The sequence below is a fragment of the Stenotrophomonas maltophilia group sp. Smal32 genome (assembly GCF_030237085.1).
In the GTDB taxonomy this organism is placed as follows: domain Bacteria; phylum Pseudomonadota; class Gammaproteobacteria; order Xanthomonadales; family Xanthomonadaceae; genus Stenotrophomonas; species Stenotrophomonas maltophilia_Q.
Window position 1 is genome coordinate 1 of record NZ_JASJSI010000036.1, and the last position, 41,302, is coordinate 41,302.

Here is a 41,302-nt window from a genome sequence, read left to right on the forward strand (position 1 = left end):
GAAGCACCGTAATAAACCCCGGTCTCAGGATCACGCATGATCGCCTGGTAGCCGCCATACGGGCCGTCGGCAAACACGATGCGATGCCCCTTGCGCATCAGCGCGCGCACCGTCTCGTACGGGAAGCCGGTTTCCAGATTCACTTCGCCACCGTCGGTCATCGCCATCGCCTGCCCGGTCGGCTCGGTGGAACCTTCGTGCTGGATGCGCGGTGCGTCGCCGGCTTCCTGCAGGTTCATCCCGAAGTCCACCAGGTTCATCACGATCTGCGCGTGGCCCTGCGGCTGCATCGCGCCGCCCATCACGCCGAAGCTGGCGTACGGCTTGCCACCCTTGGTGATGAAGGCCGGAATGATGGTCTGGAACGGGCGCTTGCCCGGCGCATAACCGTTCGGATGATTCTTCTGCAGCACGAACATCTCGCCACGGTCCTGCAGGATGAAGCCCAGCCCCGGCGGCGCCATGCCACTGCCCATGCCACGGTAGTTGGACTGGATCAGCGACACCATCATGCCGTCGGCGTCGGCCACGGTCATGTAGATCGTATCGCCCTCCTCCAGCTGCTTCGGTGTGCCCGGCTGTACTTCCTTCAAGGCCTTGTCCATCGAGATCAGCGCGCGACGCTGAGCCGCGTACTCCTTGGAGATCAGTTTCTGCACCGGTGCCGGCTGGAACGCCATGTCAGCGTAGAAACGCGCACGGTCGGCGAAGGCCAGCTTCTTCGCTTCCACGAACAGATGCACATGCTCGGGTGAGCCGAACGGAATCTTTGAAAAGTCGTAGCCTTCCAGCACGTTGAGAATCTGCAGCGCAGCGATGCCCTGGCTGTTCGGTGGCAGCTCCCACACGTCGTAGCCACGGTAGTTGCTACTGACCGGTTCGACCCACTCGCCATGGTGATCAGCCATGTCCTGGTAGCTCAGGTAGCCGCCGTTGGCCTTGAAGTAATCGCCGATGGTGTGGGCGATCTCGCCCTTGTAGAAGGCATCGCGGCCGCCATCTGCAATCTTCTGCAGAGTGCTGGCCAGGTTCGGGTTCTTCCACATCTCGCCCTTGCGCGGAGCGTGGCCGTTGATCGTGAACTGTTCCTTGAAGCCTGGGTACTGCGACAGCTTGGGCACCGAGCGGTCCCAGTAGTAGGCGATCACTTCGGCCACCGGGTGCCCTTCGCGGGCGTAACGGATGGCGGGGGCCAGGTTGTCGGCCATCGGCTTCCGGCCAAAGCGGTCGTGCAGGGCGAACCAACCATCGACCGCGCCGGGCACCGACACCGGCAGCGGGCCGGTGGCCGGGATGTCCTTCAGGCCGCGGCGCTGGAGCTCAGCCAGGGTCAGCGATTTCGGCGAGCGGCCCGAACCGTTGTAGCCATAGAGCTTCTGCGTCTTCGGGTCCCAGACGATGGCGAACAGGTCGCCGCCGATGCCGTTGCCGGTGGGTTCCATCAGGCCGAGCGCGGCGTTGGCGGCAATCGCCGCGTCCACTGCCGAACCGCCGCCCTTCATCACGTCCAGCGCGATCTGGGTGGCCAGCGGCTGCGAGGTCGCGGCCATCGCGTGCGGGGCGATCACCTCCGAACGGGTGGCGAAGGTCTGGCCGGTGATGCGGTCGGCGGCGAAGGACAGTGCAGGCACCGCGGCGAGCACGGCGGCGGCGAGCAGGGAACGGGCAAGGCGTCGGGACACGGTCGGGTTCCGATGGAAGGGTGGTTCCCCGATCTTCGCCGCTGTGGCCTTCACGCGGTATCGGGCAGAGGTCATGGGCGATGGTCTTTCGGTGGGTGCGGACCCAGATCCACATCCACCAGGGCGACAACAGCCCGGAATCCGCGCAAAAAGCGCACTGAAAGGAGTGAATTCGGGTTCACCGAAACACTTTCAGCAGCAACCATCCTTGTGCCGCAAGCGATTGCGCTGGATGCAGCGGAAACCGAGAAAAAATCTGCCGCCAGGGTTGACACTGCCGAAATGGCTGTGTTTCTCTCGATCACATGTTGCATCACAACACGCCACCGCGAACCCACATTGAAGCCGCCGACACCGGCGCCGCCTCGCAGCGTTCGATTCTTGTGCTCGTACTTATTACCCAACCAACAGGTGCGGGACGAGCCAGCGTGTAAGCAACAAACACACCGGAACTCATTAAAACCCGCACCTGCCCCGGTGCGGGTTTTTTAATTTCAGGACCTGGTTTCAGACGCAACCACCATGAACAACGCCAACTTCAAAACCTGGACCAGCACCGCCACGACGCCTCGTGGTGGCTGTGCCTGTGCGACGCATGGCGCCTCCCCCACCGCTTTCCCCTGACCGGCCGGCACGTCACCTCGACGACCGGCCGTTCTTTTTTCTTCCCACCGCAAGGAACCTCCCCCATGAGCACCAACGACCTGCCCCAGACCAAGATCGCCGTCATCGGCTACGGCAGCCAGGGCCGCGCCCACGCGCTGAACCTGCGCGAATCCGGCTTCGACGTGGTGGTAGGCCTGCGTCCGGGCGGCCCCACCGAGGTCAAGGCGCAGGCCGATGGCTTCACCGTCAAGGCACCGGCCGAAGCCGTGAAGGATGCCGACCTGGTCGCCGTGCTGACCCCGGACATGGTGCAGAAGAAGCTGTACGACGACGTGCTGGCGCCGAACATGAAGCAGGGTGCGGTGCTGCTGTTCGCGCACGGCCTGAACGTGCACTTCGACATGATCAAGCCGCGCGAGGACCTCGACGTGGTGCTGGTCGCACCCAAGGGCCCCGGCGCGCTGGTGCGCCGCGAGTATGAAATCGGCCGTGGCGTGCCGTGCATCTGGGCGGTCTACCAGGACAAGAGCGGCAAGGCGGCCGAGTACGCCCTGGCCTATGCCGGTGGCCTCGGCGGTGCCCGCGCCAACCTGATCCAGACCACGTTCAAGGAAGAAACCGAGACCGATCTGTTCGGCGAGCAGGCGGTGCTGTGCGGCGGCGCTTCGGCGCTGGTGCAGGCCGGTTTCGAGACCCTGGTCGAAGCCGGTTACCAGCCGGAGATCGCCTACTACGAAGTGCTGCACGAGCTGAAGCTGATCGTGGACCTGTTCTACGAAGGTGGCATCTCGCGCATGCTGGAATTCATCTCCGAAACCGCGCAGTACGGTGACTACGTGAGCGGCCCGCGGGTGATCGACGCCGGCACCAAGGCGCGCATGAAGGAAGTGCTGAAGGACATCCAGGACGGTACTTTCACCAAGAACTGGGTGGCCGAGTACGAAGCGGGCCTGCCGAACTACAACAGGTTCAAGCAGGCCGACCTGGAGCACCCGATCGAGAAGGTAGGCAAGGAACTGCGCGCCAAGATGGTCTGGTTGCAAGGACAGGCCGCGTAACCACGCGGCCTCCCCCACCCGCTCTGCAAGGTCCCCCATGAACTCTCCCACACACCGCAGCGCGCCGCCCAACGGCGCGCGCTGGCTGACCCAGGCGCTGGAGGCCGAGGGTGTCCGTACACTGTTCGGCTATCCCGGCGGCACCATCATGCCGTTCTATGACGCGCTGGTGGATTCGTCGCTGAAGCACATCCTGGTGCGCCATGAGCAGGGCGCGGCGCTGGCCGCCAATGGCTTTGCCCGCGCCAGCAACCAGGTGGGCGTCTGCGTGGCCACCTCCGGCCCGGGCGCCTCCAACCTGGTCACCGGCATTGCCGACGCGATGCTGGATTCGGTGCCGATGGTCTGCATCACCGGCCAGGTCGGCACCCCGCTGCTGGGCACCGATGCCTTCCAGGAGCTGGATGTGTTCGGCCTGACGATGCCGATCGTCAAGCACAGCTGGCTGGTGCGCAGCGTCGATGACCTGCCGCGCGTGGTGGCCGACGCCTTCCGCATCGCGCGCGAAGGCCGCCCCGGCCCAGTGCTGATCGATCTGCCCAAGGACGTGCAGTTGGCCGATGCCAGCCATCTGCCAGCGCACGTGCCGAGCAGCGTCGAACCGCCGCCGTCGCCGGCCGAGGCCGCCATCGCCGAGGCCATCGCCGCACTGGCGGCCGCCGAGAAGCCGGTGGTCTACGCCGGTGGCGGCATCGCGCTTGGCGATGCGGTGCAGGACCTGCGCGATTTCGTCGAGGCCAGCGCCATCCCCACGGTGATGACCCTGCGCGGGCTGGGCGCACTGCCAGCCAACCACCCGCAGTCGCTGGGCATGCTGGGCATGCACGGCACCCGCGCGGCCAACATGGCGGTGCAGGAAAGCGACCTGCTGCTGGTGCTGGGTGCACGCTTCGACGATCGTGCCACCGGCAAGCTGGCCGAATTCGCACCGTTCGCCCGTGTCGTCCACATTGATGCCGACGCCTACGAGATCTCCAAGCTGCGCAGCGCCGATGTCGCTGTGCCTGGCAATGTCGGCCATGCCATCCGCGCCCTGCGTGCGGCCTTCCCCTCCCCCAAGGCCCACCAGGACGCATGGCGCAGGCGCTGTGCACAGCATCGCGATCGTTTCGCAGCGCGCTACGACGCACCGGGCCAGCACATCTACGCCCCGGCGCTGCTGAAGCGCCTGAGCGAACTGGCACCGGCCGATGCGGTGATCGCCTGCGATGTCGGCCAACACCAGATGTGGGTGGCGCAGCACTGCCGCTTCAACCACCCGCGCAACCACCTGACCAGTGGCGCGCTGGGCACCATGGGCTTCGGCCTGCCGGCCGCGATGGGCGCGCAGTTCGCCTGCCCGGACCGCACCGTGGTGCTGGTCTCCGGTGATGGCAGCTTCATGATGAACGTGCAGGAGCTGGCCACCATCGCGCGCTGCCGCCTGCCGGTGAAGATCGTGCTGCTGGACAACAGTTCGCTGGGCATGGTGCGGCAGTGGCAGGAGCTGTTCTTCGCCGAGCGTTACAGCGAGATCGACCTGTCCGACAACCCGGACTTCGTGGCGCTGGCGCAGGTGTTCGGCATTGCCGCGACCCGCATCGATGCACGCGATGACGTCGAGGGTGGGCTGGCCGCGCTGCTGGCCGAGCCGGGCCCGGCGCTGCTGCACGTGGCCATCGATGCACGCGCCAACGTGTGGCCGCTGGTGCCACCGAACACCGCCAACAGCACGATGCTGGAAAGCAACCCTGCCCACGCCCGCCAGGAGACCCCCAATGCACTACCGGCTTGACCTGGTGCTGCACCCGGCCGAAGGCGCGCTGCTGCGCGTGATCGGCATGGCCGAGCGTCGCGGCTTCGCGCCGCGCGCGATCAGCGGTGCGCCGGTGGCCGCCGACGACGGCCGCTGGCACCTGCAGCTGGTCGTCGATGGCCAGCGCCCGGCGGAAACGCTGTGCCGGCAGATCGAGAAGATCTACGACTGCGTGTCCGTGCAGGTCACCGCCGTGGAAGGAGTATCGCCATGAACACCCGTACCGTAGCGACCACGGTGCCGGTACGGAGGCGTCTTCTTCGCCGCCCGCGCCCGCATGCGGCGGTCGACCGCACCCCGCTGGTGGCCCATGCCGGCCGCTGATGCCAGCCAGGAAAGCGATGTCGGCGACGTAAGCGTCGCCGACGTCCTGGCCGCGCAGGCCCGCCTGCGCCGCTTCCTGCCGCCCACTCCACTGCACCATGCCGAGCGCTTCGGCACCTGGCTGAAGCTGGAGAACCTGCAGCGCACCGGTTCCTACAAGGTGCGCGGCGCACTGAATGCTCTGCTGGCCGGCCGCGAGCGCGGCGACACCCGGCCGGTGATCTGCGCCTCGGCCGGCAACCATGCCCAGGGCGTGGCCTGGGCCGCCTATCGTCTGGACGTACCGGCCATCACGGTGATGCCGCATGGCGCGCCCGCCACCAAGATCGCCGGCGTCGCCCATTGGGGTGCGACCGTGCGCCAGCACGGCAACAGCTACGACGAGGCCTACGCCTTCGCGGTCGAGCTGGCGCAGCGCCACGGCTACCGCTTCCTGTCCGCGTTCGATGATGCCGACGTGATCGCCGGCCAGGGCACGGTCGGCATCGAGCTGGCCGCACACGCACCGGACGTGGTGATCGTACCGATCGGCGGCGGTGGCCTGGCCTCCGGCGTTGCGTTGGCGCTGAAATCACAGGGCGTGCGCGTGGTTGGTGCACAGGTGGAAGGCGTTGACTCGATGGCGCGCGCGATCCGTGGCGATGTCCGCGAGATCGCCCCTGTCGCCTCGCTGGCCGACGGTGTGCGGGTGAAGATCCCCGGCTTCCTGACACGCCGCCTGTGCTCCTCGCTGCTGGACGATGTGGTGATCGTGCGCGAAGCCGAGCTGCGCGAAACCCTGGTGCGGCTGGCGCTGGAGGAACACATCATCGCCGAGGGCGCCGGTGCGCTGGCGCTGGCCGCCGGCCGCCGCGTCGCCGGCCGCCGCAAGTGCGCGGTGGTCTCCGGCGGCAACATCGATGCCGGCGTGCTGGCCGGCCTGCTTACCGACATCCGGCCGCGCCCGCCACGCAAACCGCGGCGACGGCGCAGCGAAACACCCCGCTCGCCCGCGAGGGCCAGCGCGCCGTCCTCCCCCACTTCTTCCCCTTCCCACCTGCAAGCCGCAACGCCCGCTGTCGAGGAGATTTCCCTGTGACCACCATCGAACGAATTACCACCCCGCGCATCCGCATCTTCGACACCACCCTGCGTGACGGCGAGCAGTCCCCCGGCTGCAGCATGAGCCCGCCGCAGAAGCTGGTGATGGCGCGTGCGCTGGACGAACTGGGCGTGGACATCATCGAGACCGGTTTCCCGGCCAGCTCGCAGTCCGACCGCGAGGCGATGGCACTGATCGGCCGCGAACTGTGCCGCCCGAGCCTGAGCCTGGCGGTGCTGTCGCGCTGCCTGCAGGCCGACATCGAAACTTCCGCACGTGCGCTGGAAGCGGCCGCCAATCCGCGCCTGCACGTGTTCCTGTCGACCAGCCCGCTGCACCGCGAGCACAAGCTGCGCATGACCCGCGAGCAGGTACTGGAGTCGGTACGCAAGCACGTAGCGCTGGCGCGTTCCTACATCGACGACGTCGAATTCTCGGCCGAGGATGCCACCCGTACCGAGCTGGATTACCTGATCGAAGTTTCGCGCGTGGCGATCGCCGCCGGCGCCACCACCATCAACCTGCCCGACACCGTCGGCTTCACCACGCCGGAGGAAATCCGCGCGATGTTCCAGCAGGTCATCGCCGGCGTGGCCGACGTGCCCAATGCCGCCAACGTGATCTTCAGCGCGCACTGCCACAACGACCTGGGCCTGGCCGTGGCCAACTCGCTGGCCGCCATCGAAGGGGGCGCGCGACAGGTCGAGTGCACCATCAACGGCATCGGTGAACGCGCCGGCAACTGCTCGCTGGAAGAAATCGCCATGGTGCTGAAGGTTCGCCAGGCCTTCTACGAGCAGGACAGTGCGATCAACACCCCGCGCATCGTCGGCACCTCGCAGCTGCTGCAGCGCCTGGTCGGCATGCCGGTACAGCGCAACAAGGCGATCGTCGGCGCCAATGCCTTCGCCCACGAATCGGGCATCCACCAGCACGGCATGCTGCGCCACCGCGGCACCTACGAAATCATGCGTCCGGAAGACGTGGGCTGGGAAGACTCGCAGATGGTGCTGGGCCGCCACAGTGGGCGCGCCGCTGTTGAAGCGCGCCTGCGCGCGCTGGGCTTCTGGCTGGACGAGGATGAACTGAAGCTGGTGTTCGAGCAGTTCAAGGGCCTGTGCGAACAGCAGCGCGTGGTCACCGATGCCGACCTGCAGACGCTGATGCAGGGCGGTTCCAACGCACAGGGCTACCGCCTGGCGTCGATGACCATCAGCGATGTCGGCAGCCGCGCCAACGCGCTGGTTGAACTGTCCGACCCGGATGGCAACCGCGTGGCCGAAACCGCACAGGGCGACGGCCCGGTCGATGCGCTGTTCGGCGCACTGTCGGCCGCCACCGGCGTGCAGCTGATGCTGGACAGCTATCACGTACACAGCGTCGGCATCGGCGCCGACGCGCGTGGCGAAGCCAACCTGAGCGTGCGCCACGAGGGCGTGGAGTACGACGGCACCGGCACCAGCAAGGACATCATCGAAGCCTCCGCGCTGGCCTGGCTGGATGTTGCCAACCGTCTGCTGCGCCAGCGCCACGCCGCCGCCCACAGCAGCACCGACGTTGCCACCCCCGCCACCGCCTGAGGAAGCCGAGATGAGCGCCTTCGACACCCCCGCCCCGACCAGCGCCGCTGGCCAGCAGTGGAACGCCCAGGACTATGCGATTGATGCCGGCTTCGTGCCGCTGCTCGGCGGCGCGGTGGCGCGCCTGCTCGATCCGCGCGCCGGTGAGCGCATCCTCGACCTGGGCTGTGGCGATGGCGTACTCAGCACCGAGCTGGCGCTGAACGGTGCACGCATCCACGGTGTGGATGCCTCGCCGGAACTGGTGATCGCCGCCCGCGCACGCGGTGTCGACGCGCAGGTGATGGACGGCCACGCGCTGTCGTTCGACAGCGAGTTCGATGCAGTATTCAGCAACGCGGCACTGCACTGGATGGGCAATCCCGACCAGGTGCTGGAAGGCGTGCGCCGCGCCCTGCGCCCCGGCGGCCGCTTCGTCGCCGAGTTCGGCGGCCATGGCAACGTGGCCACGATCATCGCCGCGCTGCAGGCCGCACGCGTGGCTCACGGCCATGGCGCCAGCGCCTTCCAGTGGTACTTCCCGACGGCCGATGCCTACGCTGACCGCCTGCGCCAGCATGGCTTCCAGGTGCAGCTGATCGAATGCACGCCGCGCCCCACCGCGCTGCCGACCGGCGTGGCCGGCTGGTTGCGCGTGTTCGCCGCGCCGCTGCTGGATGACCTGCCCAGCGAGGTCCGCGCCACCGTGCGCGATGCCGCCGCTGCACTGCTGGCCGATCTGCCGCGCAACGCCGCCGGCCAGCCGCTGGCCGACTACGTGCGGCTGCGGGTGCTCGCCCGTCGCCGCTGACTCGACACTTTTCGCTATCTTTTCTGATGTCCGCACCTTCGTACTTCTGCCAGGCACACGCATGACTTCCGCACCCCGCACCCTGTACGACAAACTGTGGGACGCCCACGTGGTGGTTCCCGAATCCGACAGCGCCCCCGCCGTGCTGTACATCGACCTGCACCTGATCCACGAGGTCACCTCACCGCAGGCCTTCACCGAACTGCGCGAACGCGGCCTGTCGCCGCGCCGGCCGGACCGCACCAAGGCAACGATGGACCATTCCACCCCGACTCTGCCGGCCGGTGCCGACGGCACGCTGCCCTATGCCAGCGCCGCCTCCGAGGAACAGGTCGCCACGCTGGCACGCAACTGCGCCGAGCACGGCATCGAGCTGTTCGACATGGCTTCGGACAACCGCGGCATCGTCCACGTGATCGCGCCGGAACAGGGCTTCACGCAGCCGGGCATGACCATCGTCTGCGGCGACAGCCACACCTCCACCCATGGTGCCTTCGGTTCGCTGGCCTTCGGCATCGGCACCAGCGAAGTCGGCCACGTGCTGGCCACGCAGTGCCTGCTGCAGCGCAAGGCGAAGACCTTTGCCATCACCGTCGATGGCCCACTGGCGCCGGGCGTGGGCGCCAAGGACGTGGTGCTGCACATCATCGGCGTGATCGGCGTCAACGGTGGCACCGGCCACGTCATCGAGTTCCGTGGCAGCACCATCGAAGCGATGGACATGGAACAGCGCATGACCCTGTGCAACATGTCGATCGAGGCCGGCGCGCGTGCCGGCATGGTCGCCCCGGACCAGGTCACCTTCGACTTCGTGGCCAATACCCCGCGTGGCCCCAAGGGTGCCGAGTTCGACGCCGCCGTCGCACGCTGGCAGCAGCTGCGCAGCGATGACGGCGCACGCTTCGACAGCGAAGTACGCATCGACGCCGCCGACATCCGCCCGACCCTGACCTGGGGCACGCATCCGGGTACCGCCATCGCGGTGGATGCGCCGATTCCCGCCGCCAACGATGCGGCCGCGCAGAAGGGCCTGGACTACATGCACTTCCAGGCGGGCAAGGCACTGGCCGGTACGCCGGTGGACGTGGTGTTCGTCGGTTCGTGCACCAATGGCCGCCTGAGCGACATGCGCGAAGTCGCGCAGGTCCTGCGCGGCCGCCGCGTCGCCGAGCGGGTACGCATGCTGGTGGTACCGGGCTCGGAGATCGTCAAGCGCGAGGCCGAGGCCGAAGGCATCCATGAGATCGTGCGCGCGGCCGGTGCCGAATGGCGCGAGCCCGGTTGCTCGATGTGCATCGCCATGAACGGCGATCTGGTCGCGCCCGGCCAGCTGGCCGTGAGCACCAGCAACCGCAATTTCGAGGGCCGCCAAGGCCCCGGTTCACGTACGCTGCTGGCCTCGCCGATGAGCGCGGCGTGGGCCGCCGTGAACGGGCACGTTGCCGATACCCGCGAACTGTTCGCACAGGAGGTAGCGTAATGGCCGGTTTCCGTACCTTGACCTCGTCCAGCGTGGTGCTGGCACAGACCAACATCGACACCGACCAGATCATCCCGGCACGGTTCCTGTCGACCACCGAACGCGCTGGTCTCGGCCGCAACGCCTTCAATGACTGGCGCTGGCAGGCCGATGGTTCGCCGGTGGCCGACTTCGCCTTCAACCAGCCTCGCAATGCTGGTCGCAGCATCCTGCTGGCGGGCCGCAATTTCGGCTGTGGTTCTTCGCGCGAGCATGCCCCGTGGGCGCTGACCGACCTCGGCCTGCGCGCCATCGTCAGCAGCGAGATCGCCGACATCTTCCGCGGCAACGCGCTGAAGAACGGCCTGCTGCCGATCGTGCTGGACGAGGCCGACGTACAGACGCTGATGCAGCGCCCGGATGATGAGCTGACCATCGATGTGGCCGCGCGCGAACTGCGCACCCCGGATGGCCGCGTCTATTCCTTCCCGCTGGATGGCTTCTCGCAGACCTGCCTGCTGGAAGGTGTCGACCAGTTGGGGTATCTGTTGGGCCGTGTCCCTGAAATCGAACGTTACGAGAGTGAGCATGCACGCTGAAATTGTTGTCCTGCCCGGTGATGGCATCGGCCCGGAAGTGGCCGCCGCCGCGGTTGCCGTCCTGAAGTCCGTCGCCGAACGCTTCAACCACACCTTCACTTTCAGCGAGCACGATATCGGCGGCATCGCCATCGACCGCCATGGCGAGCCGCTGCCTGCCTCGACGCTGGCCGCCTGCCAGGCCGCCAATGCGGTACTGCTGGGCGCGGTCGGTGGCCCTAAGTGGTCCGACCCGAACGCCAAGGTGCGCCCGGAACAGGGTCTGCTGGCGATCCGCAAGGCGCTGGGCCTGTACGCCAACCTGCGCCCGGTGCGCACCCATGAAGCCGCGCTGCACGCCTCGCCGATCAAGGCAGAGCTGCTGCAGGGCGTGGACTTCGTGGTGGTGCGCGAGCTGACCGGCGGCATCTACTTCGGCGACAAGACCCGCGACGCCGACAGCGCCAGCGACCTGTGCCGCTACTCCGTGACCGAGATCGAGCGCGTGCTGCGCAGCGCCTTCCGCCTGGCACAGCAGCGTCGCGGCAAGGTCACCTCGGTGGACAAGGCCAACGTGCTGGAGACCTCGCGCCTGTGGCGTGACGTGGCCGCGCGCATCGGCCGCGAGGAATTCCCGGACGTTGCGCTGGAGCACCAGCTTGTCGATTCGATGGCCATGCACCTGCTGGCCAAGCCGCGCGAGTACGACGTGATCGTGACCGAGAACATGTTCGGCGACATCCTCACCGACGAAGCCTCGATGCTGGCCGGATCACTGGGCCTGCTGCCGTCGGCTTCGCTGGGCGAGCCGGGTGCGGTCGGTATCTACGAGCCGATCCATGGTTCGGCACCGGACATCGCCGGCAAGGGCATCGCCAATCCGTACGCAACGATCTTCAGCGCGGCGATGCTGCTGCGCCATTCGCTGGGGCTGGAGGCTGAAGCTGCGTCGGTGGAAGCGGCGGTGCATGCGGTGCTGGACGACGGTGTGTTCACCGCCGACCTGGCCGCCAAGGGCCAGGCGGTGAGCACGGCAGCCGCCACCGACGCGGTGCTGGCAAAGCTGCGCTGACCCATCGGGCAACACCTGTAGAGCCGAGCCATGCTCGGCTCATTCAACAGCAGTCGAGCATCGCTCGACTCTACAGGTAGCCGGCAGCCAGGCCATGCGTGGCTGCCTTACTTGGTGGTGTACCCACCATTGACCAGAATCGTCTGCCCGGTCATCCACCAGCCATCGGTCACCAGGAAGCGGATCCACGGCACGATATCGGCGATGTCGGTCAGGCCGGTGCGGGTGAACGCCGACAGCGCCGCCGCGGTCTTGTGGTACGCCTGCGCATCGGCACTCTCGGCCGGGTAGAAGAACGGCGTATCCATCGGCCCCGGCCCGATCGCGGTCACCGAGATGCCGCGCTCACCAAACTCCTTCGACGCCGCACGGGTGAAATGCTCGACCGGTGCCTTGGTGCCGGCGTAGCTGGAGTAGAACGGTGTGTAGGCACCCAACAGCGAGGTGACCAGGGTGCAGATGCGGCCACCGTCGTTGACGTGGCGCCCCGCCTCCTTGAGGAAGAAGAACGCTGCCTTGGCGTTGACCGCGCTCATCTCGTCGTACTCGGCTTCATTGATCTCCAGCAGCGGCTTCTTCAGCACCTTGCCCACGGTGTTGATGGCAATGTCGGGACGGCCAACCGAGGCCACGGCATCGGCGAACAGGCGCTCCATCGCTGCCGCCGACGTCAGGTCGCCCTGCAGGGCCACCGCCTTGCTGCCGGCGGCCTGCACCGCAGCGACGGTCGCCTCTGCATCGGCGTGGGTGGCGGCACTGTTGTAGTGAACCACGATGGCCTTGGCGCCTTGTGCGGCGAAGTCGCGGGCGATCAGTCCGCCCAGGTTCTTGGCGCCACCGGCAATCAGCACGGTCTTGCCCTTGAGGGAATGGTCGGTCATGGCTTCGATCTCGGGAGGGGGCTGCCCGGGGTGGCAACCCTGCCCTGACGACGATATCGTGCAGAAAATACGGATAAAGCCCACCACATTGACTTAACTTTCCAGAGCCAGCGAACAATGGACCGGATCGATCGCTTCCGCATCTTCACCCGGGTGGTGGAGTGCGCCAGCTTCACCCGCGCTGCCGACCAGCTCGGCCTGCCCCGCTCCACCGTCTCGGCAGCCATTGCGGAGCTGGAACAGCGGCTTGGCACCCGCCTGCTGCAGCGCTCGACCCGCCGGGTGTCCACCACCCATGATGGCGACGTGTTCCATGCGCGCTGCCTGCGCCTGATCGCCGAAGTCGAAGACGCCGAATCGCTGTTCCGGCAGGACGATGCGCAGCCGGTGGGCCTGCTGAAGATCGACGTGCCCAGCCGCATCGGCCGCCGAATCATCGCCCCTTCCCTTCCGGATTTCTTCGCGCGCCATCCGCAGGTGGAAGTGGATCTGGGCATGACCGACCGCGCGGTGAACCTGATCGAAGACGGTTGCGATGCGGTGTTGCGTGTCGGCCAGCTGGGGGATTCCAGTCTGGTGGCGCGCACGCTGGGCCAGCTCGACTTCGTCAACGTCGCCGCGCCGGCGTACCTGCGTGAACACGGCATGCCGCAGCAGCCTGCCGACCTGCAGCAGCACCGTGCAGTGAACTACGCCTCGCCGACCACGGCACGGGTGGAACCGTGGGAGTGGCAGGAGGGCGCGCAGCTACGCACATTGCCGATGCCCGGCTGGGTGCGGGTGAACAGCGCAGAAGCGTCGATCGCGTGCTGCGTGGCCGGGCTGGGGTTGCTGCAGATTCCGCGCTACGACGTGCAGGCGGAACTGCAATCCGGCGAACTGGTGGAAGTGATGCCGCAGTACGTGGCACAACCGCTGCCGGTGACCCTGCTGCTGCCGCATCGGCAGCACCGCGCACAACGTGTACAGGTGTTCATCGAATGGCTGCTGCCGGTGCTTCGAAACGGCCTGCGATTGCGGTAGATCCACGCCATGCGTGGATGCTTCTGTAGCGTCGAGCCATGCTCGACTCATCCCACCATCATGCGAAGAGCAGCCGAGCATGGCTCGGCTCTACAGAAAGCAGATCCCGCGATCAGATCACTCCACGCCATGCGTGGATGCTTCTGTAGAGTCGAGCCATGCTCGACTCATTCCATCATCGTGCGAAGAGCAGCCGAGCATGGCTCGGCTCTACAGAAAGCAGATCCCGCGATCAGATCACTCCACGCCATGCGTGGATGCTTCTGTAGCGTCGAGCCATGCTCGACTCATCCCACCATCATGCGAAGAGCAGCCGAGCATGGCTCGGCTCTACAGAAAGCAGATCCCGCGAGCAGATCACTCCGCGCCATGCGTGGATGCAAAGCGCAGTGCCAACCCAGGTTGGCACCTACCAGAGGCGGTGGCCGTAGAACCCGGGGTGTTACGCCCCGGATTCGTCCGGCTTGACCCGGAACCACGCCGCGTACAGGGCCGGCAGGAACACCAGGGTCAGCACCGTGCCGACGATCAGGCCGCCCATGATCGAGATCGCCATCGAGCCGTAGAACGCACTGCGCGACAGCGGAATCATCGCCAGCACCGCTGCCAGCGCGGTCAGCACGATCGGGCGGAAGCGGCGCACCGTGGCGTCGATGATCGAATGCCAGCGGTCATGGCCCGCATCGATGTCCTGCTGGATCTGGTCGATCAGGATCACCGAGTTGCGCATGATCATGCCGGCCAGCGCAATCGTACCCAGCAGTGCCACGAAGCCGAACGGCGCGCGGAACAGCAGCAGGAACAATGTCGCGCCGATGATGCCCAGCGGCGCGGTCACCAGCACCATCGCCGCGCGCGAGAAGCTGCGCAGCTGCAGCATCAGCAACGTGGCCACCACCACCAGGAACAGCGGCATGCCGGCCTTGATCGAGTTCTGGCCGCGGGCCGAATCCTCCACCGTACCTCCGGTCTCCAGCAGGTAGCCGCTGGGCAGCTCCGCACGGATGCCGTCCAGCGTCGGCAGGATCTGGTGCACCACGTCCAGCGGCTGCATGCCATCGCTGATGTCGGCACGCACGGTGACCGTCGGCAGGCGGTTGCGGTGCCAGATGATGCCGTCCTCGAAGCCGTACTCCATCGTCGCCACCTGCGACAGCGTGATGCTGCCGCCGTTGGCGGTGGGCATCGACAGGCTCGACAGCAGCTCAAGCTGGTTGCGCTCATCGGCCGGACCACGCAGCAGCATCTCGATCTGGCGGTTCCCTTCGCGGTACACGCTCACCGACTGCCCGGCCAGCGAACTGGACAGGAACTGGCTGACCTGGGCGCTGCTCACGCCCAGCGCGCGGGCGCGCTCCTGGTCGATCACCAGCCGCACCACCTTGCTCGGCTCGCTCCAGTCCAGGTTGACGTTCATCACGTGCGGGTTCCCGCGCACCTTGGCTTCGACCTGGCGTGCGATCGCCTGCACCTTCTCGATGTGCTCACCGGAAATGCGCATCTGCACCGGATAGCCGACCGGCGGGCCGTTCTCCAGGCGGGTCACGCGCATCTGCACGTCCGGGAACTTCGGGATCACCTCATGCAGCAGCCAGTCGCGGGTGCTCTCTCGCGACTTGATGTCCTTGGCCAGCACCACGAACTGGGCGAAATTGGTTGCCGGCAGCTGCTGGTCCAGTGGCAGGTAGAAGCGCGGCGAACCGGTGCCCACGTAGGACACGTAGTTGGCGATGCCCTCGCGGCTGGACAGCAGTTTCTCCAGCTTCTCGGCCTGGGCCTGGGTCGAACGCAGCGACGCGCCCTCGGCCAGCTCGATGTCCACCATCAGTTCCGGCCGGGTCGAATCCGGGAAGAACTGCTGTGGCACGAAGCGGAACAGCATCAGCGAACCGATGAACAACGCGATGGTCGCGGCGATCACCCACCAGCGTCGGCGCAGGCAGGTATCCAGGAAGCGACGGAAGCTGCGGTAGAACGGGCGCTGGTACGGATCATGGTCATGCCCGTGCTGCGGCGGCGCGATCAGGTTGGCCAGCGCCGGGTAACGGTCGGCCCACTGCTGGCGCTTGGCGTGCCAGCGCGCAGGCAGGCTGCCCGGCTTCGGCGGCCGCGGATTGAACAGGTCCGGCAGCATCTTGTCGCCCAGGTACGGGATGAACAGCACCGCTGCGATCCACGACACCACCAGCGCGATGGTCACCACCTGGAACAGCGAGCGGGTGTATTCGCCGGTGCTCGAGGCCGCAGTGGCGATCGGCAGGAAGCCGGCCGCGGTGATCAGGGTACCGGTCAGCATCGGGAACGCGGTCGACTCCCAGGCGAAACTGGCCGCGCGCAGGCGGTCATAGCCCTGCTCCATCTTGGTGGCCATCATCTCCACCGCAATGATCGCATCGTCCACCAGCAGGCCCAGCGCCAGCACCAGCGCACCCAGCGAGATCTTGTGCAGGCCGATGTCGAAGTAGTGCATGACGAAGAACGTCATCGCCAGCACCAGCGGGATGGTCACGCCCACCACCAGGCCGGTGCGCAGGCCCAGCGAGAAGAAGCTGACCAGCAGCACGATCACCACCGCCTCGGTCAGCACCTGCACGAACTCGCCGACAGACTCTTCCACCGACTGCGGCTGGTCGGACACCTTGCGCAGCTGCATGCCGGCCGGCAGGGTCTTCTGCAGGCGCTCGAAGTCGGCATCCAGGTTGGCGCCGAGCTTGAGGATGTCGCCGCCATCCTTCATCGCCACCGCCAGGCCGATCGCCTCTTCACCCATGAAGCGCATCTTCGGCGACGCCGGATCGGCAAAGCCACGCTTGACCTCGGCGATGTCGCCCAGGTGCACGGTGCGGTCACCGGCGCGGATCGGGAACTGGCGGATCGCTTCGATGTCGTTGAACTGGCCGGTCACGCGCAGCTGCACGCGATCGGTGGCGGTCTCGAAGAAGCTGGTACCGCTTACCGCATTCTGGTCGGCCAGCGCCTGCTGCACCTGTTGCATCGACACGCCCAGCGTGGCCAGCCGGGTGTTGGACAACTCGATCCAGACCTTCTCGTCCTGCAGGCCGACCAGGTCGATCTTGCCGACGTCGGGTACGCGCTGCAGTTCCAATTGGATGCGGTCGGCGTAGTCACGCATCACCGCATAGTCGAAGCCCTTGCCGGTCAACGCATAGATGTTGCCGTAGGTGTCGCCGAACTCGTCGTTGAAGAACGGGCCGACGATCTCGCGCGGCAGCGTCGCGCGGATGTCGCCCACGCGCTTGCGCACCTGGTACCACAGGTCCGGAATCTGCTTGGAACGCAGGCTGTCGCGGGCCATGAAGATGACCTGCGATTCGCCCGGGCGCGAATACGAGCGGATGAACTCGTACTCGCCGGTGTTCATCAGCGCCTTCTCGATCGGCTCGGTCACCTGCCGCGAGACCTGCTCGGCGGTGGCGCCCGGCCACAGCGTGCGCACCACCATCGCCTTGAAGGTGAACGGCGGGTCTTCGGACTGGCCCAGATGCTTGTACGACCATGCACCGATCAGGGCGAAGGCGAGCATCGCAAACAGCACCAGCGGGCGATTGGCCAGCGCCCACTCGGAAAGATTGAAGCGGCGCACCGGCTTACTCCTTGGCCTTGGCGGCAGCAGGCGGCGCGGCCGGCTTCAGCACCGGGCGGTTCTGGCGGTCCACCGCGATCACCGGCTGGCCGGCGCGCAGCAGATGGCCGCCGGCGGCGACCACCCAGTCAGCGGCGCCAACGCCGGACAGCACCGGTACCGTTTCGCTGCCATAGGCACCGGTGGTGACCGACGCAGCTTTCAGCGTGCTGTTGGCCGGATCGACCACCCACACGCTGGCGGCACCGTTGGCGCCGCGCTGCAGCGCGCCCAGCGGCAGCTGCAGGGTGCCGTGGCGACCGGCACTGCTGTAGACGCGTGCGCTCTGGCCCAGTTCGACATCGGCCAGCGCATCGGCGGCCAGGCTCACCCGGGTGGCATAGGTGCGTGCCTGCGGATCGGCGGCGGCAGCGATCTCGCGGATCGTCCCCGGCAGGCGCTGGCCCGGGCGGTTCCACAGTTCCACCTCGACCGGCTGGCCGACCGCATAGTCGCGGATGGTGGCTTCGGGCAGGTCGATCAGCACTTCGCGGCCACCATCGGCGGCCAGGTTGAAGATGGTCTGCCCGGCGGACACCACCTGCCCGGCTTCGGCTTCGCGGCTGGCGATCACGCCATCGGCCGGTGCGCGCAGCTGTGCGTAGTCGGCCTGGTTGCGCAGCACATCAAGGTTGGCACGGGCCGCATTGGCCTGGCCCTGCGCAGCCTTGAACGCGGCGGACTGCTGGTCCAGCTGCGAGCGGCTGACCAGCTGCTGGTCGGCCAGCACCTGGTAGCGCTTGAGATCGTCACGGGCACGCACCAGATCGGCTTCCGCCGCCGCCAGCTGGGCCTGCGAGGCACGCGCCTGCAGCGCGAAGTCGGCCACGTCCAGTTCGGCCAGCACGTCGCCCTTCTTCACCCGCTGGCCGGCATCGACATGGCGCTTGACCAGGTTGCCGCCGACGCGGAACGACAGCGGGCTTTCCTGGCGGGCACGCACCGTGCCCGGGAACGCCGCCGGCGCCTGTCCGGCCTGTTCGCCGGGGTGAACCACCAGTACGGGCACGGCCGCCTGCGGCGCCTGTTCCTGTCCCGAACAGGCTGCCAGCGCAGCCACCCACACCATACCGCCCATCCAGCGCACGATCTTCATCGGTCAACGTCCTGAAAACGCAGGGTTGCAACAAGGGGGAGCCGCGACTGCCGGCCCAATTTAATAAACCGGTCGGTATAGTATAAATATCGAACCGCTTGGTCTAGTATTGTTGCGATGAGTTCTTCCACTTCCCGCAAGCCGTCGGCCAAGCCTGCTGCCAAGGCCGCCGGACCCGGGCGCCCCAAGGATCTGGGCAAGCGCGCGGCGATCCTTGAAGCAGCCAAGGTACTGTTCATCGAACAGGGCTATACCGGCGTGAGCATGGACGCCATTGCCGCCCAGGCCGGCGTCTCGAAGCTGACCGTGTACAGCCACTTCGGCGACAAGGAAACCCTGTTTTCCGAGGCCGTGCAGTCCAAGTGCATTGAAATGCTGCCCGATGCCCTGTTCGTGGCCGACGCGGACGGTCCGCTGCGCGACCAGCTGATCGGCATCGGCCTGGCCTTCTTCGAGCTGATCACCTCCGATGCGGCGATCTCGATCCAGCGCATGATGATGGCGCCGGAGACCGACGAACGCCTGCGCGAGCTGTTCTGGCAGGCCGGTCCGGAACGCACCTGCGAGGCCCTGGCCGACTTCCTGCGCGCCCGCGGCGAACGCGGTGAGCTGGCGATCCCCGACTACTACCTGGCCGGCCAGCAGTTCCTGACCCTGGTCAAGGGCGAAGTGCACATGCATATGATGTGCGGCATGCCACTGTCACCGGTGGAGTGCGACCCTCTTGCCCATGTGACCGCCAGCATCGACTTCTTCCTGCGCGCCTATGCGCCGCGGGGGGCCGCGACGGCTGAATAACCAAAACTGAACGAACCGGAGGTCGCGATGACTTCCGGCACTGCGACCCCGGCCACCCGGCAGCTGATGCTCTGGGCGCGCCGCCGGCCTCCGGCACCGGTAAAATGGCCGGCCCACTGCGCTGGATTTGAACCTCATGACGATTGATTACGCCCACGCCCGCGAACTGATGGTGGAACAGCAGATCCGTCCCTGGGACGTGCTGGACATCAAGGTGCTCGACGTCCTGGCCCGCCTGCCGCGCGAGGCCTTTGTCGCCGATGCACACCGGGCGCTGGCCTACGCCGATGTCGAACTTCCGATCGGCCATGGCCAGAAGATGATGAAGCCGGTCATCGAGGGCCGTACCCTGCAGGCACTGGATCTGCAGCCGGGTGACGAAGTGCTGGAAATCGGCACCGGCAGCGGCTTCCTGTCCGCCTGCATCGGCGCGCTGGCGCGCGACGTGCTGAGCCTGGAGATCGACCCGGATCTGGCCGCCGCCGCGCGTTCCCGCCTGGACGCCTCCGGCCTGGGCACCAACGTCCGCGTGGAAGTGGCCGACGCCCTGTCCTGGCAGACCGAACGCCGCTTTGACGTGATCTGTGTCACTGGTGCCGTCGACGTGGTGCCGTCACAGTTCGCCTCGTGGCTGCGTCCGGGTGGTCGCCTGTTCGTGATCCACGGCCGCTCGCCGGCGATGGAGGCCCTGCTGGTCAAGGCCGACGGCAGCACCGAGTCCCTGTTCGAGACCGATATCGATTACCTGCGTGGTGCCGCCCCGGCACCCCAGTTCCACCTCTGAGTCCAAGGAAGCCGCAATGATCCGCCGATCCCTCGCTGTTGCGCTGGCCACTGCTCTGCTGCCGTTGTCCGCCCATGCCGCCGACCTGCTGCAGGTCTACGAAATGGCGCGCAACGGCGATCCGCAGCTGTCCGCCGCCGAATCGACCCGGCTGGTCGACAAGGAAGGCGCCGTGCAGGCGCGCGCCGCCCTGCTGCCGCAGATCAACGGCCAGGCCACGCTGAACCGCACGCGCAGCGAGCCGAACGCCGACATCAACTCCGGCTCGTTCACCAACAAGCGCCGCAATTACACGATCGATGGCAGCCAGACGCTGTTCAACTGGAGCCAGATCAACAACCTGCGTTCGCAGCGTGAGCTGAGCAAGGCGGCGGACTTCACCCTCGAATCGGCCAACGACAGCCTGATCGTGCGCACCTCGGCGGCCTACTTCAACGTGCTGGTGGCGATCGAATCGCTGAATGCCGCACAGACCAATGAAGCGGCCGCGAAGAAGCAGTTCGACTTCGCCGACAAGCGCCTGGAAGTGGGCCTGGCGCCGATCACCGACGTGCACGAAGCCCGCGCCCAGTACGACCAGGCGCGCGCCAACACCATCGTTGCGCAGAACACCCTGGCCGATAACTACCAGGCCCTGACCGAACTGACCGGCCAGCCGGTGGTCAACCTGCGTGGCCTGCCGGCGGACTTCCGCCCGGAAGTGCCGGCCAACCGCGGCAACATCGACGAGCTGGTGCACCAGGCCACCACCCAGAATCCGGCGCTGAAGGCGCAGGAACTGAAGGTCAGCGCCGCCGAAGCCGGCGTGCAGGCCGCGCGTGGTGGCCACTACCCGACCCTGTCGCTGGGTGGCAGCTGGGGCAAGACCGCGACCTGGGGCGACAGCACCGGCTCCGGCTCGCTGTCCCCCGATGCCCGCACCAACAGCATCGGCCTGACCCTGAACGTGCCGATCTTCGCCGGCGGTGCCACCCAGTCCAACGTTCGCCAGGCGCTGGCCCAGCGTGACATCGCCCAGGACGGCTACGAGCAGCAGAAGCGTGCCCTGGACCGCAACACCCGCAATGCCTACCAGACCCTGGTGCAGGGCATCAGCGAAGTGGAAGCCCGCCGCCTGGCGGTGGTCTCGGCGCAGAGCGCGTACGACGCGTCGCAGGTCGGCCTGGAAGTAGGTACCCGTACCGTGCTGGACGTGATCCAGAACCAGCGCATCCTGTTCTCGGCGCAGCTGGACTATGCCCAGGCTCGTTACACCTTCCTGCAGAACCGCCTGCTGCTGAGCCAGTCGCTGGGTGCGCTGGACGTGGCCGAGCTGCAGGACGTCAACCGCCTGCTGACCCAGGACGCGGGCAACCCGGCAACGACCACGCACTGAGTCGTCAGCCTGCCGGTCACGAAGAAGCCACCCGCGAGGGTGGCTTTTTTTTGGGTCGCGCGTACGGAAGCAAGCATACATCCAGCGACCGTCAGCCGGGCCAGACCCGCATCCGTTCGACTGCGGCCAGCAGACACAGTGCGATGGCGACGGGCGCCAGCACCGGCAGGGCGCGTGACCGCGGTACCTGTCCACGCAGCACGGCCAGGCACACGGCCCCCATCACCAACAGGGTTGCCGGGCCAGGCAATACCGGCAGGCTGCCCATTGGCGCCCACAACGCCAGCAATGCCGCCGACAGGACGACGGCAACCGGCACCAGCCTCTCCCGGAATTCCAGGGATTCGTCACCTTCCGTCGGCCACAGCTGTATCGCCAGCCGCGCAGCCAACATCAGCAGCACCAGAACGAGCGCCACCAACCCCGCCACTCCCGCCAGCGGCAGCAAGGGCATCATCCAGTACAGCTCCGGGTGATGCTGCAGGGCCACCGACAAAGGCCGCGTGCTGGCCAAGGACGGAAATTCGACCAGGCCAGCCTGCAACGCGGCCAGTACGATCAGCAGCACCATGGCCAGCAGCACGCACACCAGCAGCCGCGGCGTCCGTGCCCTCGCCTGCCTGCCGATGCCAGGGAATCCCAGCACCAGGCCAACGGTGGCGAACACACCGGACAGCGGCACGCTCGCCGCCAGTACACCGCCGATCCCGAAGCGATAGGGTGCCGTTGCCGGCGGCAGCCATGGAATCCAGTACGCGTAGTGCACATGGCGGGCTGCCAGCACCAGCAACAGCAGGCCGACGCCGATCTTCACCGTCAGCAGCACACCGGCAACCAGCACCACACGGTGTGGCCGCAGCAATCCGACCACTGCAAGCAGCAGCAGGCTGGCAGCAGCCATCAGTTGATCCGGCATCCCGTTGCGGGTCTCGATTCCAGAACCGGCCAGCAGCGCATGCAGATGGCTGGCGATCGACTGCGCCACGCCAGCGGTAGTCAGCACCAGTTCCAGCAGCAGCGCACCACCGAGCAGAACGGCCGGCACGCTTCCCAAACGATCCCGCAACACGCCATACAGGCCGTCGGCAGCGGGCCATTGCTGGTTCTGAACGTGCAGGCAGTACAGCAGCGGCCCCATGCCCAGCGCAGCCAGCAGCAGGCTCAGGACGATGGCCGGGCCGGCCTGGGCTGCGGTGTGCTGGCCGACCAGCGCGACCACGCTGCCTCCCAGCAGCAAGGTCAGTGCCACCACTACAAGGCGATCGCCGTACCCGGGCGCATCAATGCCGTCAGGGCGGCTGTCGCGGTCCATCGCAAGTTCCCTTGATATCCGCCAAGCGCGGTCGACAGCAGACTGACAGCCTGTGCCGGGAGGCGGTATCGGAATATGCGCCCTGCGCACCACGATGTGACGGCAGGCACGTTGGCAACGAACCTCCCGGTCCAGCTACGACAGGTTCCCGGTCGTCAAGCAGAATTGACGCGGTCTTTCACGACAGTCGCGTCGCACGCGCCGGCCCTTCGAACTCAGCGGCAAGGTGGCGGCAGGTGCGGTCCGACCAGCGCCAGCGTACGCTGCAGGGCGCCGCGTCCATTGCTGATCAGCGTGCAGCCTGCCCGCGCCATGTCCTCGCGCGCCTGCGGGTCTTCGAGCAGGTGCTGCAGCAGTTCACCGACCGCCTGCACGTCTTCGCCGATCAACAGCGCGCCAGCCTCGCGCATGCGCCGGGAAATTTCCGAGAAGTTGTGCAGGTGCGGGCCAGTCACCGCAGCGGTGCCCATCGCCGCCGGCTCCAGCAGGTTGTGGCCACCGATCGGCTGCAGGCTGCCACCGACAAACGCCACCTGAGCGCAGGCATAGAACGGCATCAGCTCGCCGAGGGTATCGATGACGAACACATCGGTTTCAACCTCCGGCCACTGCTTCGCGCGCCGGGTTGCCACGTTCCAACCCTGTTCCCGTGCCAGTGCCTCCACCTTCGGGAAGCGCTCGGGGTGCCGCGGCGCCCACAGCAACAACAGGTCGGGGTGCTGCTGGCGCAGGCGCCGGTGCAGATCGATCACCGCCTGTTCTTCACCATCATGGGTACTGGCGGCGATCCACACCGGCCGCCGCGCCGGCACGCGGGCGTGGAACTGCTCGACGAAGCCCTGCACGTCCGGCGTGGTGATGTCGAACTTCAGGTTGCCCAGCGCCTGTACCTGCTCGGGCGCAGCGCCCAGCTGCACGAAACGGTCGGCATCGTCCTGCGACTGCGCGGCCACGCAGGTGACCGTGCGCAGCGCACGGCGGATCAACGCCGCCAGCAGCCGGTAGCCCCGCAGCGAACGCGCCGACAGGCGCGCGTTGAGAATGTAGACCGGAATGCCACGGTCACGGCAACCGAACAGCATGTTCGGCCACAGCTCGGTTTCCAGGATCAGCGCCAGGCTGGGCTGGAAATGGCCGAGGAAGCGGTTGACGCTGCCGGGCACGTCGTACGGCAGGTAGACGTGGTCCAGTGCATCGCCCCACAGCGCACGCACGCGCTCGGAGCCGGTCGGGGTGATGGTGGTGATGACCCAGCGGATGTCCGGCCGCTCCTTGCGCAGCGCGTTCACCAGCGGCGCAGCGGCATTGACTTCGCCCACCGAGACCGCGTGCAGCCAGACCCGCGGTTGGCCGGTGGGCTGCGGATAGGAGGCATAGCGCTCGTCCCAGCGCCGGAAGTATTCACGGACCCGGAAGCCGCGCCAGACCAGGTGGTACACGGTGATCGGCAGCAGGATGTAGAGCACGACCGAGTACAGGCCGCGCAGGATCCATTCGACAGGGTCTTTACGCATGCGGCAAGGATACGGGAGCCCCCCGGGAAAGACACGCGGCCGCCTTGGTAGAATGGGCCAATGTCCGATGCCACCACCGCCGTCCGCCCGTCGCTGCGCGATCCCCGCAACTGGCCGATGTTCGCCGCCATGCTGGGCGCCTTCGCCATCGCCCGCCTGCCGTGGATGCTGCAGCGTGCGCTGGGCCGGGGCGTCGGCTGGATCACCTGGCGCCTGCTGGGCAGCCGTCGCCGCGCCGCCGAGGTCAACCTGCAGCTGTGCTTCCCCGAGAAGGACGAGGCCTGGCGCCAGCGCCTGGTGCGCGACAGCTTCGATGCCCTGGGCGTGGGCGTGTTCGAGTGCATCCGCGCCTGGTGGGGCAGCATCGACAGCATCCGCCCGCAGGTGCAGATCGAAGGACTGGAACATCTGCGGCAGATGCAGGCGGAAGGTCGTGGCGTGCTGCTGGTGTCCGGCCACTTCATGACCCTGGAAATGTGCGGGCGCCTGCTGTGCGACTACGTTGATCTTTCGGGCATGTACCGCAAGCACAAGAACCCGGTGTATGAGTGGGCGGTGAAGTTCGGCCGCCTGCGCTATGCCAAGGCAATGTTCGCCAATGAGGACATCCGCGCTACCGTGCGCCACCTGAAAAAGGGGGGCTTCCTCTGGTATGCGCCGGACCAGGACATGCGCGGCAAGGACACCGTGTTCGTACCGTTCTTCGGCCATACCGCCTCGACCATCACCGCTACCCACCAGCTGGCGCGGATGACCGGCTGCGCGGTGATCCCGTATTTCCATCGCCGCGAAGGCGGGAAGTACTTCCTGAAGATCGGCGCGCCGCTGGAGAATTTCCCCAGCGAGGACGTGGAAGCGGATACCACGCGGGTCAACCAGGCCATCGAAGAGATGGTGCGCGAGGCGCCCGACCAGTACCTGTGGATCCATCGCCGATTCAAGCGGCAACCGGGTGGCCGGAGCGATTTCTACAAGTAACGCGGAGTCGGCTTGGCTCTATCCACGCCATGCGTGGATGCGCAGTTACTTCAGCGCCGGTGATTCGTCTGCGTCGCGGGCCAGCAGGCTGCCGGCGAACAGCGCGGCCAGCAATACGGTCAGCCCCCCCCAGAAGGCCGAGTAGAACGCCAGATGGGTGTTCAGCGGGAACACGGTCACCGCCAGCGCCAGCATCGCCGGACGCGCGCGTTCGCGGGCAATCGCCGGCGCGTAGCGCCATGCACGCCAGGCCTGGGCCACGGCCGCCAGCCACAGCAACAGGCCAATCACTCCGGTCTCTGCGAGGATTTCCAGCACGATCTGGTGGGCGTGCAGCGCCGGCGCATTGCCCCACACCGCCGGCCCCTCCTCCGCCACGCAGGCGGGATAGGCATCGCGGAAACCACGTGCACCCACGCCATTCATCGGGTGCGCTTCAATCATGCAGGCGGCAGCTTCCCAGATCCGCGCGCGCCCTGACAGGGCCTCGTCGACACCACGCTCGCCCCCATCCAGCGCCATGGCCGTACGCGCGAAGCGCTCGCGCAGCTGCGGCACGCTGGCGGTCAGCGCGCCCGCGCCGAGCACCGCCACCAGCGCCAGCGCGGCCAGCCGTTTCCAGCCGAACTGGCGCACACCGCTGTAGGCCAGCACCAGCGCGAAGGTGATCCACGAGGCGCGCGAACCAGCCAGCAGCAGCACGCTGCCCAGCGCTGCCGCAGCCAGCAGCCAGCCCGCATTGCCAAAGCGCCGCGCGACAGGCAGCAGCAGGAACGGCGACAGGCTGGCCAGCACCTGGCCGAACTTCAGGTTGCACGGTCCCAGTGCGCCGCTGAGGCGGTCGGCCAGCGCGGCCTCATCGGCCGGGCACAATGCGTGGCCACTGACCGCCAGCTTCAGGTGTTCCAGTGACCAGAACCATGGGCTGGTACCGGCCACGGCCTGCACCAGCGCATCCAGCGTCCATGCGCCGGTGATCAGCGCCAGACCTGCGAAGGTCAGCCGCCGCCGCTCTGGCGTGGCCACCGCGATCGCCACCAGCCACATGAAGGGCAGATAGCGCAGGCCCGCTGCAGCTTTGGTCCACGAGGCCGCCGGGTCGATCGCATCGAAGGCGGAAAATGCCTGCGGCAGCCAATAGCCGAGGAACAGGATCGAAGTCAGTGCCCAGGCCGCCGTGCTCAACAGATGCGGGCGGCGCTGCAGGCGGCGCATCACCATGCGCGCCGCCGCGTACAGCGCGCCCAGGCCCAGCACGGTTTCGGCGATGCCCGGCAACGGCCACATCGCCACGTACGCCAGCACCCACCAGGGCGCCCAGCGCCCGGCGCGGTCGTCGCGCACGATGACGGCAGGGTCAGCCGGCGAGGTCGGCATAGAGGCGGAGGGTATCGCGCTGCATGGCCTGCAGGGTAAACGGGATGCGGGTCGGCAAGGACGGAGGCTGGGCCAGCAGGGCCAGCGCACGTTCACCCAATGCGCGCGCATCGCCGAGCGGCACGGCACCTGCGGGTTGCAGCTGCCGAAGCAGTTCACCGACGCCACCATGGTCCCAGCCCAGCACCGGTCGGCCCACCGACAGCGCTTCGACCACGGTGCGGCCGAACGCTTCGGGTTTGTCCGACAGCTGCAGCACCAGGTCGCTGGCCGCGTAAGCCTGGGCGATGCGCGCGGTCGGTGTGCTGATGTGCACGGCCTCGGCCACGCCGAGCGCGGCCGCCTGCCGGCGCAGATCGGCCACGTAGGCTTCACGGCCGGGTTCATCGGTGCCCAGTATCCACACCTGTGCCGGCACACCGGCGGCGCGCACATCGGCCAGCAACTGCAGCGCATGTGCGTGGCCCTTCAGACGGGTACCCCGCCCCGGCAACAGCAGCAACGGGCCGTCCACCTGCGCCAGCCACGGGTAATCGGTTGCCAGCGCCAGCCGCGGCCGGTGGTCGGCGCGCGCCACCCGCGGGAACTGGGCGACGTCGACACCACGCGGAATCACCTGCAGCTTCTCTTCCGGCACGGTCGGGTAGTGCCGCTGCACGTAATCGCGGACGGTGTTGGACACGCAGATCACGCGCTCCCCACTGGTCATCACGGCGCTGTAGCGGCTGGGCGAATTCAGCCCGTGCACGGTGGTCACCCAGTGCGGGCGCTGCGCGGCGGGCATGGCGCGGATCGCGTACAGGCCCAGCCAGGCCGGCAGGCGCGAGCGGGCATGCACGATGTCCGCGCCAACCTCGGCGAACAAGCGGCGCAGGGTCGGCAGGTGGCGCAGGGTCAGCAGCGACTTGCGACCGATGTCGAGGGTAAGGTGCTCGGCACCGCTATCGAGCAGCGGCTGCACCAGGCGGCCACCGGCGGAAACCACCAGCGCGCGATGGCCGGCAGCGACCAGCGCCGCAGCAATTTCCAGGGTCGAGCGCTCGACACCGCCGGAGTGCAGCGCCGGCAGCAACTGCACCACGGTCAATCGGCGCATCGAGGGGGCAGCCGCTTAGTCGGCCAGCACGAACACGGAACCGCAGTACGGGCACTGCGCTTCGCCATTGGGCTCGTCTTCGATCGGCAGGTACACGCGCGGATGCGAGTTCCACAGCGCCATTTCCGGGGTCGGGCAGCTCAGCGGAAGATCGCTGCGGTGCACGGTGTAGCGCTTCTCGGCGTTGGCGGGCGCGGTGGCGGTATGGCTCATGGCGGATGTCGATGAACGGGTTGCGAGGCCTGTGATTCTAGCATCCGGGCCGCCCCGACATTGCGCCACAACAGGTCTTTGGGCGCCGAGGGCCGATTCCGCGTGGCGTTGCATGGCACCTGGGACGGTCTGTCTGCACGGATTCCCCGGTCGCCCGTGCGGGTTTGTGCCGGGATCCTGCCGATCCGCGATATTTTCCGCATTTGGATCGAACTAAATGGCACTTGTCAGGTCGCTGCCGCTGTTGCAGGATCGGGCCCGGGTCGTGAATCGACCCGTCCAATCGACCCGATCGCATGGCCCGCCCCCACCGGACCGGCATCGCCTCTCCCACTGCCATCCCGGCGGGCGGAGCGATGCTGCCCGTGGTGTCCGCCGATGCGGGTTCTGCCCGCCCCCTGCCCTTCCGGGAGACTCCTGCATGACCCTGTCCGATCCACGCCGCGCCCTGCTTCCGCTTGCCCTGGCCCTGGCCTGTGCGACCACTGCGATGCCGGTGCTGGCACAGGGACTGCAGACCTCGTTCGAACCCGGCGAACCTGCACCGGTGCAGGCCGCTGGCGCCCTGCAGGCAACGATCGGCAACGGCCCTGCCGCGCCTTACACCGCCAAGCGCAACGCCGGCTACAGCGGGCTGCATGCCCTTCGCTACAGCAGCGCAGGAGGCAAAGCGCGGCGCGAACTGTTCAAGACCGACCTGCCGATCGAGGCCGATACGACCCTGTCGTGGCTGGTGCTGCCGGAAATCGTTGGCCGGGACACCGTGGCCTCGACCTATGTGTCGCTGGACCTGCGGCTGGACGATGGCAGCCTCGTGTCGGCCGGCCCGGCACGCGACCAGCACGGCGTAGCCCTTGGCGCACGCGCGCAGGGCGAGTCGAAGACGCTGTACCCGCAACAGTGGGCACGCAAGGCGGTGCGACTGGGCGACGTGCCCGCGCTGAAGGGGCGCCGCGTGATAGCGATCGAGCTGGAGGTGGCCAGCAGCGATGGCGCCCCGGTGTCCGGCTGGATCGACGACGTGCGCTTGGATGCCCAGCCGCGGCAACAGCCGCAGCGCGTCTCCGACTGGGTGCTGACCACGCGTGGCACCCAGGCCAACGGCACCTTCTCGCGCGGCAACAATTTCCCGGCCACGGCGGTGCCGCACGGCTTCAATTTCTGGACTCCGGTGACCGATGCAAGCGCGTTGAACTGGCTGTACCGCTGGAACGAGCAGAACGACGCACAGAACCGCCCGCAGCTGCAGGCGCTCGCGTTGAGCCACCAGCCCAGCCCGTGGATGGGCGACCGCCAGACCTTCCAGGTGATGCCTTCGGCCAACCGTGGCGTGCCGGAGGCTGATCGCCGCAAACGTGCCTTGTCGTTCGACCGCGGCCACGAAAGCGCCCGCCCCTACCGCTACGACGTGCGCTTCGACAACGGCGTCGCGGCATCGATCGCGCCGACCGACCATGCCGCGCTGTTCCGCTTTGATTTCCCCGAGGGCGGCGATGCCAACCTGCTGTTCGACAACGTCGATGCACGTGGCGGCCTGACCCTGGACGCCGCCACGCAGACGCTGTCCGGCTACACCGACACGCGCAGCGGCCTGTCCAACGGTGCCAGCCGCATGTACGTGGTCGCCAGCTTCGACAAACCCTGGCGCAGCAGCGGTCGCCTCGACACCGGCCGCCCGACCGGCTACATCAAGTTCGATGCCGGCAGCGAGCGACGGGTGACCATGCGCATCGCCACTTCGCTGATCTCGGTGGAGCAGGCACGGCACAACCTGGCGCTGGAAATCGCCGCTGCCGACACGCTGGAGAGCGTGGCCGGCCGCGCACAGGATGCGTGGGATGCGCGCCTGGCCCGCTTCGATATCGGCGCGGCCAGCGACGACCAGAAGACCACGCTGTACTCCAGCCTGTACCGGCTGTACCTGTACCCCAACTCCGGCCACGAGAACGTGGGCAGCGCGGCCGCACCCGACTGGCGCTATGCCAACCAGGCCAGCGCCAGCGATGACAACACCGATGGCAGCGCGACCCGCAGCTTTACCGCCGTGCGCGACGGCAAGGTGTTCGTCAACAATGGCTTCTGGGACACCTTCCGCACCACCTGGCCGGCCTATGCGCTGTTCACGCCCGACGATGCCGGGCAGATGGTGCAGGGCTTCATCGAGCAATACCGTGCTGGCGGCTGGATCGCACGCTGGTCGTCGCCAGGCTACGCAGACCTGATGGTCGGCACCAGTTCCGATGTGGCGTTTGCCGATGCGTGGCTGAAAGGCATCGGCGGCTTTGATCCGGCCGAGGCCTACGCCGCCGCAGTGAAGAACGCGACCGTGGTACCGCCGGACCGCCATGTCGGCCGCAAGGGCATGGACCGCTCGACCTTCCGCGGCTACGCCAGTGCCGACGTGCATGAGGGCATGTCGTGGACGATGGAAGGCGCGCTCAACGATTTCGGCATCGCCAACATGGCCGACGCCCTGGCCAAGCGCGCGACCTCGCCCGCCGCACGCGAGCGCTACAGCACCGAGGCCGACTACTTCCGCCACCGCGCCGCCAGCTACTCGACGATGTTCGATCCGGCGGCCGGCTTCTTCCAGGGCCGCACTGCGGATGGCCGCTGGCGCGTGGACGCCAAGCATTACGACCCGCGCGTGTGGGGCCACGACTACACCGAATCCAACGGCTGGACCTTCGCCTTCACCGCCGCCCACGACGGTGAAGGCCTGGCCGCCCTGTACGGTGGCCGCGACAAGCTGGCCGCCAAGCTCGATACCTTCTTCGCTACGCCGGAAACCGCCGACGCCGCGTTCGCCGGCTCCTACGGCGGCACCATCCATGAAATGACCGAAGCGCGCGATGTGCGCATGGGCATGTACGCGCACAGCAACCAGCCGGCGCACCACATCCCGTGGATGTACCTGTACGCCGGGCAGCCGTGGAAGACCCAGCAGCACGTGCGCGAGATCCTGTCGCGGCTGTATGTGGGCAGTGAGATCGGCCAGGGCTATCCCGGTGACGAGGACAACGGCGAGACCTCGGCCTGGTACGTGCTGGCATCGCTGGGCCTGTACCCGCTGCGCATGGGCGCGCCGGAGTACGTGATCGGTTCACCGGCCTTCGAACATGCGCGCGTGGAACTGCAGGGCGGTGCCGTGCTGACCGTGAACGCAGCCAACAACTCGCGTGAGAACGTCTACGTGCAGTCGCTGAAGATCAACGGCAAGCCCTGGACCAGGACCTGGGTGCCGCACGAGCTGATCGCCAAGGGCGCGACCCTGGACTTCGTGATGGGCCCGCAACCGTCGCGCTGGGGCAGTGGTGTGGAAGACGTGCCACGCTCGCTGACCGCGCGAGGCCAGCGCCCGCAACTGCTGCACGATCTGCTCGGCAGTGGCGCGAAGGCGACGCTGGCCGATGGCCGCGCCCTGCCCGCGCTGGTCGACGACGATGCGGCCACCACCGTGGGCCTGGGGGGCGGCGCAACCATCGCGCTGACCGGCCTGGCCGATGGCACGGCAACGATGTACACGCTGACCAGTGGAGACGGCAGCATCCGTGGCGGTGAATGGACGTTGGAGGCGCGCAATGGCACCGGCAGCTGGACCGTGCTCGACCAGCGCAGTGGCGAAGACTTCGAATCTGCCCGCCAGACCCGTCCGTTCCGCATCGCAAAACCCGGTCGCTACAGCGAGTACCGCCTGCGCCTGGCGGCACCAGGGCGACTGCCACTGGCGGAGATCGAACTACTGGCGGCCAGCACCGTACAATGAGCCGCATGCGCTACCGTCTTCTGCCCCTGGCCCTTGTTGCCCTGTCCTTCTCCAGCTTCGGCCAGACCCACGCGTTCGATACGCAGCTGACCCGCGATGGCGTGACGCTGAACTACCAGGACGCCCGTGGCGCCCTGGCGGCGCCGCAGCGCAAGCGGGTGATCGATACGTTCTTCTTCGCCTATCTGCGCGAACGGGCTGATTTCCACCCGGCCGCGCCGTCGATGTTGCGCATCGTGATCGATCCGGCCTACACCGGCATCGCCTTCGTCGGCGACAAGGACCAGGCCGCAACCATCACCATCAATCCCGGCTGGTTGGCGCAGCACCCGAACGATATCGATCTGGTCACCCACGAGGCGATGCACATCGTGCAGGGCTATCCCGGCTACGGCGATGCACGGGTACCGGGCTGGCTGGTGGAAGGCATCGCCGACTACGCGCGCGACCGCTACGGCATGGACAATGCCGCCGCGGGCTGGGCACTGCCCGGCAAGGTCGAGAAGGGTCAGAACTTCGACAGTGGCTACCGGGTGACCGGTGCGTTCCTGAAATGGGCCGAGGCCGAACATCCCGGCCTGGTGCCGGCGCTGGACAAAGCCTTGCGTGATGGCCGCTATACACCTGCGCTGTGGCAGAAGCACACCGGCAAGGCATTGCCGGCACTGTGGACGCAGTATGCCAAGCCGCGTTCGGATGCACCGCCGCCGGTCCCTGCACGCCGCGGCAAGCGGCACTGAGCGGGTTGCCGACTGGGTATCGAGGCGACTGGGTAGAGTCGACTGCCTTTCGTACAACCACCGAAAACCCCGCGCTTCGCGCGATAGTCGACCAACGGTCGACTCTACCTCCCTGCCTTCTGCGTCTCAGCGCGACTGCACGAAACCGGCGTACAGCGCGAACAGTTGCTGGAAGTAACGCCGCGTCACTCGATTACGCATGACACCCTCGCCGATGGAAAGTTGGTCGGGCCCAGGGTGGGAAGGCCGGTCCGGTCCCTTCCCACGGCCGGGCCGCGTGGGCGTATTGGGCCGCAACGGCGTTGCAGGGAAATGACCAAGTCGCGTCGCGCGTATGGCAGCGATGGAACCGGCATCGGGACCGGCATCGGGACCGGTAGAGTCGACTGTTAGTCGACTATCGCGCGATCGCGCGGGGTTTTCGGTGGTTGTACGAAAGGCAGTCGACTAACAGTCGACTCTACCCGTTTCCACTGCGCGGAAACAGAAACGCGCCCCGTGGGGCGCGCTTCTGCAGCTGTCGCTGGAAAGAAGGCTTACGCCTTCTTTTCCGCTTCCAGCTGCTTCCTGATCTGCGCATCAACCGCGGCAATCGCGGTCATGTTCAGGATCCTGCGCGAGGTCGCGCTGGTGGTCAGGATGTGCACCGGCTTGTTCACGCCCATCAGGATCGGGCCGATCGCCACGCCGTCAGTGAACACGCGCACCAGGTTGTAGGCGATGTTGGCCGCTTCCAGGTTCGGCAGCACGAACAGGTTGGCACGGCCCTGCAGGGTCGAGCCCGGCAGCAGCTTCTGGCGCAGCGCTTCGTCCCATGCGGTGTCGCCCTGCATCTCGCCGTCCACATTCAGTCGCGGGTTGCGCTTGAGCAGCAGCTCGCGCACCTGGCGCATCTTCAGCGCGTCCTTCGAGTCGTGGCTGCCGAAGTTGGAGTGCGACAGCAGCGCCACCTTCGGCTCAATGCCGAACAGCTTCATTCGGTAGGCCGCCTGCAGGGTCGCTTCGCACAGCTGCTCGGCGGTCGGGTCTTCCTGCACGTGGGTATCGACGAAGAAGAACACACCCTGCTGGTTGATCACGCCGGTCATGGCCGAGGTCGAGGTGACCTTCGGCTCCAGCGGCAGCACGCTGCGCACGTAGCCCAGCTTCTTGTGGAAGCGGCCGACGATGCCGGTCAGCATCGCATCGGCTTCGCCACGGGCCACCATCACCGCCGCGATCAGCGTCGGGCGCGAACGCATCAGGTTCTTCGCCGCGGCCACGGTCACGCCGCGGCGGCCGGTCAGGCCGTGGTAGTACTGCCAGTATTCGTTGAAGCGCGGGTCGTCGTTGATGTTGGTGACTTCAACGTTCTCGCCGATCTTCAGGCGCAGGCCGAGGCGCTCGATGCGCGATTCGATCACTTCCGGGCGGCCGATCAGGATCGGATGCGCCAGGCCGTCATCGACCACGTTCTGCACCGCCTGCAGCACCACTTCCTCTTCGCCTTCGGCGTACACCACGCGCTGCTTGTCGCTGCGCGCGCGGTCGTAGACCGGCTTCATCATCAGGCTGGTGCGGTAGACGAACTGGGCCAGCTTGTCGCGGTAGGCGCCCATGTCGGCAATCGGGCGCGCGGCCACGCCCGAATCCATCGCGGCCTGGGCAACGGCGGCGGACAGCTCCACCAGCAGGCGGCGGTCGAACGGGCGCGGGATCAGGTATTCACGGCCGAAGCTCGGGGTCTCGCCGCCGTAGGCCGAGCCCATGTCGGTGGCGGCACGGCGTGCCAGCGCGGCGATGGCGCGCACGCAGGCGATCTTCATTTCCTCGTTGATCGCGGTCGCGCCCACGTCCAGCGCACCGCGGAACAGGTACGGGAAGCACAGCACGTTGTTGACCTGGTTCGGGTAGTCCGAACGGCCGGTACCGATGATCGCGTCCGGACGCGCGGCGCGCGCCACCTCCGGCATGATTTCCGGGGTCGGGTTGGCCAACGCGAAGATCACCGGATCCGGCGCCATGGTCTTGACCATGTCGGCAGTCAGGATGCCCGGTGCCGACAGGCCCAGGAAGATGTCCGCGCCATCAACGATCTCGGCCAGGGTGCGCTTGTCGGTGTCGCGCGCATAGCGCTGCTTTTCCGGATCCAGGTCGGTACGACCGGTGTGGATCACGCCCTCGCGGTCGAAGGCCAGGATGTTCTCCGGCTTCAGGCCCAGCTGCACCAGCATGTTCACGCAGGAAATACCGGCCGCGCCCATGCCCGTGGTCGCCAGCTTCACTTCCTCGATCTTCTTGCCGGTGATCGCCATGGCGTTGAGCACCGCTGCGCCGACGATGATCGCCGTGCCGTGCTGGTCGTCATGGAACACCGGGATCTTCATGCGCTCGCGCAACTTGCGCTCGACCACGAAGCATTCCGGGGCCTTGATGTCTTCCAGGTTGATGCCGCCGAACGTCGGCTCCAGCGAGGCGATGATGTCGACCAGCTTGTCCGGGTCGGTTTCATCCACTTCGATGTCGAACACATCGATGCCGGCGAACTTCTGGAACAGCACGCCCTTGCCTTCCATCACCGGCTTGCCGGCCAGTGCGCCGATGTTGCCCAGGCCCAGCACCGCGGTGCCGTTGGAGATCACCGCCACCAGGTTGCCGCGCGCGGTCAGTTCGCTGGCCTGCTGCGGGTCGGCCTTGATCGCTTCACAGGCGTACGCCACGCCCGGCGAATACGCCAGCGACAGGTCGCGCTGGGTCAGCATGGGCTTGGTAGCGGAAACCTTGATCTTGCCGGGCGGAGACATCCGGTGGTAATCGAGGGCGGCCTGTTTGAAATCTTCGTTGGACATCGATGTGGGTTACATGAATGGGCAGAAGGGACAGGGGATGATACCCCCGTTGGAGCGTCCGGACCTGTCGCTATCCTGTCGCAGGCATGCTGCGACCGCACAATTCCGTGCCGTATGCGACGGTACCGCGAGACCAGCTTCGGCGCCTCCCGTGACAGCCGTGGGACGCCCTGAAACGCCGCGGGGCCGTACCACTGTCGTGATCGGCCCCGCGGTACCACACACCTGGATCAGCCCTTGACCGGCAGCGCCTCGGGCAGCGCGTCCACCGGCGGCGGCAGCTCGCTCTCGCGGCCATCCAGCGCCAGCTGCAGGCGGTTGCGGTCCAGCGCGCCTTCCCAGCGCGAGACCACCACGGTGGCCACCGCATTGCCGATGAAGTTGGTCAGCGAGCGGCATTCGCTCATGAAGCGGTCCACGCCCAGGATCAGCGCCATGCCGGCCACCGGCACTTCCGGCACCACGGCCAGGGTGGCAGCCAGGGTGATGAAGCCGGCGCCGGTGACGCCGGCCGCGCCCTTGGAGCTGAGCATGGCAACCAGCAGCAGGGCGATCTGGTGGCCCAGGGTCAGTTCGGTATTGGTGGCCTGGGCAATGAACAGCGCGGCCAGGGTCATGTAGATGTTGGTGCCGTCCAGGTTGAACGAGTAGCCGGTCGGGACCACCAGGCCCACCACCGACTTGCTGCAGCCGGCGCGTTCCATCTTCTCCATCAGCGACGGCAGCGCCGACTCCGACGAGGAAGTGCCCAGCACCAGCAGCAGTTCGGCCTTCAGGTAGCGCGCCAGCTTGAACACCGAGAAGCCACACAGCCGGCAGACCAGGCCCAGGATCACCGCCACGAACAGGAAGGCGGTGAGGTAGAACGAGCCCACCAGCCACGCCAGGTTGACCAGCGAACCGACGCCGTACTTGCCGATGGTGAAGGCGATCGCGCCGAAGGCACCGATCGGGGCGGCCTTCATGAGGATGTGGACCAGCTTGAACACCGGGGCGACCAGCGCCTCCAGGAAGTTCAGGATCGGCTTGCCCTTCTCGCCCACCGATGCCAGCGCGATGCCGAACAGCACCGCGATGAAGAGCACCTGCAGGATGTTGCCGTCGACGAAGGCGCTCACCAGCGTCTTCGGAATGATGTCCATCAGGAAGCCGACCAGGGTCAGGTCGTGCGACTTCTCGACATAGCTGTGCACCGCGGTCTGGTCCAGCTCGGCCGGATTGATGTTCATGCCGGCGCCGGGCTGCACCACGTGCGCCACGATCATGCCGACGATCAGCGCCAGCGTGGAGAAGAACAGGAAGTACGCCATTGCCTTGGCAAACACGCGGCCCACCGTGCGCAGGTGGGTCATGCTGGCGATGCCGGTGACGATGGTCAGGAAGATCACCGGCGCGATGATCATCTTCACCAGGTTGATGAAGGCATCGCCCAGCGGCTTCATCTTCTCGCCGACCAGAGGTTCGTAGTGGCCGAGGATGGCGCCCAGGACGATCGCCACGATCACCTGGAAATACAGCTGGCGATAGATCGGCAACGGCTTTGCAGGCGCCGGGGCTGCGGTCGGGATGTGCATGGCGGACTCCGGAAGGGGCGTTTTCAGGCACGTACGGCCCCGGGACAGCGCGGGAACCGTTACCGTGGAAACTGCTCGCAGGCCCTGTGCTGCACGCGCAGGGGTGCGACCAATGGACGCCTTTGTACGCGCCGGGCACGCCGGCGCAGATAACCTATTGGTACTAGCCCCCCGGTTCAGGTGGCGGCGATGCCTACACTGGCGCCGCACCGCCGATCACGGGGAGGCCGGTGGCCCGGGCTGAACGGCCGGGCGTGTCCTTGCGAAAGTTTCGGCCCCTGCGGCCGTTGTTGTCCTGTCCACACGCAATCTGAGAGAGCCGCACCCAACATGCGCCCGATTCCCACCTTGCTGGCCCTGTCCCTGGCCGCCCTTCCCGCCTTCGCCTCGGCTGCCGATTTCGACAACTGGCCGACCAAGTACACCTTCGGCGACGGCACCGAACTGGCCGCCACCGCCAACATCGCCTACGACTACAACGACTTCTCCTCGGGCAGCGGCCTTGAGGACGACGACGCCGTGCGCCGCAAGGAGTTCGGTGCGACGCTGAAGAAGAAGGGCGTCTACGACGCGATGGTCTACTACGACTTCCAGGCCGACACCTGGCTGGACGTATTCGTGCGCTTCGAGAGCAAGGCCTTCTTCGGCCGCGACGTGGGTCGTTTCCGCTTCGGCTACATGAAGACCCCGGTCGGCCTGGATGCGAACACGTCCTCGCGCGCCGGCACGTTCCTGGAAACCGCGCTGCCCGTGCAGGCCTTCTACGCCGGCCGCCGCACCGGCGTGGAATGGGTGCTGGAGCGCCCCCAGTACCTGCTGCAGGCCGGCGCCTACGGTGGCAAGGACCTGCAGGGTGACAACCCCGGCACCACCCAGGCGGTGCGTGCGGTATGGACTCCGGTGAAGGCGCCGGGTGACGTGATCCACCTGGGCCTGGCCTACTCGCAGGAAAATCCGCGCGGGTACAGCGATGGCCGTGACGTGCACCACGAGGCCAGCGCGCGCCTGCGCGCACGCCCGGAAGCCGGCCTGACCGACATCCGCTACGTCGATTCCGGTGCCCTGGTCACCGCCGACCAGATCCGCCGCACCGGCCTGGAAGGCATCTGGATCCGCGGCCCCTTCTCGCTGCAGGCCGAAGCCCTGCGCGCCACGGTCACCCGCCATGACGGCAAGCCGGATTACACCGGCAGCGGCCAGTACGCGATGGCCAGCTGGGTGCTGACCGGCGAGTCGCGCCCGTACAACGCCGGTGCCGTGGCCAACATCAAGCCGGCGCACGACTACGGTGCGGTGGAGCTGGTGGCCCGCTACAGCCGCCTGGACCTGGACGACGGCAGCATCCTCGGTGGCCGCCAGCACGACCTGACCCTGGGCGCGAACTGGTACCTGACCAGCCACTTCAAATTCCAGGCCAATTACGTGAAGGTCGACGCCAGCCGTCGTGGTGTGCACAGCACGCCGGAGATCTTCGAACTGCGCGCGCAGATGCACTTCTGACCCCTTCCACGTCAGACCCCGGCGGGCGTGCATGCCACGCCCGCCGGCCCTGCGTAGACTGCCGCCATGTACTGGCTCAGCCGCCACCGGATGCTGTTGCTGACCATCGCGGTGATGGTCGGTGGCACCGTGCTGTCTGCAGTGGCCGCCGGCCACTACGCATGGCGGCGTGCCCTGGGCGACGAAAGCAGCCAGGTGCAACGCCAGCTGCAGCTGTATGGCCAGGGCCTGCAGCAGCGCATCGACCGCTTCGGCACGCTGCCGCAGGTGCTGGCGCTGGACCCGGACCTGTTGCACGCCCTGCGCGTGCCGCCCTCGCCCGCCGAACGGCAGCGGCTGAACCTCAAGCTGCAACGCGCCAATGAGGTCACCCGCGCCTCGACCCTGACCCTGGTCGGCCACGACGGCGTGGCGGTGGCGGCCAGCAACTGGGACCAGCCGACCACCAATGTCGGCGAGAACTACAGCTACCGCCCGTATTACCGGCAGGCGCTGGCCAAGGGCCGTGGCCGTTCTACGGCATCGGCATGACCACCGGCGTACCCGGCTATTACCTGTCGCAGGCCATCGAGGAAGGTGGCCAGCGGCTGGGCGTGGTGGTGATCAAGGTCGAGCTGTCGGCGCTGGAACAGGAATGGCTGAGCAGCCCGGACGTGGTGCTGGCCAGTGACGACCACGATGTGGTCTTCCTGGCCAACCGAGACAACTGGCGCTACCGCCTGCTGCGCCCGTTGGGCGCCGACGAGCGCCGCGAAATGCTCGATGCCCGCCAGTACGCCGACCGTGCGCTGCAGCCACTGCGTGCGCGTACCGAGGACGTGCTGGCCGACGGCGGCCGCATGGTGCGCCTGCTGGATCCCGCATTGCCGCAGCCGATGCTGTGGCAGAGCCTGGCGCTGCCTGTGGAAGACTGGAACCTGCATCTGCTGCACGATGCCAGTGCAGCCACTTCTGCCGGTCGCGCGGCCGCACTCACCGGCGGTGCTGCGTGGCTTGCACTGGGCTTCCTGGTGCTGTTCGTGCAGCAGCGCCGGCGTCTGGCCAAGCACCGCCTGCGCAGTCGCCGCGAGCTCGAAACCCTGCTCAAGCAGCATGCGCAGGAACTGCGCACCGCACAGGATGGCCTGCTGCAGGCTGCAACCGACGCTGACAGCGGCCTCAGCCGCAGCCTGGCGCACCTGCCGCAGGGCGTGGTGGTGATCGACCGCGAACTGCGGCTGGTGGCATGGAATGCACGCTATCTCGAACTGTTCCGGTTCCCGGCAGACCTGGTGCGCGTCGGCCGTCCAATCGAGGAACTGTTCCGTTTCAATGCACGCCGTGGCCTGCTCGGTCCGGGCCCGGTGGACGAGGCCATCGAGCGTCGCCTGAACCACCTGCGCAGCGGCCGCCCGCACATGCGCGAAAGCGAGAAGGACGACGGCACGGTGCTGGAGATCCGTGGCAACCCGCTGCCCGACGGCGGCTTCGTCACCAGCTACGCCGACATCACCAGCTACAAGAATGCCGCGCGCGAACTGCGTTCGCTGGCCGACGCGCTGGAGCACCGCATCGCCGAGCGCACCCGTGACCTGGACGAAGCACGCCGCGAAGCCGAACAGGCCAACCGCTACAAGACCCGCTTCGTCGCCTCGGCGGTGCACGACCTGCTGCAACCGCTCAACGCCGCGCGCATGTTCGTCTCGGTGCTGCGCGGCAAACTGAGCGACCCGGCACAGCAGCAGACCAGCGACCACATCGACGCTGCACTGGCCGCGCAGGACGCGATCCTCAACAGCCTGCTGGACATCGCGCGACTGGAATCGGGCAGCCTGCCCACGCGCGTGCAGGCGTTCCGGCTGGGCCCGCTGCTGCAGACGCTGGCGCGCGAGTTCGGCATCGCCGCACAGTCACGCGGGCTGGTGGTCGACTGGGTCGATACTGCTGCGGTGGTGGTCAGCGATGAAGCGCTGCTGCGGCGCATCCTGCAGAACTTCCTGTCCAACGCATTGCGCTACAGCGAACGCGGCCGCGTGCTGCTCGGCTGCCGCCGCCGCGACGGTCTGCTGTGGATCGAAGTGCACGACCAGGGCCCGGGCATTCCCGATGCGCTGCAGGGCGAGATCTTCGAGGAATTCCGCCGCCTGCACGACGGCCAGCAGCGCGGCGCCGGCCTTGGCCTGGCGATCGTCGACCGCATCGGCCGCCTGCTTGGCCATCCGATCCGGCTGCGCTCGCAGCTGGGCCAAGGCAGCGTGTTCGCGGTTGGCGTGCCTTTCGGCGACGCCAGCGCGATTCCAGCCACCGCGCCAGCCCCGGTACTGGCGCAGGAGCCGGCGGCGGACAATCCACTGCGCGGGCGCCGTGTGTGGGTGATCGATGACGATCCGCACGTCTGCGCGGCCAGCCGCGCCCTGCTGGAACGCTGGGGCTGCGAGGTGATGCTGGCCGATGGCCCGCAGGCCGCGTTGCTGCTGGCCAGTGTCGAAACGGTGCCGGATCTGGTGCTGCTGGATGTACGCATGGGCGATCACCATGGCCCGGTGCTGTACGAGACGCTGGCCGAGCTGTGGCAGGCGCGCCCACCGGTGGTGCTGGTGACCGCCGAGCGTGATGCGGGGCTGCGCGAGATGGCTGCGGAGCGCGGTTGGGGGATGATGGCCAAGCCGGTGAAGCCGCCGGCGCTGCGGGCGTTGATGAGTCAGTTGCTGATCCGGCATCGCGGGTAGTTTCCAGCCAACGGCACAGCCCCTCGTGGGTGGTGTCTGGGGGGTCTCGGAAAGCAGAAGCCGCGGGTGGG

Annotated in this window: 29 protein-coding genes and 1 pseudogene; 18 read left to right on the forward strand and 12 right to left on the reverse strand. The window is 67.3% G+C overall.

The genetic code is table 11. The annotated features are described in order from the left end of the window. Positions 1-1,682: gamma-glutamyltransferase (gene ggt / locus QRO91_RS10860; RefSeq protein ID WP_285310392.1), on the reverse strand; the 1,682-nt coding region annotated here is incomplete at its 3' end. A 71-nt stretch (positions 1,683-1,753) separates the two neighbouring features. Beyond that, positions 1,754-2,086 carry a hypothetical protein gene (locus tag QRO91_RS10865; RefSeq protein ID WP_152906558.1) on the reverse strand — a complete coding sequence of 111 codons (333 nt, stop codon included), beginning with the start codon at positions 2,084-2,086 and terminating at the stop codon, positions 1,754-1,756. A 285-nt stretch (positions 2,087-2,371) separates the two neighbouring features. Here QRO91_RS10865 and ilvC point away from each other — a divergent pair, with 285 nt between their 5' ends. The 9 genes from ilvC to leuB all read left to right on the forward strand — a co-directional run bounded on the left by ilvC (position 2,372) and on the right by leuB (position 12,025). Further along, on the forward strand, positions 2,372-3,346 hold the full coding sequence (gene ilvC / locus QRO91_RS10870; protein ID WP_049428481.1) for a ketol-acid reductoisomerase: 975 nt from the start codon (positions 2,372-2,374) through the stop codon (positions 3,344-3,346). A gap of 37 nt (positions 3,347-3,383) precedes the next feature. Further along, positions 3,384-5,120 (forward strand): acetolactate synthase 2 catalytic subunit, encoded by a 1,737-nt coding sequence (ilvG, locus tag QRO91_RS10875; protein WP_049428484.1) that lies wholly within the window; start codon positions 3,384-3,386, stop codon positions 5,118-5,120. Then, positions 5,104-5,355, forward strand: a complete 252-nt coding sequence (locus QRO91_RS10880) for an ACT domain-containing protein (protein ID WP_049428486.1) — start codon at positions 5,104-5,106, stop codon at positions 5,353-5,355. The genes ilvG and QRO91_RS10880 overlap by 17 nt, the downstream gene beginning before the upstream one ends. Positions 5,356-5,451: 96 nt before the next feature. After that, the gene (locus QRO91_RS10885) at positions 5,452-6,543 is read left to right on the forward strand and encodes a threonine dehydratase (RefSeq protein WP_049428488.1); all 1,092 of its coding nucleotides are present in this window, start codon (positions 5,452-5,454) and stop codon (positions 6,541-6,543) included. Next, a complete protein-coding gene (locus tag QRO91_RS10890) occupies positions 6,540-8,126 on the forward strand; it encodes a 2-isopropylmalate synthase (RefSeq protein ID WP_197650677.1) in 1,587 nt (528 codons plus the stop codon). The genes QRO91_RS10885 and QRO91_RS10890 overlap by 4 nt, the downstream gene beginning before the upstream one ends. Before the next feature lie 10 nt (positions 8,127-8,136). Then, the gene (locus QRO91_RS10895; protein ID WP_049428492.1) at positions 8,137-8,916 is read left to right on the forward strand and encodes a trans-aconitate 2-methyltransferase; all 780 of its coding nucleotides are present in this window, start codon (positions 8,137-8,139) and stop codon (positions 8,914-8,916) included. A gap of 61 nt (positions 8,917-8,977) precedes the next feature. Beyond that, positions 8,978-10,396, forward strand: a complete 1,419-nt coding sequence (leuC, locus tag QRO91_RS10900) for a 3-isopropylmalate dehydratase large subunit (RefSeq protein WP_049428493.1) — start codon at positions 8,978-8,980, stop codon at positions 10,394-10,396. Beyond that, entirely contained in the window at positions 10,396-10,974 is a 579-nt protein-coding gene (leuD, locus tag QRO91_RS10905; RefSeq protein ID WP_049428495.1) for a 3-isopropylmalate dehydratase small subunit, read from the forward strand. Before leuC ends, leuD begins: the two co-directional genes overlap by 1 nt. After that, on the forward strand, positions 10,964-12,025 hold the full coding sequence (gene leuB / locus QRO91_RS10910; protein ID WP_049428497.1) for a 3-isopropylmalate dehydrogenase: 1,062 nt from the start codon (positions 10,964-10,966) through the stop codon (positions 12,023-12,025). Before leuD ends, leuB begins: the two co-directional genes overlap by 11 nt. Before the next feature lie 107 nt (positions 12,026-12,132). Here leuB and QRO91_RS10915 read toward each other — a convergent pair whose 3' ends face one another. Beyond that, positions 12,133-12,906, reverse strand: a complete 774-nt coding sequence (locus tag QRO91_RS10915; RefSeq protein WP_049428498.1) for an SDR family oxidoreductase — start codon at positions 12,904-12,906, stop codon at positions 12,133-12,135. A gap of 117 nt (positions 12,907-13,023) precedes the next feature. On the opposite strand from QRO91_RS10915, the gene QRO91_RS10920 reads away from it, so the two are divergent. Continuing rightward, entirely contained in the window at positions 13,024-13,929 is a 906-nt protein-coding gene (locus QRO91_RS10920) for a LysR family transcriptional regulator (RefSeq protein ID WP_049428501.1), read from the forward strand. 442 nt (positions 13,930-14,371) lie between these two features. Here the strand turns inward: QRO91_RS10920 and QRO91_RS10925 are convergent, their stop codons facing one another. Both QRO91_RS10925 and QRO91_RS10930 read right to left on the reverse strand, forming a co-directional pair. Next, entirely contained in the window at positions 14,372-17,533 is a 3,162-nt protein-coding gene (locus tag QRO91_RS10925; RefSeq protein WP_197650678.1) for an efflux RND transporter permease subunit, read from the reverse strand. A 4-nt stretch (positions 17,534-17,537) separates the two neighbouring features. Then, positions 17,538-18,668 carry an efflux RND transporter periplasmic adaptor subunit gene (locus tag QRO91_RS10930; protein ID WP_049429068.1) on the reverse strand — a complete coding sequence of 377 codons (1,131 nt, stop codon included), beginning with the start codon at positions 18,666-18,668 and terminating at the stop codon, positions 17,538-17,540. A gap of 117 nt (positions 18,669-18,785) precedes the next feature. Between QRO91_RS10930 and QRO91_RS10935 the strand changes: the two genes are divergently transcribed. The 3 genes from QRO91_RS10935 (at position 18,786) to QRO91_RS10945 (ending at position 21,625) form a co-directional block, all read left to right on the forward strand. After that, positions 18,786-19,466 carry a TetR/AcrR family transcriptional regulator gene (locus tag QRO91_RS10935; protein WP_049429069.1) on the forward strand — a complete coding sequence of 227 codons (681 nt, stop codon included), beginning with the start codon at positions 18,786-18,788 and terminating at the stop codon, positions 19,464-19,466. 136 nt (positions 19,467-19,602) lie between these two features. Beyond that, entirely contained in the window at positions 19,603-20,250 is a 648-nt protein-coding gene (locus QRO91_RS10940; protein ID WP_049429070.1) for a protein-L-isoaspartate O-methyltransferase, read from the forward strand. A 16-nt stretch (positions 20,251-20,266) separates the two neighbouring features. After that, positions 20,267-21,625 (forward strand): TolC family outer membrane protein, encoded by a 1,359-nt coding sequence (locus QRO91_RS10945; RefSeq protein ID WP_049429071.1) that lies wholly within the window; start codon positions 20,267-20,269, stop codon positions 21,623-21,625. 91 nt (positions 21,626-21,716) lie between these two features. On the opposite strand, the gene QRO91_RS10950 is transcribed toward QRO91_RS10945, so the two are convergent. Then, entirely contained in the window at positions 21,717-22,937 is a 1,221-nt protein-coding gene (locus tag QRO91_RS10950; protein WP_049429072.1) for a hypothetical protein, read from the reverse strand. 215 nt (positions 22,938-23,152) lie between these two features. After that, a complete protein-coding gene (waaA, locus tag QRO91_RS10955) occupies positions 23,153-24,451 on the reverse strand; it encodes a lipid IV(A) 3-deoxy-D-manno-octulosonic acid transferase (protein ID WP_049429073.1) in 1,299 nt (432 codons plus the stop codon). Positions 24,452-24,511: 60 nt separating this feature from the next. Here waaA and QRO91_RS10960 point away from each other — a divergent pair, with 60 nt between their 5' ends. After that, the gene (locus QRO91_RS10960; RefSeq protein ID WP_049429074.1) at positions 24,512-25,429 is read left to right on the forward strand and encodes an LpxL/LpxP family Kdo(2)-lipid IV(A) lauroyl/palmitoleoyl acyltransferase; all 918 of its coding nucleotides are present in this window, start codon (positions 24,512-24,514) and stop codon (positions 25,427-25,429) included. A gap of 45 nt (positions 25,430-25,474) precedes the next feature. Here QRO91_RS10960 and QRO91_RS10965 read toward each other — a convergent pair whose 3' ends face one another. The 3 genes from QRO91_RS10965 to QRO91_RS10975 are packed head-to-tail and all read right to left on the reverse strand — an operon-like array spanning position 25,475 to position 28,115. After that, a complete protein-coding gene (locus QRO91_RS10965) occupies positions 25,475-26,806 on the reverse strand; it encodes an O-antigen ligase (RefSeq protein WP_049429075.1) in 1,332 nt (443 codons plus the stop codon). Next, positions 26,787-27,902 carry a glycosyltransferase gene (locus QRO91_RS10970; protein ID WP_049429076.1) on the reverse strand — a complete coding sequence of 372 codons (1,116 nt, stop codon included), beginning with the start codon at positions 27,900-27,902 and terminating at the stop codon, positions 26,787-26,789. Before QRO91_RS10970 ends, QRO91_RS10965 begins: the two co-directional genes overlap by 20 nt. A 15-nt stretch (positions 27,903-27,917) precedes the next feature. Continuing rightward, positions 27,918-28,115: a zinc-finger domain-containing protein gene (locus tag QRO91_RS10975; RefSeq protein WP_005410967.1), complete on the reverse strand. Its 198-nt coding sequence runs from the start codon at positions 28,113-28,115 to the stop codon at positions 27,918-27,920. 421 nt (positions 28,116-28,536) lie between these two features. On the opposite strand from QRO91_RS10975, the gene QRO91_RS10980 reads away from it, so the two are divergent. Both QRO91_RS10980 and QRO91_RS10985 read left to right on the forward strand, forming a co-directional pair. Further along, a complete protein-coding gene (locus tag QRO91_RS10980; protein ID WP_049429077.1) occupies positions 28,537-31,881 on the forward strand; it encodes a GH92 family glycosyl hydrolase in 3,345 nt (1,114 codons plus the stop codon). Beyond that, complete coding sequence (locus QRO91_RS10985; protein WP_049429078.1) at positions 31,878-32,621, forward strand: basic secretory protein-like protein; 744 nt, start codon at positions 31,878-31,880, stop codon at positions 32,619-32,621. Before QRO91_RS10980 ends, QRO91_RS10985 begins: the two co-directional genes overlap by 4 nt. Positions 32,622-33,157: 536 nt before the next feature. On the opposite strand, the gene QRO91_RS10990 is transcribed toward QRO91_RS10985, so the two are convergent. Beyond that, positions 33,158-35,449: an NADP-dependent malic enzyme gene (locus QRO91_RS10990; protein WP_049429079.1), complete on the reverse strand. Its 2,292-nt coding sequence runs from the start codon at positions 35,447-35,449 to the stop codon at positions 33,158-33,160. 230 nt (positions 35,450-35,679) lie between these two features. Beyond that, entirely contained in the window at positions 35,680-37,023 is a 1,344-nt protein-coding gene (locus QRO91_RS10995; RefSeq protein WP_049429080.1) for a dicarboxylate/amino acid:cation symporter, read from the reverse strand. 330 nt (positions 37,024-37,353) lie between these two features. On the opposite strand from QRO91_RS10995, the gene QRO91_RS11000 reads away from it, so the two are divergent. Together QRO91_RS11000 and QRO91_RS11005 are read left to right on the forward strand one after the other, a co-directional pair. Next, entirely contained in the window at positions 37,354-38,523 is a 1,170-nt protein-coding gene (locus QRO91_RS11000) for an OprO/OprP family phosphate-selective porin (protein ID WP_049429081.1), read from the forward strand. Between the two features lie 66 nt (positions 38,524-38,589). After that, positions 38,590-41,231: pseudogene (locus tag QRO91_RS11005) on the forward strand (PAS-domain containing protein). The last annotated feature ends 71 nt before the right edge of the window (positions 41,232-41,302 follow it).

What these genes read in the sequence shown, in the direction of transcription:
- QRO91_RS10885 (WP_049428488.1), top strand. Translation starts at nt 5,452, where the DNA reads ATGCCGGCCGCTGATGCCAGCCAGGAAAGCGATGTCGGCGACGTAAGC.
- QRO91_RS11000 (WP_049429081.1), top strand. Translation starts at nt 37,354, where the DNA reads ATGCGCCCGATTCCCACCTTGCTGGCCCTGTCCCTGGCCGCCCTTCCC.
- ilvG (WP_049428484.1), top strand. Translation starts at nt 3,384, where the DNA reads ATGAACTCTCCCACACACCGCAGCGCGCCGCCCAACGGCGCGCGCTGG.
- leuB (WP_049428497.1), top strand. Translation starts at nt 10,964, where the DNA reads ATGCACGCTGAAATTGTTGTCCTGCCCGGTGATGGCATCGGCCCGGAA.
- QRO91_RS10965 (WP_049429075.1), bottom strand. Translation starts at nt 26,806, where the DNA reads ATGCCGACCTCGCCGGCTGACCCTGCCGTCATCGTGCGCGACGACCGC.
- QRO91_RS10990 (WP_049429079.1), bottom strand. Translation starts at nt 35,449, where the DNA reads ATGTCCAACGAAGATTTCAAACAGGCCGCCCTCGATTACCACCGGATG.
- QRO91_RS10945 (WP_049429071.1), top strand. Translation starts at nt 20,267, where the DNA reads ATGATCCGCCGATCCCTCGCTGTTGCGCTGGCCACTGCTCTGCTGCCG.
- QRO91_RS10895 (WP_049428492.1), top strand. Translation starts at nt 8,137, where the DNA reads ATGAGCGCCTTCGACACCCCCGCCCCGACCAGCGCCGCTGGCCAGCAG.
- QRO91_RS10985 (WP_049429078.1), top strand. Translation starts at nt 31,878, where the DNA reads ATGAGCCGCATGCGCTACCGTCTTCTGCCCCTGGCCCTTGTTGCCCTG.
- QRO91_RS10930 (WP_049429068.1), bottom strand. Translation starts at nt 18,668, where the DNA reads ATGAAGATCGTGCGCTGGATGGGCGGTATGGTGTGGGTGGCTGCGCTG.
- QRO91_RS10880 (WP_049428486.1), top strand. Translation starts at nt 5,104, where the DNA reads ATGCACTACCGGCTTGACCTGGTGCTGCACCCGGCCGAAGGCGCGCTG.
- QRO91_RS10915 (WP_049428498.1), bottom strand. Translation starts at nt 12,906, where the DNA reads ATGACCGACCATTCCCTCAAGGGCAAGACCGTGCTGATTGCCGGTGGC.
- leuD (WP_049428495.1), top strand. Translation starts at nt 10,396, where the DNA reads ATGGCCGGTTTCCGTACCTTGACCTCGTCCAGCGTGGTGCTGGCACAG.
- QRO91_RS10980 (WP_049429077.1), top strand. Translation starts at nt 28,537, where the DNA reads ATGACCCTGTCCGATCCACGCCGCGCCCTGCTTCCGCTTGCCCTGGCC.
- waaA (WP_049429073.1), bottom strand. Translation starts at nt 24,451, where the DNA reads ATGCGTAAAGACCCTGTCGAATGGATCCTGCGCGGCCTGTACTCGGTC.
- QRO91_RS10950 (WP_049429072.1), bottom strand. Translation starts at nt 22,937, where the DNA reads ATGGACCGCGACAGCCGCCCTGACGGCATTGATGCGCCCGGGTACGGC.
- leuC (WP_049428493.1), top strand. Translation starts at nt 8,978, where the DNA reads ATGACTTCCGCACCCCGCACCCTGTACGACAAACTGTGGGACGCCCAC.
- QRO91_RS10935 (WP_049429069.1), top strand. Translation starts at nt 18,786, where the DNA reads ATGAGTTCTTCCACTTCCCGCAAGCCGTCGGCCAAGCCTGCTGCCAAG.
- QRO91_RS10995 (WP_049429080.1), bottom strand. Translation starts at nt 37,023, where the DNA reads ATGCACATCCCGACCGCAGCCCCGGCGCCTGCAAAGCCGTTGCCGATC.
- QRO91_RS10960 (WP_049429074.1), top strand. Translation starts at nt 24,512, where the DNA reads ATGTCCGATGCCACCACCGCCGTCCGCCCGTCGCTGCGCGATCCCCGC.
- QRO91_RS10970 (WP_049429076.1), bottom strand. Translation starts at nt 27,902, where the DNA reads ATGCGCCGATTGACCGTGGTGCAGTTGCTGCCGGCGCTGCACTCCGGC.
- ilvC (WP_049428481.1), top strand. Translation starts at nt 2,372, where the DNA reads ATGAGCACCAACGACCTGCCCCAGACCAAGATCGCCGTCATCGGCTAC.
- QRO91_RS10920 (WP_049428501.1), top strand. Translation starts at nt 13,024, where the DNA reads ATGGACCGGATCGATCGCTTCCGCATCTTCACCCGGGTGGTGGAGTGC.
- QRO91_RS10940 (WP_049429070.1), top strand. Translation starts at nt 19,603, where the DNA reads ATGACGATTGATTACGCCCACGCCCGCGAACTGATGGTGGAACAGCAG.
- QRO91_RS10975 (WP_005410967.1), bottom strand. Translation starts at nt 28,115, where the DNA reads ATGAGCCATACCGCCACCGCGCCCGCCAACGCCGAGAAGCGCTACACC.